The organism is Azoarcus sp. KH32C (assembly GCF_000349945.1).
Classification (GTDB): Bacteria; Pseudomonadota; Gammaproteobacteria; order Burkholderiales; family Rhodocyclaceae; genus Aromatoleum.
On the sequence record NC_020516.1, the window covers coordinates 3,823,161 to 3,877,556 of the forward strand.

The following is a 54,396-nucleotide window of genomic DNA, read 5'->3' on the forward strand; positions in this document are numbered from 1 at the left end:
GGGTGTCGCAGACCGATTACTGAGCGGCCGGAGCAGCCTTCGGCGCAACCTTCTTCGCCGGGGCTTTTTTCTTGGCGGTGTGCTTCACGGCCTTCTTGGCGTGCTTGGCCGGAGCGGCAGCGGTCGTGTCGGTGGCATCGGCAGCCGAGGCGACGGCGCTGGCGGACAGGGCGACGGCAGCGGCAGTGGCGGCGACCAGGGTCTTCAGAAGCTTGGCGTTCATTACAACTCTCCTAAGTGAAATCGACGATGGCGTCGTCGTGAAAGCAGTCTGAACCCGGCCGCATTAAGGAGAATCCTGCCGGAGCATTAAGAAAATTAAATCTAGCAGCAGCGCTCCGATCAACGACGGCGCGCCATTTCCTGCAGGATCGCCGAGAACTGCTCAGCTGTTTCGTGACGCACCATCGACGGGCCGATCAACGGCGGCAACCAGAAATCGGGCTCCACCTCGGCGTGGTACTGCAGGCGCGTGCCGTCGGCTTCCGGCTCGAGGTGCATGACGCTTTCCATGTGCTTGACGTTGCCGCCGACGCCGTGCGAATGGATCTCGCGCTCGGGGACCAGCCGGATGTCGCGCACCGATTCGAAATCGATCATGATGATGCCGTAGCGCGCCGTTCCGCTCTGGTTCACCTTGAGCGCATTTTCGCCGCGTTCGACGATGCGGCTCGACTTGAGATTGGGAACAAAAGCCGCCATGTGGTCGAAATCGGTCAGCACCGCCCAGGCCACCGACTGGCTGACCGGGGCGTGCATCTGCAGATCGACGCTGAAGCCGCGGCGCGAGCGCTCGACATGGACCTCCCGGTCTTCGACCGCCGGCACTGCGTCGTTGCCGCCCACAGCCACCCAAGCGAGCGACGATAGGCACAGCGCGAGCAGCCCGCTCCTGAAAGTATCCACCATGACCCCACTCGTTCTTCTTGATGACGGATCCGTCCATTAGAATCCCCGGCACTTCCCGGCCACACGCGTTTTCGACCTTACGCCCACGATGAGACTCCTGCTAATCGAAGACGATCCCATGATCGGCGCCGGCGTGCAGCAGGCGCTGCGCCAGGATGGCTATGCCGTGGACTGGGTGCGCGACGGCATCGCCGCGGAACTGGCCGTGCAGGACAACCCGTACGACATGCTGCTGCTGGATCTCGGGCTCCCACGTCGCGATGGTATCGAATTCCTGAAGCATATGCGTACTGCCGGGAAGGCGGTCCCGGTCATCATCCTGACTGCCCGCGACGCTGTCGCCGACCGCGTGCGCGGGCTCGACGCGGGGGCCGACGACTATCTCGTGAAGCCCTTCGATCTCGACGAACTCGGTGCGCGCGTGCGCGCCCTGCTCCGCCGCCAACGCGGCCAGGCGAAGCCACTAATCACGCTCGGCGCACTGCAGGTCGATCCGGCCAGCCACGCGGTGACGCTCAACGGCGTGCCGGTGCGCCTCTCGACCCGGGAGTTCGCACTGCTGTGCGCGCTCCTCGAACAGCCCGGCAGGCCCTTGTCGCGCAGCCAGCTCGAGGAGCGCATCTACGGTTGGGAAGAGGAGGTCGAAAGCAACGCCGTGGAGGTGCACATCCACGCGCTTCGGCGCAAGCTCGGCGCCGAATGGATCCGCAACATGCGCGGCGTGGGCTACTACGTGGCGGAGCCGGCATGAGGTCGCTGCGCCGGACGCTCCTCCTGTCGCTGCTCGGCGCGGTGGTGCTCGTGCTCGCCATCGGCGGCATCGCGACCTACGACACTGCGCGCAACGAGGTCGACGAGCTGATGGACTACCAGCTGCGGCAGTTCGCGCTGTCGCTGCGCGACCAGCAGTTCGGCGGCCCGGACAGGCCGCGGCTCGCACCGCCCGAGCCCTCGTTCGACTTCGTGATCCAGATCTGGGACGAAACCGGCGTGCAGCTCTACCTCTCGCATCCACACAGCGTGCTGCCGTCGCTCGCGAAATTCGGCTACAACACGGTCAAGACGACCGAAGGCGACTGGCGCGTGTTCTCGATTCCGTTGCTCAACCACGTGATCCAGGTCGCCCAGCCAATGGCGGTGCGCAGTCGCATCGCGGCCCGTGCGGCCCTCCGTACGCTCGTGCCTTCGCTGGCGCTGATCCCGCTGCTGGGCATCCTGATCTGGTACCTCGTCGGGCGCGGCCTGCGTCCGCTGGAACGGCTCACGCGCGAAGTCGCCGCCCGCCGGCCGGACTCCCTCGAGGCGCTGCGACCGGAGGGCGTACCCGAAGAGGCCCGGCCGCTGGTGACCGCCCTGAACCGCCTCCTGGGCCGCCTCGATCAGGCCCTGAGCGCCCAGCGGGCTTTCGTCGCCGACGCCGCGCACGAATTGCGCACGCCGCTCGCGGCCTTGCAGATCCAGCTCCAGCTATGCGAACGCGCCAGCGACGAAGCGACGCGCCAGGCCGCGATGGGCGAATTGCGCGCCGGCCTGCAGCGCGCGACACATATGGTGCAGCAGTTGCTGACGCTCGCGCGCCAGGAGCCCGGCGCGGCCGGCTCGCCCCAGATGCGGCTGCGGCTCGCGGATGTCGCGCGCCAGAGTCTCGCCGACCATGCCACGGTGGCCGACGCGCGCCACATCGATCTCGGGGCGGAAACGCTCGACGACACGCTCTCCATCATGGGCGATGCGGCGGCACTGCGTACGCTGGTCGGCAACCTGATCGACAACGCGATCCGCTATTCGCCCGAGGGCAGCCGCGTCGACGTTGCGGTCAAGGCGGACGCCGGCACCGATGCCACGAGCTGCTGGCTCAGCGTGAGCGACAGCGGCCCGGGCATTCCCTTGGACGAACGCGAACGCGTGCTCGACCGCTTCTATCGCCCCGCGGGGCAGGAGCAGCCGGGCAGCGGACTGGGCCTCGCGATCGTGCGCAGCATCGCCGAACGCCACGGCGCGAGGCTCGTGCTCGACGAATCGCCGCTCGGCGGCCTGCGCGTATCGGTGGGATTCCCGCCGGCAGCGCCAGAAGGTCCGCCGCGGGGAATTTCCCCCGATCCTTAAGTTTGCGTTAAGCCGGGCCCCGCTAAATTGGCAACGTCGCGGATCACCTCCGCCCGTTACTTCACAGGAGCCCGAAATGAAGACTCTGGCAATCAAGCTCACGGCAACCGCCGCAGCGCTGGCGGCATTGTCCTTCGGCGGCTACGAGGCCGTCCGCTCGATGGCGCCGGCCCACGCCGGCATGCTGCCTGCGATCACGGCGCCCGCTTCGAACACCGCGGGCGTCGCGCTGCCGAACTTCCGCAGCATCGTCGAGCGCTACGGCCCGGCCGTCGTGAACATCAGCGTCGAAGGCACGACGAAGACTTCGGCACGGGGACAGTCGCCGCTGGGCCGACTCGATCCCGAGGATCCCTTCTACGACTTCTTCCGCCGCTTCGGGCCGCAACTCCAGGTGCCACAAGGCGAGCAGATCACGCACGGCCTCGGCTCGGGCTTCATCGTGAGCCCCGACGGCATCGTGCTGACCAACGCCCACGTCGTCGCCGACGCCAACCACGTCACTGTGAAGCTCACCGACAAGCGCGAATTCAGCGCCAAGGTGATCGGCATCGACAAGCCGACCGACATCGCGGTCCTGCGCATCGACGCGCACGACCTCCCGACCGTCCCGCTGGGCGACCCCGCCAGCGCACAGGTCGGCGATTGGGTGCTCGCGATCGGTTCGCCCTTCGGCTTCGAGAACAGCGTAACGGCCGGGATCGTGTCGGCGAAATCGCGCTCGCTGCCCGACGAAGGCTATGTGCCCTTCATCCAGACCGACGTCGCGATCAACCCCGGCAACTCCGGCGGACCGCTGCTGAACCTCAACGGCGAAGTGGTCGGCATCAACTCGCAGATCTACAGCCAGTCCGGCGGCTACCAGGGCCTGTCGTTCGCGATCCCGATCGATGTCGCGGCGCACGTGAAGGATCAGCTGCTCGCGCACGGCAAGGTCACGCGCGGCCGAATGGGCGTGGCGATCCAGGACGTGAACCAGGCGCTCGCAGAGTCCTTCGGCCTGGATTCGGCGCGCGGCGCGCTCATCAGCAGCGTCGAGTCCGGCAGCCCGGCCGCGAAGGCGGGCCTGGAAGCGGGCGACGTGATCCTGAAGATCGATGGGCAGCCGGTCGCGTCTTCGGCCGAACTGCCGCCGAAGGTCGCCGCGGTCGCACCGGGCAAGACTGTGAAGCTCGAAGTCTGGCGCAAGGGCAAGACCGAGAACGTGACGGTCACCGTCGGCGAGCAGAAGCCGGCGAAGGTGGCGAGCGATGACGAAGGCTCGGCCGACCGCGGCCGCCTCGGCGTCGCTGTGCGCCCGCTCTCGCCCGAGGAGCAGCGCCAGGCCGACACCAAGGGCGGACTGCTGGTGCTCGATGCCAGCGGCCCGGCGGCCCGGGCCGGCATTCAGCGCGGTGACGTGATCATTTCCGTGAATGGCCGCCCGGTCACCGGCGCGGAAGAGCTGCGCAAGCAGTTGTCAGGCGCCGGCAAGCATGTGGCGCTGCTGATCCAGCGCGAGGACGCGCGCATCTTCGTGCCGATCGATCTCGGCTGATTTCAATGGAGAGACGCATGAAGAACAAAAACCACCGAATCTCGCGGCGCGTATTACAGCACTTCCTGCACCTCGCCGCCGCGAGCTTCGCGCTCGGCAACCTCGGACCGGCGAACGCGGACGACGACGACGCGCAGCCACCCGCGCGGCAGTTCGACGAGGCGAGCCGAACCGGCGCGCGCAGCGAAGGCGTCCGCCGCAGCGCCTACCTGCACTCCTTCGCGTTGCCCGCCACGCATGCCGTCGTCGTGACCGGGCCACTCGCGCGGGTGCGCGTGCTCGATACGACCGGGCGTCCGGTCACGCAAGTCGCGCTCGACGGCGCGAGCGCGATCGGGCCGTTCGCGGACGGCGCCTACACGGTGCTGATCAAGGCCAACGGGCTGACCGAGATGCATCGCATCCGCATCGGCCCCGATACCCGGCCCTACCTGCAGTTCTCCGAACCCGCCTGAACGGATCGGTGCGCGAGCGGCGAGCCGGGTCCCGCCCGGCTCGCTCCTAGGCGCGCCATACCCGCCAGGCCACCAGCAACCACCCGGCGATCATCAATCCCCCGCCGATCGGCGTGATCATCCCCAGCCAGCGCAGGCCGCTGAGCGCCATGAGGTACAGGGTCCCGGCGAACACGAGAGTGCCGGTCACGAGCAGCCCTGTCGGGAGCGCGCTGCGCGAGACACCCGCAGCACCGAGGCCGAGGAGCCCGACCGCGTTCCACATCTGATACTGGACGGCGGTCTGCCACCAGCCGAGTTCGGTCGGCCCCAGCAGGTTGCGCAGCCCATGGGCGCCGAAGGCGCCGAGCGCGATGCCGAGCGCCGCGAGAAGGCTGCCCGCGAGCAGCGGCATACGGCCCGTTGGCAGCACGCTGCCCGTCACGACGGCGACCTCATCAGAAAGGCAGACGCCGAACCGGCCGAGGCGCGTCCTTCGGCTGTTCTTCCCGCACCGGTGATGCCTTCACCGGCTTACGCTCGCGGTTCATCTCGTCGCGCGCGAAACGCACCTTGCCTTCGAGCACGCAACCGCGCATGCCCGGGTCGCAGCGCGCGCCATTCACGCGCTGACAGACGCCATCCAAATCGTGAGGGCAGCTCCAGGCACTCATGCGACACTCCAGAAATGGTTGTCCCATCGCCGACGCGGCGTACGGGCCGGGCCCGCATCACACGGGATGAAGCGATTATGGCAGCACGCCCCTGCGGACGCACGCGACCAGGTTCGCCCGTACGTTGCCGCTACCGGCAGCGCCCGAGCGATGTTAACATCCGCCTTCCCATGCGAATCGAACACCTCCGCCAGCGCCTGCGCGACCTTGGCGCCAAGCCCTGCCACGAGCAGCAGGTGCTGCGCTCGTGGACGCACGCGCTCCGGCTCGACACCACGCGCCGCGGCCTCGCCGCAGACTTCTTTCCGGCCCCGCTGCGCGACGCCCTGCCCGCCCTCGCCGACGAGCTGGCCGGCCTTGCCCGCGTGCGCTCGGAACATCCGGGCGAAGACGGCTCGGCGCGCCTTCTCGTCGACTTGGCCGACGGCCAGGCGGTCGAGAGCGTCCTGCTGCTCCGTGACGGCGTCTGCGTGTCGTCGCAGGTCGGCTGCGCCGTGGGCTGCACCTTCTGCATGACTGGCCGCGACGGCCTGCTGCGCCAGGTCGGCAGCGCCGAGATCGTCGCGCAAGTCGTTCTCGCCCGCACGCGACGCCCGGTCAAGAAGGTCGTCTTCATGGGCATGGGGGAACCCGCGCATAACATCGACAACGTGCTCGAGGCGATCGATCTGCTCGGCACCGAAGGCGGCATCGGCCACAAGAACCTGGTTTTCTCGACCGTCGGCGACCGCCGCGTGTTCGAGCGCCTGCCGCTCGGCCGCGTCCGGCCCGCGCTGGCGCTGTCGCTGCACACGACCCGTCCCGAACTCCGAGAGCAACTGCTGCCGCGCGCCCCGCGCATCGAACCGGCGGAACTCGTCGAGCTGGGCGAAGCGTACGCGCGCGCAACCGGCTACCCGATCCAGTATCAATGGACGTTGCTCGAGGGCGTCAACGACAACGACGACGAAATCGAAGGCATCGTGCGCCTGCTCGCCGGCAAGTACGCGATCATGAACATGATCCCGTTCAACACGGTCGAGGGCAGCGAATTCCGCCGACCGACACGCGAGCATGCGGACGCGATCGCCGCTCGGCTGCAGCGCCGCGGCATCCTGACGAAGCTGCGCCAGTCGGCCGGCCAGGACATCGATGGCGGCTGCGGCCAATTGCGCGCCCGCGCCCTCCACGTTGCCCCGCCGCGCAGTCGGCGCATCCCGCAAGCTCCCGACGACGCCGTGCGCTGACATGTCTCAGTGCACCTTCCCATCCACCCGCGGCTGCAGCAGGAAGGGAATGTAGCGCCAGCCCAGGATCGCGAAGCACGCGAACCAGCCCGCCGCCGAGAGCCCGATCCACGCCGTGTAGGCTGCGGGCGCGAGCTGCGGCAACACGATCCGCACGACGAATGCGGCAATCATGATCCACAGGACGAGGCGGTCGCCGGCATCGAACACCACCTTCCGTCCGGTGTGCCCTTTCGAGATGCGGATCAGCATCGCCGGGACGATCAGCCCGATCACGCCGAAGGTGAAGAGATGCACCGAGACACTCCCGACCCACGCCGGCGCGCGGTGCAGCGCCACGAACTCGGTCAGCAACTGCGCGACGATCGCGATCTGGCCAAGGTACATGATCGCGAGTTCCAGCCGACGCATCGCCAGATGCGGCTTCCACAGCGCGATCCGCGCGGCGAGCAGGAAGGCCAGCGTCACCAGCAGCGCGCCGGCCATCGCCTTCGGCATCGCATCCAGGAACACCAGGGACAGCGCGAGCAGCTTGATCGGGTTATCGAGCATCGGGTGGCGCAGGAGGTCCACCTGGAATGCGCCCTTCATGAATTGCGTTAGCGTGCGTTCGAGCATCACGAGGAAGGCGACGCGGAACAGGCCCAGCGCCACCGTCACGCCCGTATGGAAATGCGCCGGGTCGAGCATCAGCACCTTCGCCGCGACGAAGGCGGGCAGCACGAGCAGGAAGAAATAGTTGTCGCGAAAGCTGTCCTGCTTGCGGTAGCGCACCAGCGTCCACAAGAGCAGCGCGACGATCGAGCCGAGAAAGACGGTGTTCGAAAACCAGAACAGCGCCGGCGGCCAGGCACCGCCGCAGGCCATGCCGACGCGCTCGAAGAGCCAAGCCGCCACCAGCGTCATCAAGATGGGGCCGTGATAGCCGCGGATCTGCACCCAGTTCTTCGTCGCCGTCAGCAGGAAGCCGCCCATCACCGCCCAGCCGAAACCGAAGAACATCTCGTGCGCATGCCATTGCGTCGGAGAAAAGCTCGCCGCGGGCGGCGCCAGCACGCCAGCGAACATCAACGCCCACAACACGGGCAGGCTCAGGCCGGACAGGAAGGCCAGGCTGAAGAAGGGACGGAAGCCGACGAGCCACAGAGGATGCGCGGAAAGGTTCATGGCAGGAAGTGCGACGAATTCGATCATGAGAGGATTTGGATCCATGCTAGATGGCTGACGCGGCGCAATCCTTGATCCAGGTTATTTCGACTGCTGCGGTGCGCCATGACAGAATGGCAAGCAGTTCATTGCCCGCGAGTCCTCGCGCCTCCGCCTCGATGACCGTCCCGCCTGCCCCCTCCTCGCCATCCCCCCCGCCCGCCCCCGCTCCGGTACGCCTGCCCGCGGCGATCTGGATGCTCGGTTTCGTCAGCCTGCTGATGGACGTCTCGTCCGAGCTGATCCACAGCCTGCTGCCGGTGTTCCTCGTGACTTCGCTCGGCGCCGGCCCCTTCATCGTCGGCCTGATCGAGGGTGCCGCGGAGGCGACGGCGCTGATCGTCAAAATCTTCTCCGGCATGCTGTCGGACTACTGGGGCAAGCGCAAACCGCTCGCGGTGCTGGGCTACGGGCTCGGCGCGCTGTCAAAGCCGCTCTTCGCGATCGCCGCGGGTCCCGGCACAGTGCTCGTCGCCCGCCTCATCGACCGCGTCGGCAAGGGCATCCGCGGCGCTCCCCGCGACGCGCTGGTGGCGGACATCGCGCCACCCGAGGCGCGCGGTGCCGCCTTCGGACTGCGCCAGTCGCTCGACACGGTGGGCGCCTTCTGCGGACCGCTGCTGGCGATGGGCCTGATGCTGCTGTGGCAGAACGATTTCCGCGCAGTGTTCTGGGTCGCGATCATCCCTGGCTTCCTGTCCGTCGCGCTGCTGCTGTTCGGCGTCAGGGAGCCCGCGCATGTGCACGCCGGCCCGGTCGTCAATCCGCTTCGCCGCGACAGCCTGCGCCGCCTTCCGCGCGCCTACTGGTGGGTCGTCGCGGTCGGCGCCCTCTTTGCACTGGCGCGATTCTCCGAAGCCTTCCTCGTACTGCGCGCGCTCGACGCGGGCCTCGCGGTCGCCTACGCACCGCTCGTGCTCGTCGCCATGAACATCGTCTATTCGCTCGCCGCCTACCCCTTCGGCAAGCTCGCCGACCGCATGAATCACGCTCACCTGCTCGCCGCCGGGCTGGCGATCCTGATCCTTGCCGACCTCGCCCTCGCGACAGGCGCCGGATGGCTCGGCCTCGGCACGGGCATCGTGTTGTGGGGGCTGCACATGGGCATGACCCAAGGCCTGCTCGCGACCATGGTCGCCCACACCGCACCGGCCCCGTTGCGCGGCACGGCCTTCGGCTTCTTCAACCTCGTCAGCGGCATCGCAATGCTCATCGCCAGCACACTCGCGGGCCTGCTATGGGAGAGCGCCGGTGCTGCCTGGACCTTCTTCGGCGGCGCGATGCTCGCCGCGGCGACGCTGGTAATCGTGCTGCTGCGCCAGCGCGCGACGGACTGACGTTTGACCACGGCAACAATATGGATATAGCGGACCGCACCCTCTCGTGCTAGAAAAAAAGAGCGCAGCAAGGGCACACCCGTCGAAAGACGGGGCCGCAAAACCACCGGGCTAAATCCTCCGAGAAGACAGGCCAGCGGGGTTGCCGATACGGCGACCCGCCGCTTTCGGGTCGACTCGACGGGGGATACGACGGTGAAGCCCTATGCCATGCACTTTGCATCGCCGCGGCTCGCGCTCCTGCTCGCCGTTGCCTGCCCGCCCCAGGCGCTCGCCGAGGGTATCGGACTGCAGATGGCGCCGCTTACCGAGGGGGAAATCCGCTACGGTCTCGCTCACACCCAAATCGGCGCCGACATCGCCAATGCCGCCGGCCTGACCGGCCTGGGCTCGACAGTCGTGCTGCTGGATACGGGCGTACAGGCCACCCTTCCGGAACTCGCAAGTCAGCTCGCCAGCTCGCGGATGTACGACGCCACACGCCGACGCAATGTCGCGCTCGCCGACGACGACGGACACGGCACGCTGGTGGCCGCTATCATCGCAGGTTCGAGCGGCACCGGCTTCAGCTACGGCATCGCCCCCGACGCGAAGATCCTGCCGATCAAGATCTTTTCGGCCGGCGGGTCGGCGACGCCCGGCTCGCTCGCGGCGGGGCTCAAGCGCGCCAGCTCCACCCGCGGCATGTCCATCATCAATCTCAGTCTCGGCGCCGAAAGCCCACTCGGGGGTGGCGTAGAAGGCGCGCTGCGCAAGGCCGTCAAGGCCGACAAGCTGGTCTTGGCCGCGGCGGGCAACACCGGCGGCGAATCGCCGCTGTGGCCAGCACGTTATGCGAAGGAAGGCTGGGCGAAGGGCCAGATCGTCGCAGTCGGCGCGGCGGATGCCGACAACCGGATTGCGAGCTTTTCGAACCGCGCCGGCGATACCGCCAACTGGTTCCTCGTCGCGCCCGGCGTGAATGTGGCCTCGTCTTGGACCGACGGCAGCTACATCTTCGCCAGCGGCACCTCGATCTCCACCGCGGTGGCGTCGGGCGCCGCTGCGCTCCTCGAAGGGGCGTGGCCCCAGCTCAAGGCAGGACAGGTCGCAGCCATCCTCCTGGAGACCGCCACGGATCTCGGCGAGCCGGGTGTCGATCCGGTGTATGGCAGAGGGCTCCTGAACGTACAACGCGCCATGCAGCCTGCCGGCGAACTCGCCATCCCGGTAAGCAAAGCCGCACGAAAAGGCTCGACGAAACGCTTCGGCGGCACCGCCAGCGTCGCCGTCACTGCCTCCGTCGCAACCTGGAGCGGCCTGCGCGCGGCGGCCCGCGCCGGCCTCTTCCAGGGCATCGTGGTCGACGCCTTCAACCGTGACTTCACCGCCGACCTCGGCGCCGGCATCCGCCCACCTTCGCGCGAAAGCATCGCCGATGTGCTCGCTGCAGCCGGGCATCCGCTGCAGGTGACCGAGCAACAACTCCCCGATGGCTCGCGGCTGCTGGCCGTTTCCGATGCGGCCCTGACGCGGGTCCAAACCCCCGTCGACGCCCCCCGCCTCGTCGCGAGCAGCGTCGTCCTCCGGCTCGCGAATGGCAGCGAGGTCGCGTTTGCCTCCGGCACACTCGCCGGCAGCTACTTCGGCCTCGCATCGGCGGGGCCGCGCCTCGACAACCCGTGGCTCGGCCTCGCCCGCCCTTCGACGCAACTGGCCTTCGGCACGGCGTTCGGAAAACTGCGCGTTCGCAGCGGCGTGCTTGCCTCGGGCGAATCGCCGAGCACGTCGAACTCGGCCGCTCCCGCGGCCGCTCCTCCGATAGCCGCCAACCGGCCAGGCGGACGGGCCGCGATCGGCGAGCTCGAATACGCCCTGACCGACAACACCTCGGCCGGACTGCAATGGATCCAGGTCAGCGAGGCAAGGTCCTTCCTCGGCGCGACCTCGGGCGACGCGATGGGCTTGGACGGCGCCCGTACCCGCAGCGTCGGCGCGTGGGCAAGCCATCGTCTCACCGGCAGTGTGACGGTGGCCGGCCAGTATTCGGTCGCGCGCAGCGACGGGCAGGGCAAGGGCCTGATACGCGCTTTCGACAGCGTACGCGCCAATGCCTTCGCGTTCGCGCTGATCGGCCGCGGCGCTCTCGTCGACGACGACCACCTCACACTGACGTTTTCGAGCCCGATGCGCATCAACGCCGGCAGCGGACGTCTCAGCGTACCGGTCGATGTCAACGCGGACGGGGAACCGATATTCGAATCGCGTCGCATCGCGCTCGCCAGCACCCATCGCGAACTGCGTCTCGGAATTGACTATGGCATACCCCTTCCGCGTACATCGAGCCTCAGTCTGACTTTCGATCTGCGTCAGAATGCCGACCATATAGCCGGCCGGCAAGACGCAGGCATCGCGGTGATTTTCCGTCGTAATTTCTGATACTTAGCGCACAAAATCGGACCAAAATCGATTGACACAAATGCGTACATTCATGCAAAAATAGCTCGGTCAAGGGCACACCCGTCGAAAGACGGGGCCGCAAAGCCACCGGGTTAAATCCTCCAGCGAGGACAGACCAGCGGGGCTGCCGATTGGTGAGTCGATCTGCTCGCGTTTTTTCGTGCAAGGCACTCTTGGCGTTTGATGCAACACCAAGAGGCCCGGAATGCACAGTCTGAAGTTGATCGCGCTCCTCGTTACCGGGGCTCTCTCCGCTCCCGTCGCGGCACAATCCTTTCTCCCCCTGGCATTCCCTCTTCACGCGCAAGCGGCTGCAAGCGGCCACTTCGACCTCTCCATCACGCACGACACTTCCGTCGGACTGCAATGGGGCCGCACGCCCAAACACGGGTCCGGTCCGGCCGCCGTTTCCGGCGCACCGATCAGCTTCGGCGGCGGACAGCCGCGCAGCGCGGCCGCCTGGGCAAGCCACCAGGTCAGCGAAAACTGGATGGTCGGCGCCCAGTATTGCGTCCCCCTCGCCGCCACGGTGACGGTGAGCGGCGTAAGCCCGACCATAGACGTCGTTCGCAACGGATCCTTCGCATTCGGCGTGGTCGGCCGCAACACCTTGGTCGAAAACGATCGCCTGGCGATCACGATTTCCCGCCCCGTTCCCGGCACTCCCAGCACCGGCGCCCTGTTCGACGGCCTGACGCCGGTGGTCGCCGACGCCATCTCGCTGCGGGTCGGCCTCGACTACGGCATCCCGCTGTCGCGCGCTTCGAGCCTCACCTGGGTGCTCGACCTGAACCACCGCTCGCCGCAGCAGCCGACCGAAACCGACTCCCGCGCCGCCGTCATCCTGCGCGTCCACTTCTGACGACTTCCGGGACATTCCCCATCGCGGATTTATTCACTCCCGCAACGAGCGGGAAGCCGCGGCCGTCGCTATCATGGCGGCCACTTCCGCCCTCTCAGCGTCCCGATGCATCCCCCGGCAATCCTTCTCCTCGGCCCCACCGCAAGCGGCAAGACCGCCTCGTCGCTCGCGCTCGCCCAGACCCTGCCGATCGAAATCGTCAGCGTCGATTCCGCCCTCGTCTATCGCGATATGGACATCGGCACCGCGAAACCGAGCGCCGACGAACGCGCGCAGTGCCCGCACCACCTGATCGACGTCGTCTCGCCCGAGGAGAACTATTCCGCCGCGCGCTTCCGTGCCGATGCGCTGGCGCTGATGCACGACATCACCGCACGCGGACGCATTCCGGTCCTCGCCGGCGGCACCATGCTCTACTTCAAGGCACTGCGCGACGGCCTGTCGGATCTCCCGTCGGCCGACGCCGAGCTGCGCCGGCAGATCGACGCCGAAGCCGCCGAGCGCGGCTGGCCGGCGATGCATGCCGAACTCGCGCGCCTCGACCCCGACGCCGCCACGCGCCTCGAGCCCAACGACGGCCACCGCATCCAGCGCGCGCTCGAAATCGTCCGCCTCACCGGCCGCCCGGTCGCCGACAGCTACGCGCAGCGCGAAGACGACGACGTCCCCTTCCGCCTGCTCACGATCGCGCTGGTGCCGTCGGACCGCGCGGTCCTGCATCGGCGTATCGAAGACCGTTTCGCCCAGATGCTCGAAGCCGGCCTGATTGCCGAAGTCCAGGCGCTGCGCGCCCGCTACGCCCTCGACCCGGCCATGCCGTCGATGCGCTGCGTCGGCTACCGCCAGGTGTGGGACTACCTCGGCGGACGGGACGACTACGACACGATGAAATTCAAGGGGATTGCCGCGACGCGCCAACTCGCGAAACGGCAGCTCACCTGGCAGCGGCAGTTCCGTGAAGCGTGGCAGGACTTGCAGGAGATCGACTGCCTGCGGCCCGATCTCGCCGCAACCGTGCGCCAGACGGCGCAGGCGTGGCTGGAAGGCTGATAACGCCTTCCGCGCCTGGTCAGGCGGAAGCGCGAATCGGCGCCGTGCGGGGCCGGTTCTCCGGCTGGGCCGCGTTGGCAAGGTAGAGCTGCACCGCCTGGTTGCCAGCCGCCGTCGCCTCGTCCGGTTGGCGCGATGGCGTTCTCGGCGCGGCGGGATCGGCCGGCGATGTAGCCGACGCGTGTTCGGCACGAACTGCGAGCCCTGGAGGCAGCGGCGGCGTGTTGCCGCCCGCCCCGGCATGCACTTCATCGGCGCGTTCGCTCCGCGGAGGCGCATCGACGGGAGGAGCCGTTTCCGCCGCGGCCGCACCGGATGCCGCGACAGTCGCGTCGAGCTGCTGCGCCGCACGCGCCTGATCGCTGATCGTGACGCTCAGGTCCGCCTGTTCGGCTTCCTGCGCACGTGCCTGCGGAGGGCGCTCCGGGCGTTGCGGCTGCAGGGTCCGCTGCAGTTGCGAGAGATCCGCCGAAGCCAGACTGTTCGAGATTTCCATGATGTGCTCCCGCCCTCACCCGCATCCTGACACGGTTCGGCCAGTATAGAACGTCCGGCCGGCGGAAGCACCAGGACGGTGCCCAGCCTGAGGCTGCCCGCAGCCTTTCAGGCGGGTGGAGGCCTCCATCCGGACGCCTCCACCAAGCAGCGCTCAGCCGACCGTCGTCTGTGCCACGCCTTCCGCGCGCGCCTCGATGCGGCCCAGGCGATACACCGTCTCGCCCGCGGCTTCGAGGTTCGCGACCGCCACATCGGCCTGCTCGGCCGACACGATCACGACCATGCCGACGCCGCAGTTGAACACGCGGTACATCTCCTGGTCGTCGACGTTGCCTTCCTGCTTCAGCCACTGGAAGAGCGGCGGCAGCGTCCACGACGCGGCGTCGATCTTCGCGGTCAGGTTCTCGGCGAGGATGCGCGGCACGTTCTCCGTCAGGCCGCCGCCGGTGATGTGCGCCATGCCCTTCACGATGCCCGGAATCGCGCGCATCAGGCCCAGCATCGACTTCACATACAGGCGGGTCGGCTCGAGCACGACGTCGCGGAACGGACGGCCGTGGAAATCGGCGTCGAGGTCCGGCTTCGCACGCTCGATGATCTTGCGGATCAGCGAATAGCCATTCGAATGTGCACCGCTCGACGCGAGGCCCAGCACCACGTCGCCCGGGACGATCTTCGAACCGTCGATGATTTCCGACTTCTCGACCGCGCCCACCGCGAAGCCCGCGAGGTCGTACTCGCCGTCCGGGTACATGCCCGGCATCTCGGCAGTTTCACCGCCGATTAGCGCACAGCCCGACAGCTCGCAACCACGGGCGATACCGCCGACGACATCCGCCGCCGTATCGACATCGAGCTTGCCGCAAGCGAAATAGTCGAGGAAGAACAGCGGCTCGGCACCTTGCACGAGGATGTCGTTCACGCTCATCGCGACCAGATCCTGGCCGACCGTGTCGTGCTTGTTCAGTTGGAACGCGAGCTTCAGCTTGGTACCGACGCCGTCGGTGCCGGACACCAGCACCGGCTCGCGGAACTTCTTCGACAGCTCGAACAGCGCGCCGAAGCCGCCGATGCCGCCCAGCACTTCGGGGCGCATGGTGCGTTTCGCCAGCGGCTTGATACGGTCGACGAGGGCGTCACCGGCATCGATATCGACACCGGCGTCACGGTAGGAAAGCGAAGTTTTGGGGGAGCTCAAGATCGTTCCTCAGGCTTGCGGGATGCGCGTTCTGGCCGACCCGGCGGGCTGCGGAACTTGAGGCCGCAACGCCAAGTGGCTACATTTACGGGTTTCGCGGGCCATTCTTCGCCCGCGCCAAGTCCGCGATTTTACTCGAAATGAACCCTTCCCGCGCCGACCGTCTGCAAACCGCCGCCTGGGCCGGCGTTGCGCTGGCGCTCATCGGGCTCTTCTACGCGCTGGCGCCGATCCTCGCCCCCTTCGCGATCGCCGCGGTCTTCGCCTACATCTTCGACCCGGCGGTGAACTGGATGGCCGCCCGGCGCATCCCACGCGCCGCCGCAGTGCTCCTCGTGATCCTCGGCGCGGGGCTCGCTCTGCTGCTCCTGCTCGTGATCCTCGGCCCGCTGATCTACCGCGAGGCCATCGCGCTGTTGCGGCGCCTGCCGGACCTGATCGAACTCATCAACCAGCGCGTGGCGCCACTCCTGATGTCGCGCTTCGGGGTCGACGTGCAGATCGACGCGGCCTCCGCGCGCAACTGGGTCAGTGAGAACTGGGCGAGCGCCCAGGACTTCATCCCCATCGTCCTCGGCCAACTGCGTGCGAGCGGCAGCGCGCTGCTCGGCCTCGTCGCGAGCCTCTTCCTGATCCCGGTCGTGATGTTCTACCTGCTGCAGGACTGGCCGCGCGTACTCGCCGGCCTCCAGGACATCATCCCGCGCCCGGCCCTCGAACCGACGATGCGCATCCTCGCCGAGATCGACTCCGTGCTGTCCGAATTCCTGCGCGGCCAGCTCTCGGTGATGCTGCTCCTCGCCATCTATTACAGCGCCGGCCTGTGGCTCGCTGGACTCGACTTCGCGCTGCCCGTCGGCGTCGTGACCGGGCTCTTCGTCTTCATTCCCTACGTCGGCTTCGGCGGCGGCCTGCTGCTCGCGATCATCTCCGCGCTGCTGCAGGCCCAAGGCTGGCCGCCCCTGATCGGCGTCGCGATCGTCTTCGGCCTCGGCCAACTGATCGAAAGCTTCGCGCTCACCCCCTACCTCGTCGGCGAACGCATCGGCCTGCATCCGCTCGCCGTGATCTTCGCCCTGATGGCCTTCGGCCAACTCTTCGGATTCGTCGGCATCCTCGTCGCCCTGCCCGCCAGCGCCGCGATCCTCGTCGGCCTGCGCGAGGTGCGCAAAGCCTGGCTCGCGAGCCGCCTCTACCTCGGCGACGCCACCACGGACATCCCGCTGCAATGAAACAGCTCGTACTCGACATCCGCCCCGATGCGCCTCCGACCCTCGACAACTTCGTCGTCGGCGCCAACCAGGAGCTGATAGCCGCCCTTCTCGACCCGCAAGCCCTCCCCGGCCACCTCTACCTGTGGGGCCCCGGCGGATGCGGACGCAGCCACCTGCTGCGCGCCACCGTCGACGCCGCGATCAAGGCCGGCAAGCCGGCCGCCTACGTCGACGCCGCCACCGTCGCCGACGAACTCCCGCAAACGCCCGATCTGCTGCTCGCCGTCGACGACATCCAGGCCCTCGCGCCGGCCGCGCAGATCGGCCTCTTCAATGCCTTCAACCGCTCGCGCACGCTCGGCCAGAAACTGCTGCTCGCGGGCGACGCCCCGCCGCTCGCGCTCGCGCTGCGCGAAGACCTGCGCACCCGAGTCGGCCAGTGCCTTATCTTTGAGGTCCGTCCGCTCGACGACGAATCCCGTGCCGCGATCCTCGCGACGCTGGCCGCGCGCCGCGGCCTGCGTCTGGCCGACGACGTCATCGACTTCCTGATGCGCCACGGACGGCGCGACCTGCCGAGCCTGCTCGCCGTCCTCGACGCCCTCGACACCGCCTCGCTCGAACGCAAGCGCGCCGTCACGCTGCCACTGCTGCGCGAAATGATGCAATCCGGGCTCGAAATCTGAATCGTGCCTCCCTCTTCGGAATACAAGGAAACACCTGTGGATCTCGTCCTATTCGACCTCGACAACACCCTGCTCGCCGGCGACTCCGATTTCGCCTGGGCCCAGTTCCTGATCGCCAAGGGCGTGCTCGACCGCGAAGTGCAGGAAGCGAAGAACGTCCAGTTCTACGAGCAGTACAAGGCCGGCACCCTCGATATCTTCGAATTCCTCGACTTCCAGCTCGCCCCCCTCGCCCGCCACTCGCGGGAGGAGCTCGACGCCTGGCACCGCGAATTCATGCAGACCGCGGTCGCGCCGATGATCACCGACAAGGCCCGCGCCCTCGTGCGCGAACACACCGAACGCGGCGCCCTGATCGCCGTCGTCACCGCCACAAACAGCTTCGTCACCGGCCCGATCGTGCGCGAATTCGGCATCCCGCATCTCGTCGCGACCATTCCGGCACAGGAAAACGGCGCCTTCACCGGCAAGCCGCGCGGCATGCCGGCCTTCAAGGGCGGCAAGATCGAACGCGTCGACAACTGGCTCGAATCGCTCGGCCTCTACCTCGGCAGCTTCGAGTACAGCTGGTTCTACAGCGACTCGCACAACGACCTGCCGCTGATGTCGCGCGTCACCCATCCGGTCGCCGTCGACCCCGACGACACCCTGCGCGCACACGCCGCCGCGGCCGGTTGGCCGGTGATCTCGCTGCGCTGACGAGCCGGACCGTGGCGATGCATCCACGCATCCGCCCGGTCATCGGTTATGATTAGCAGCTTATGTTGACAGAACACCCCTCTTGCCAATGATCCGCAAGCTGCTGCGCAAGGTCTTTCGCCGCGCTGCCACGCCCATCAACACCGAACCTGCGTTGATTCCCGTCACCCAGCACGGCATCCGCCGCGAACAACTATCGCCTGCCGCCCGCAAGGTCTGCATGACGCTGCAGGAGCACGGCCACAAGGCTTTCGTGGTCGGCGGCGCGGTGCGCGACCTGCTGATCGGCCATCCGCCGAAGGACTACGACGTCGCGACCAGCGCCACGCCCGAGGAAGTGCGTGCGCTGTTCCGCCGCTCGCGCATCATCGGCCGCCGGTTCAAGATCGTGCACGTGATGAGCGGCCCCGAAACGATCGAGGTCTCGACCTTCCGCGCCAACCAGGCCGCCGAAGACGCCGTCACCGACGAGCACGGCCGCGTGCTGCACGACAACGTCTATGGCTCGCAGGCCGAGGACGCCACGCGCCGCGACTTCACCGTCAATGCGCTGTACTACGACCCGGGCAACGAGCAGATCATCGACTACCACCACGGCGTCGCCGATCTGCAGCAGAAGACGCTGCGCATGATCGGCGACCCGCGCACGCGCTACCGTGAAGATCCGGTGCGCATGCTGCGCGCCGTGCGCCTGGGCGCCAAACTCGGCCTGACGCTCGACCCGGCTGCCAGCCACCCGATCCGCGACATGGCGTCGCTGCTCGAAAACGTTCCCGCCGCGCGCCTCTTCGACGAAATGCTGAAGCTGTTGTTCTCGGGCTACGCAGTGCGCTGCCTGAAACAACTGCGCGAAGAAGGACTGCACCACGGCCTGCTGCCGCTCCTCGACGTCATCCTCGAACAACCGCTCGGCGAGCGCTTCGTCTGGCTGTCGCTCGAAAATACCGACGACCGCGTGCGCGCCGACAAACCCGTCTCTCCCGGCTTCCTCTTCGCCACCCTGCTGTGGCACGAAGTGCTCGCCAACTGGGAAGCCCGCCGCAAGAACGGCGAGCACAACCAGCCCGCGCTCTTCTCGGCGATGGACGAAGTGCTCGACCAGCAGGCCGGCAAGCTCGCGATCACCAAGCGCATCGTCGGCGACATCAAGGAGATCTGGGCCCTGCAGCCGCGCTTCGAAAAGTGCTCCGGCAAGGCCCCGTTCCGCCTCATCGAGCAGCCGCGCTACCGCGCCGCCTGGGACTTCCTGCGCCTGCGCGCGCAGTCGGGCGAAATCGATTCGGCACTGCCCGAATGGTGGGACCGCTTCGCACACGCGGGGCACGATGCCCGCGAACAGCTCCTCGCCGATGCACCGAACGCCGGCGCGGAGGCCCCCGAACGCAAACGCCGTCGTCGTCGTCGCAAGCCCGCTGAAGCCACCGCCACAGCCACCGAAGCATCATGAGCGTCGCCCCCAGCCATCCGGTGCCCGCCAAGGCGCCGGTCCGCGCCCACGTCGCGCTCGGCGCGAATCTCGGCGACCCCGTTGCCGCGCTCGAAACGGCCTTCGCCGCCCTCGGCACGCTGCCCGACACGCGCCTCGTCGCCCGTTCCAGCGTCTACCGCACGGCGCCCGTCGGCGTGGCCGGACAGCCCGACTACTTCAACGCCGTCGCGGCGATCGACACCGCACTGCCCGCCAGCGTGCTCCTCGATGCCCTGCTCGAACTCGAACGCCGTCAGGGCCGCACGCGCGAATACCACCTCGCGCCGCGCACCCTCGACCTCGATCTGCTGCTCTACGGCGACGAATGCATTGACGAGCCGGACCTCGTCGTACCGCACCCGCGCATGCACCTGCGAGCCTTCACGCTCGTGCCGCTGGCCGAAATCGCCCCGGACCTGGTCATCCCCGGCCGCGGCCCCATCGCCGACTTGCTCCCCGCGGTCGCAGACCAGGCCATCGAACGCCTCGCGCCCGCAGCCTGAACGTTCCATCCCGTCATGATCGCCTGGTTCCAGACCTTCCCCACGTGGGTGCAGACTGCCATCCTGCTCACCGCGTCCAACGTCTTCATGACCTTCGCGTGGTACGGCCACTTGCGCAGCCTGCAAGGCAGGGCCTGGTTTGTCGCCGCGACGGTGAGTTGGGGAATCGCCCTGTTCGAATACCTGCTTCAGGTGCCGGCAAACCGCATCGGCGCCACGGAGCTCAGCCTCGCTCAGCTGAAGATCATGCAGGAAGTCATCACCCTGCTGGTCTTCGTTCCGTTCGTCGTGCTGTACATGAAACAGCCGATGAAGCTTGACTTCCTTTGGGCCGCCTTGTGTATGCTTGGGGCCGTCTATTTCATTTTTCGTAACCAAGGCTGATCCCAGGCATGCTCGACAAGGCTCGTTACATCGTCGTCGAAGGGCCCATTGGCGCGGGCAAGACCTCGCTTACGCGCCGGCTCGCGGAGCGACTCGACGGTCAGCCGCTGCATGAGCAGCCGGAACTGAACCCCTTTCTCGCGCAGTTCTACCAGGACCCGGAGCGCTGGGCCCTGCCGACGCAGATGCACTTCCTGTTCCAGCGCATCGACCAGCTCGCGACGCTCACCGAAAGCTTCGAAAAGCACCAGCGCATCGTCTCGGACTTCGTGCTGGACAAGGATCCGCTCTTCGCCAGCCTGAATCTCGCGAACCATGAACTGGCGCTGTACCAACGGGTCTTCGAGAGCGTGAAGCCGGTCTCGACGCCGAAGCCCGATCTCGTGATCTACCTGCAGGCCAAGCCCGAGACGCTGATCGAACGCGTGCGCCGCCGCGGCATGGAGGCGGAACGCCGCATCACCGAGCAATACCTCGAGCGCGTCGCCGACCGCTACGCCCGATTCTTCTACCAGTACGACGCGGCGCCGCTCTTCATCGTCGACGCCGAAGTCCTCAACCCCGTCGATCACGACGACGATTTCGAGCTGCTCCTCGAGCGCCTGCGCAACATGCGCAGCTACCGCGAGTTCTTCGCCTACGCCGGCTGAGTCTCTCCCGAGCGCGGATCAAGGCCGGCATCCGGCCGCGATTGCGAAACACTCGCGCCCTTCCTTGGAGTCCCCATGAGTTACCTTCAGGACGATAAACCCGTCACCCTGTTCGAACTGGGCAAGATGCGCGCCGAAGGCCGCAAGATCGCCATGCTGACCTGCTACGACGCGAGCTTCGCCGCCTTGCTCGATCGCAACGGCATCGATGTCGCACTGGTCGGCGACTCGCTCGGCAACGTGCTGCAGGGACAGAAATCGACGCTCCCCGTCACCGTCGAGCACATGGTCTACCATACCGAATGCGTCGCACGCGGCAGCAGCCGGCTGTTCATCGTCGCCGACCTGCCCTTCGGCAGCTACCAGGAAAGCCCCACCCAGGCCCTGCGCAACGCCTCGCGCCTGATGGCTGCCGGCGCGCAAATGGTCAAGCTCGAAGGCGGGGCCTTCATGGCCGAGACGATCCACTTCCTCGTCGAGCGCGGCATTCCCGTCTGCGCGCACATCGGCCTCACGCCGCAATCCGTGCACCAGCTCGGCGGCTACCGCGTCCAGGGCCGCAGCGAAGAAGGCGCGGCCCGTTTGAAGGCCGACGCGCTCGCGCTCGAACAGGCCGGCGCAGGTCTGCTGGTGCTGGAAATGGTACCGGCGACCGTCGCCCGCGAGATCACCGCGAGCCTCACCTCGATGGCCACGATCGGCATCGGCGCCGGTGCAGACTGCAATGGTCAGGTGCTCGTCCTGCATGACATGATCGGCGTCTATCCCGGCAAGAAGGCGCGCTTCGTCAAGAACTTCATGGCAGGAGCCGCCAGCATTGACGAGGCCGTGGCGAGCTACGTCAGTGCCGTCAAGGACGGCAGCTTCCCCACCCCCGAGCATTGCTACTGATTTGCCACCGAGCCCCGTCCCAGCCTAGAGACCTCGACTCATGCAGATCCATCACACCATCGAAAGCCTTCGCGCCGCCCGCGCCTCCGCCGGCAAGGCGGCCCTGGTCCCGACCATGGGCAACCTGCACGAAGGCCATATCACCTTGATGCGCCAAGCCGGCGAACGGGCCGACTGCGTCATCGCCAGCATCTTCGTCAATCGCCTGCAGTTCGGCCCGCGCGAGGATTTCGACAGCTATCCGCGCACGCTCGCCGCGGACTGCGAAAAGCTCGAAGCCGCGGGCGTCGCACACGTCTTCGCCCCAAACGAGACGGTCATGTACCCGGAGCCGCAGAGCTATCACGTCGATCCGGCTCCCGCGCAGATCAGCATTCTGGAAGGCGAATTCCGTCCGGGCCATTTCCGCGGCGTCGCGACCGTGGTGCTGAAGCTTCTAAACATCGTGCAGCCCGACATCGCACTCTTCGGCAAGAAGGACTATCAGCAGCTGATGGTCCTGAGCAACATGGTGCGCCAGCTCGGGATTCCGGTCGAAGTGCTACCGGGTGAAACGGTCCGTGCCGCCGACGGCCTCGCACTGTCTTCGCGCAACGGCTATCTGTCGGCAGAGGAGCGCAGCGAAGCCCCCCGCCTGCACCGGCAGCTCGCCCGCATCGCAGACGCGGTGCGTGGTGGGGACCACGACTTCCTGAAGCTCGAAACCGACGCGATGGCGGAACTCGCCGCGCACGGATGGCAGCCGGACTACATCGCCGTTCGCCGACGTGCCGACCTCCAACCCCCAATCCATTGCAGCGACCCGCTGGTCGTGCTCGGCGCAGCCAAACTCGGCCGCACGCGGCTCATCGACAACCTCGAGGTCTGACGCAGGCCCTGCATCGTGACATTCGGCGCTTGCATCGGCGCCGACTTCGTTTCAAGCTATGCCAACAGCCTCCCGGCGGGCGGGAGGCTGGATGTGGCAGCGAACAACAAGATCAGACGGGGGTTACCAGCAATGATGCTTTCCACTACTGTTACGGTGCGGCAGATCCTCGAACAGAAAGGCACGGCGGCCCATGCGGTCGCGCCGACGGTCAGCGTGCTCGACGCACTGACACTCATGGCCAAGCAGGACATCGGCTCGGTACTGGTCATCGAGAACGAACGACTGGTCGGGATCTTCACGGAGCGCGACTATGCACGCAAGCTGGCGCTCAAAGGGCTCACCTCGCGCGATGCCACGGTGGGCGACCTGATGACGCCCAACGTCTGCACGGTCACTCCGACGCACACCATCGAGGCGGTCATGAACATCATGACCGAAAACCGCTTCCGCCACCTGCCGGTCGTGGAACACGGCCGAATCGCCGGCATCGTCACGATCGGTGACGTCGTCAAGGCCGTCATCGATCTGCAGGAGAAGACGATCAACCACCTGTCGAACTACATCGCCGGCGACCTGACGACCTGAAGCCCGGCGCGCCCGACGCGGCTGCGCATCTTGCGCACCGGGGCGGCCAGAGGCGCCCCGGTGCGGTCATCAGTCCGCCAGCGCCTTGGCGACGATCTCCGCGACATCCGGCGACAGCCCCTCGATGGCGCGTACGCGTTCCAGCTGACTGCGGATCAGCGTCTGCAATGCGGGCGCGTAACGCTTCCAGTTTTCCAGTGCCCGCGCCGTGCGCGCGGCCACTTGCGGGTTGCAGCGATCGAGCGCGATCACCTGATCGGCCCAGAACGCGTACCCGCTCCCGTCGACAGCATGGAATTCGGCCGGATTCGCGCGGAAGAAAGAACCCAGCAAGGCGTAGACCTTGTTCGGATTGGTCAGGCTGAAGGCCGGATCGTCCATCAGGGCTTTCACGCGTTCCAGCACCGGCGGCGTCACCGCATCCCAGCGCCATGCCCCGGCCTGCAGCGCAAACCACTTGTCGAGCACCAACGCGTCGTCGCGGAAACGACTGTGGAAGTCGGCGAGCGCAGCATCCCGCTCGACCCCGCCATCGTTCATCAGCGCGGCCAGCGCCCCGGAGCCCTCGGTCATGTTGCCGAAGCGCGCGAATTGCGCCCGCGCCAAGTCGAAGCCTTCTACACTGCCCGCCGCGACGAGGTACTTCAGCGCCAGATTGCACAGCGCGCGACGCCCGGCATCGCCAGGGTGATAACGATAGGGGCCGCTCACTTCCAGCGTCTTGTATAACGACAGCCAGTCGTTGGCAAGGCGCGCACCGATCGCACGGGTCAGATGAATCAACGCCGTGCGCAGTGGACCGGGATCGGCCACGGCCATGCGCTCGAGCAGATATCCCTCTGACGGCAGCGCCGCCGCTTGTGCGCGGAAAGCCGGATCCAGCGTCCCGTCCGTCAGCATCGCGCGGAAGGCCGCGACGAAACTTTCGGGGACGTGCAAGGCCTTGCCTGCCGCGACGTCCGCCGTCAGGCCGAGAATCACGCGCTCGGCGAAGCGCTGGGCCGCATCCCAGCGATTGAACGCATCGGTATCGTGCGCCATGCGGAATGCGAGCCGCGCATCGTCCTCGTCGACTTCGAGGATCACCGGCGCCGAAAAGCCGCGCAGCACCGAGGGCACCGGCTCGGCGGACACGTCGGCGAACACGAAGCTCTGCTCGGCCCCCTTGAGCTCGAGCACCCGCGTCGTGCCGCCGGCATGCAGCTCGCCTTCGAGCCGCAGCGGCAGATCCTTGCCGTCCGGTCCGATCAGGCCGACTGCAACCGGAATCGCGAGCGGCAGCTTTTCCGCCTGCCCCGGCGTCGGGAGCGTGTGCTGCGACAACGTCAGCGTGTAGCGGTGACCCGCCGCATCGTAACTGCCTGTCGCCCGCAGGCGCGGGGTACCCGCCTGGCTGTACCAGCGCATGAACTGATCGAGATCGACGCCGTTGGCCTCGGCCATGCAATCGACGAAGTCATCGCAGGTCACCGCCTGTCCGTCGTGGTAGCTGAAGTACAGATCCATGCCGTTGCGGAAACCTTCCGCGCCGAGCAGGGTATGCAGCATACGAATGACTTCGGCGCCCTTCTCGTACACCGTCGCGGTGTAGAAGTTATTGATCTCGTGATAGCTCTCGGGGCGGATCGGATGCGCCATCGGGCCCGCATCCTCCGGAAACTGCGCCGCCCGCAGCACGCGCACGTCATCGATGCGCTTGACGGCCCGGGCGGACGCAGCCCCCTCCGCGCCCGCGGCCTGCGCAAGCATGTCGGCGGAGAACTCTTGGTCGCGGAAAACCGTCAGGCCTTCCTTCAGCGTCAGCTGGAACCAGTCGCGGCAGGTGACGCGGTTGCCGGTCCAGTTGTGGAAGTATTCGTGCGCGACGACGCTCTCGATGTTCTCGTAATCGACGTCGTTCGCGGTTTCTGGCTTCGCGAGCACATACTTGGCGTTGAAGATGTTGAGGCCCTTGTTCTCCATCGCGCCCATGTTGAAGTCGCTCACCGCGACGATCATGAAGCGGTCGAGATCGAGTTCGAGGCCGAACACCTCCTCGTCCCAGCGCATCGAATGCACCAGCGACTCCATCGCATGCCCGGTGCGATCGAGATTGCCGTCCTCGACCCACACCTGCAGCAGCACCTCGCGCCCCGACGCGGTCGTCACGCGCCGCTCCAACGCGACGAGCTTCGCCGCGACCAGTGCAAACAGGTAAGACGGCTTCGGGAAGGGATCTTCCCATTTCGCGTAGTGCCGCCCACCGTCGAGCTTGCCCTGTTCGATCAGGTTGCCGTTCGACAGCAGCACCGGATGGCGCTCGGCGTCACCCTCGAGCGTGACCGTGAAACGCGCCATCGCGTCGGGCCGATCGGGGAAATACGTGATGCGGCGAAAGCCTTCGGCCTCGCACTGCGTGAAGAAGCCGCCGCGCGACACATACAAACCTGACAGCGTGGTATTGGCACGCGGGTCGATGCGCGTGACGACGCCGATCTCGGCCGTATCGCCGGCGAGTGTCAGCTCGAGCCAACCTTCACCGCGCGCAAGCTGGCCGTCGACCGGCGCGGCGCCGTCCACCGTCAGCCCCAGCAGCTCAAGTTCTTCGCCGAGCAGGCGCAGCGGTCCGGCAGAAACCTGACGGTTACGCGTGCAGCGCAGCCGGCTCGTGACGACGGTCGCCTCTTCGTCGAGGGCGAAATGCAATTCGACGTGATCGACCCGCCACGGCAGGGGGCGGTAATCGGAACGCTCGATGCTCGGTGCTTGGTCGGTTTTCATCGCGATTCTCCGGCCGGCAGGCCGCGTCAGGACAACATTACGATTCGGGTCCCCGCAAGGCGGTCGTGCAGGAACTGGCGATCCCGGTCGATCAGTGCCCATGCAAGCCCGAAGCCCAGGCACAGCACCGACGGCCATGCGAGTGTATAGCGCAGCCAAGCCACCGGCAGGCTGGGCGCGCGGCCGTCGGCCGTCACCAGGCGCAGCCGCCAGGTCTGCATCGCGAGCGTCTGCCCGCGGCGACACCAATACCACAGGAAATAGGCGCCGAGCACGACGTAGAGATGCCCCCATTCCACCCAGCCGGCCGGCGTGATGTGGAAAAAAATGCCCAGCAGCAGGTAAGGCACCATGAAGGTCAGCGCCAGCACACCGAGCAGCAGCAAGGCCTCATACAACAGGCTCGCAAGCCGGCGCCGCAGGCCGGCAAGTTCCACCTGCGCGGGATGGCTGGCAATCGACACGGAAGATGGGCTGGAAGGATTCGGTCTTTCTTTCTTTTTCTTCATTCCTGGTTACCGCGCACGGGCGGCTGCTGGATGATGCGCGGTGCGCGGGGTCCCGGCTTGAGCTGGCGCTCCTCCGGGGGAATGCTCTGGTAATGCTGCCATAACTCCTGCAGCGACTCGCGCCGGTCAGGCGGAATGTTGCGGAGGGTCCGGTATTGGTCACGCGCGCGCGCGCGCTGCTCGGGCTTGAGCGTGGCCCAGTCCCGCATGCGGGCGCGGATCCGCGCCTGCTCCTCGGGCGTCAGCCGCGGGTAGCGGTCCGCCATACCGAGCCAGCGCTGCCGCTGCACGTCGTCGAGATCATTCCAGTCGTCGGCGAGCGGCGCAAGTACCTCCTTCTGGCCGGAAGACAAAGCCTGCCACCGCGGCGCTCCGATCGCGGTCACCGCCGCGTCCACAGGCATCGCAAGCCACAGCGCGGCGATCAGGACCGCGAATCGTCCTGCAGCCATGCCTTGAAGTCCTTGTCGAGATAAGCGTCGATGGGCAGGTCGTCGATCAGCAGCGCCATGTCGACATCCTGCAGGCTCGCCACGCGCGACCACGTCACGTAGTAATCGCCGGCAAAAAGCACCGCGAGGAGCAGCACCGCGACCGCGGCCGGGCGTGCCACGGGCGGAATCAGCCCGCGCACCAGCGCAGGCATCGCGAGCCGAGCGAGAAGCCCCGGACGCGGACGATGAGCGGCCAGCGCCTGTTCGCGCGCAAGGCGCAGACGCTCCCCGATACGGTCGTCGACATCGCGCGCGCCTGCCGACAGATGCGCAGCCATGCGCCGCGCAAGCCTTTCCTCGTTGAAATCCTGCGTCTTCATAGCACAATTCCTTTGGCTCTGAGGGCCGCTGCCAGCGTCTGCGTTGCGCGCGAGCAATGCGTCTTGACGCTCCCTTCCGAACAACCCATCGCAGCAGCGGTCTCGGCGATATCCATCTCTTGCCAATAACGCATGAGGAAGGCTTCGCGTTGACGATTGGGCAGGCGTGCAATCTCGCGCTCGATCGCCTCGAGCACCCGCGCCTGCTCGTACTGCCGATGCGGCGTATCCGGTTGATCGCCTTCCGGAATCCCCGCGATGGTGTCGAGCGGATCGTTGTCTGCATCCTCCTCGCCGTCGCCGACGAAAGATGACAGCAGCGTCGTCCACGCGTTGCGCACCTTCTGGCGACGCAGCGCGTCATAGATGACGTTCTGCAGAATGCGCTGGAACAGCATCGGGTATTCGTTGGCCGGCCGGTCGCCGTAGCTCACCGACAGCTTGAGCATCGCGTCCTGCACCGCATCCAGCGCCGCGTCCTCGTTGCGCAGAGCGTATACCGCCTGCTTGAACGCACGCTTTTCGATTCCTTGGAGGAATGCGGAGAGTTCTGCCCGGAAAGCCAGCTGGAAGTCCTTGTGAAGACCGGTCTATCCGCCGCCTGTTGCGTCGCCGCGGCAGCCTTGACCAATTACCGTGTGCCCGGTAACGTTCTCTGTTTGGAACGTGATAATAGCGAGTTTGCAATGGTGCTGACTGGTGCGGAAATTGTAATCAGGTGTCTGCAGGAAGAAAAGGTCGAGTATGTGTTCGGCTACCCGGGCGGCGCAGTCCTCTACATTTATGACGCGCTGTTCAACCAGGACAAGGTACGCCACATCCTGGTACGCCACGAACAGGCCGCAGTACACGCCGCCGACGGTTTCGCCCGCAGCACCGAGCAGGTCGGTGTCGCACTCGTGACCTCCGGCCCCGGCGCCACCAACGCGGTCACCGGTATCGCCACCGCGTATTGCGACTCCATTCCGCTCGTCATCATCAGCGGCCAGGTCCCCACCGCCGCGATCGGCCAGGACGCGTTCCAGGAAGTCGATACGGTCGGCATCACCCGTCCCTGCGTGAAGCATAACTTCCTGGTGAAGGACGTTCGCGACATCGCCAGCACCATCAAGAAGGCCTTCTATCTCGCGAAGAGCGGCCGCCCCGGCCCCGTGCTGGTCGACATCCCCAAGGATGTCAGCATGCACAAGTGCGAATTCGAGTATCCCAAGGAAATCTCGATGCGCTCCTACAACCCGGTGGTCAAGGGCCATCAGGGTCAGATCCGCAAGGCCGTGCAGCTGCTGCTCGAAGCCAAGCGCCCGATGATCTACACCGGCGGCGGCGTCGTGCTCGCGAATGCTGCGGAACAGCTCACCAAGCTCACGCGCCTGCTCGGCTTCCCGATCACCAACACGCTGATGGGCCTCGGCGGCTATCCCGCGAGCGACCGCCAGTACCTCGGCATGCCCGGCATGCACGGCACCTACGAAGCGAACATGGCGATGCACTACAGCGACGTGCTGCTCGCCGTCGGCGCCCGCTTCGACGACCGCGTCATCGGCAACCCGGCGCACTTCGCCGAAGAGCCGCGCAAGATCATCCACGTGGATATCGACCCCTCGTCGATCTCGAAGCGCGTCAAGGTCGATGTGCCGATCGTCGGCGACCTGAAGGAAGTGCTCGAAGAGATGATCCGCCAGTTGGAGGCCGGCGCCGCCCGCCCGAACCCGGAGGTCGTCGGCGCGTGGTGGAAGCAGGTCGACGAGTGGCGCAGCCGCGACTGCATGAAGTACAAGAACTCCAGCGAGATCATCAAGCCGCAGTTCGTCATCCAGAAGCTTTGGGAAGTCACCGGCGGTGATGCGATCGTCACCTCCGACGTCGGCCAGCACCAGATGTGGGCCTCGCAGTACTACCGCTTCGACAAGCCGCGCCGCTGGCTCAACTCCGGCGGCCTCGGCACGATGGGCGTCGGCCTGCCTTACGCGATGGGCGCCCAGCTCGCGCACCCGGACAGGCAGGTCGCCTGCGTGACCGGCGAAGCCTCGATCCAGATGAACATCCAGGAACTGTCGACCTGCAAGCAGTTCCGCCTGCCGATCAAGATCTGCAACCTGAACAACCGCTACCTCGGCATGGTGCGCCAGTGGCAGCAGCTCTTCCATGGCGAGCGCTATTCCGAGTCCTACATGGATTCGCTGCCCGACTTCGCCAAGCTCGCCGAAGCCTATGGTCACGTCGGCCTGAAGATCGAGCGCCCGTCGGACGTCGAAGGCGCGCTGCGCGAGGCCTTCGCGCGCAAGAACGATCTCGTCTTCCTCGACTTCCAGATCGACCAGACCGAAAACGTCTACCCGATGGTCCAGGGCGGCAAGGGCCTCACCGAAATGATCCTGTCCGCAGAAGACCTGTAAGAATCGAGACCAGAGAACAATCAATGAGACACGTCATCTCCCTGCTGATCGAGAACGAATCGGGCGCCCTGTCGCGCGTGTCGGGCCTGTTTTCGGCCCGCGGCTACAACATCGAATCGCTGACCGTGGCGCCGACCGAAGACGCCTCGATGTCGCGAATGACCATCGTCACCACCGGCTCGGACGACATCATCGAGCAGATCACCAAGCAGCTCAACAAGCTGGTCGAGGTGGTCAAGGTGGTCGACATTTCTGAAGCCGCGCATATCGAGCGCGAGCTGATGCTCGTCAAGGTCCGCGCAACCGGCAAGGACCGCGAGGAGATGAAGCGCATGTCGGAGATCTTCCGCGCGCGGATTATCGACGTCACCGAGGCGTCCTATGTCGTCGAGCTGACCGGCAACCAGTCGAAGCTCGACGCCTTCATCAACGCCATCGACCCGGCGCTGATCCTGGAAACCGTGCGCTCCGGCGTCTGCGGCGTCGGCCGCGGCGACCGCATCCTGAAACTCTGAGCCCGGCAACCAGCATTTTGCGACCGACGCCGCCGCCAGTATCATGGCGGCCGTCGCGAAGAAATCCCCACCGAAATTGAAGAAAGGAACAACATGAAAGTCTATTACGACAAGGACGCCGACCTCTCCCTGATCAAGGGCAAGAAGATCTCCATCATTGGCTACGGCTCCCAGGGTCACGCCCACGCGCAGAATCTGAAGGATTCCGGCTGCAAGGTCACCGTCGGCCTGCGCAAGGACGGCGCGTCGTGGAAGAAGGCCGAAGCGGCCGGCCTGAAGGTCGAGGAAGTCGCCAAGGCGGTCAAGGGCGCCGATGTCGTCATGATCCTGCTGCCGGACGAGAACATCCCGGGCGTGTACTACAACGACATCGAGCCGAACATCAAGAAGGGCGCGACGCTCGCCTTCGCACACGGCTTCAACGTGCACTACAACCAGGTCGTGCCGCGCGACGACCTCGACGTGATCATGGTCGCCCCGAAGGGCCCCGGCCACACCGTGCGTTCCGAGTACCTGAAGGGTGGCGGCGTGCCGTCGCTCATCGCCGTGCACCAGGACCGTTCGGGCAAGGCCAAGGACATCGCCCTGTCCTACGCTGCTGCCAACGGCGGCACCAAGGGTGGCGTGATCGAGACCAACTTCCGTGAAGAGACCGAGACCGACCTCTTCGGCGAACAGGCCGTGCTGTGCGGCGGCGCCGTCGAACTCGTCAAGATGGGCTTCGAGACGCTGACCGAAGCCGGCTACGCGCCCGAAATGGCCTACTTCGAGTGCCTGCACGAGCTCAAGCTGATCGTCGACCTGATGTACGAAGGCGGCATCGCGAACATGAACTACTCGATCTCGAACAACGCCGAATACGGCGAGTACGTGACCGGACCGGAAGTCATCAACGCCCAATCGCGCGAAGCGATGCGCGCAGCACTGAAGCGCATCCAGAGCGGTGAGTACGCGAAGATGTTCATCCAGGAAGGCAAGACCAACTATCCTTCGATGACCGCGCGTCGTCGCCTGAACGCTGCCCACGCGATCGAACAGGTCGGTGGCCAGCTGCGCGACATGATGCCGTGGATCAAGAAGAACAAGCTGGTCGACCAGTCCAAGAACTGAGTCGGATCGGCATCATTCAAGCCGGGTTCCGCGCTACGCCGGAACCCGGCTTTTTCATTCTGCGAATACCATGGCCAACAACAACTACCCTCATCCCATTCTCGCCCGTGAAGGCTGGCCCTTCATCGCCCTGGCGCTGGTGATCACGCTGGTGATCCAAAGCACTGCCGGCTTCCTGCTGGCCCTGCCTTTCTGGATCCTGCTCGCCTTCGTCGTGCAGTTCTTCCGCGACCCGCCGCGCCCCATCCCGCAAGGCGCGAAAGACGTGCTCTCGCCCGCCGACGGCCGCATCGTCGCGATCGAACCCGTGCGCGACCCCTACCTCGACCGCGACTGCCTGAAGATCAGCGTGTTCATGAACGTGTTCAACGTCCACTCGAACCGCAGCCCTGTGGACGGCGAAGTCGTCCAGCGTTGGTACAACGCCGGCCGCTTTGTGAATGCGGCACTCGACAAGGCATCGATCGAGAACGAACGCAATGCGCTGCACCTGCGCACGCGCGACGGCATGGACGTCACTTGTGTCCAGGTCGCCGGCCTGATCGCCCGCCGGATCCTGTGCTATGTCGAAGCCGGTGCCCAGCTGGCCCGCGGACAGCGCTACGGCTTCATCCGCTTCGGCTCACGCGTCGATCTGTATCTGCCCGTGGGTACCCGCGCGCGCGTCACGATCGGCGACAAGGTCTCGGCCTCGAGCACGGTGCTCGCCGAACTGCCCTGACGTCATTCGACGCAGGCCGATGCGCCACCGTCATCTCGGCCGCACGGCCCTGCGTTAGAATCGACATCCCAGCGCTCTCGCCAAAGCAGGAATGTCATAATTCATGCCACTGATTTCAAACGAAAAACGTCGCCGCGGCATCTACATTCTGCCCAATCTCTTCACCACCGCCGCGCTATTTGCCGGCTTCTACGCGATCGTGCAGGCGATGAACCTGCGCTTCGAGTCGGCCGCGGTCGCAATCTTCGTCGCGATGGTGCTCGACGGCCTCGACGGCCGGGTTGCGCGTCTGACCCGCACGCAGAGCGCCTTCGGCGCCGAATACGATTCGCTGTCGGACATGGTGTCCTTCGGCGCGGCGCCGGCGCTGGTGGTGTATGAATGGGCGCTCAAGGACACCGGCAAGTTCGGCTGGATCGCGGCCTTCATCTACTGCGCCGGCGCCGCGCTGCGCCTCGCCCGCTTCAACACCAACATCGATGTCATCGACAAGCGCTACTTCCAGGGCCTGCCGAGCCCGGCTGCCGCGGCGCTGGTTGCCGGACTGGTCTGGGTCGTCACCGATGTCGGCCTTGCGGGCCAGGATGTTCGCTGGCTGGCCGGGATCTTGACGATCTTCGCGGGCCTCTCGATGGTCAGCAACGTGCTCTTCTGGAGCGGCAAGGACATCAACCTGCGCAAGAGCGTGCCCTTCATCGTCGTGATCGCGCTGGTGATGGCGTTTGCGCTGGTTTCGAGCTACCCGCCGGGGGTGCTGTTCGCGCTATTCCTCGCCTATGCCTGCTCGGGCTATGTGATGTTCGTACTGCGCCTGCGCAAGAGCCAGCAGGAACCCAAGCCTCAGCAGGCCCCGCCCACCGACAACGCCGAGTGAGGGTGGGCCCGTGCCGCTCGCGGTGCGGAACGCCCCTCCTCCCTGCCGGCCGCCCCGACATCAGGCGGCCGGCAGGTTCAGCACCGCGCGCAGGCCGCCCGCAGGCGACTGGTCGAGAACCACGTCCCCGCTATAGAGCTGCGCGAGATCCCGCACGATTCCCAGGCCGAGTCCAGACCCCGGGACCTGCTCGTCCGCTCGCACGCCGCGGGCAAACACCGCATCGCGCTGATCGGCAGACAGGCCGGGACCATCGTCGTCGATGACGATTCGCAGCCCTTTCCCCTCCTCCGTCAACACGAGCTCGACGCGCCGGCGCGCCCACTTGCAGGCGTTGTCGAGCAGGTTTCCGAGCATCTCGTGCAGGTCCTGCTCCTCACCGCGAAACGCAGCTCCGGGCGTGAGCTCGCTGATCGTAATGTCGAGCCGGCGGTCGGCATGCACACGCTGCATCACCCGCACCAGCCCTTCGATGACCGGTTTCAGCGGCGTACGTAGTCCGGGCAATTGCACCGCGGCTGCGGCCCGGGCGCGGGCCAAGTGGTAATCGACCTGCCTCCGCGCCGTCGCGACCTGCTCGCAGACGAGTTGCGCGAGCGGCCCCTCTTCGCGCGCTGCGGCGTTACCGAGCACGGCAAGCGGCGTCTTGACGGCGTGGGCCAGATTGCCGGCCTGGGTGCGAGCGCGCAAGACGATTTCGGCCTCATGCTCGAGCAGCGCATTGAGCTCGTGGACCATCGGGGCGATTTCGGACGGATACTCCCCTTCGAGCCGCCGGCTGCGGCCCGCGCCGATTTCCGCCAGAGCCGCACGCAGGCGGCGCAGCGGATCCAGCCCGACGGTAACCTGGATCGCCACGCTGCCGACGAGCCCCAAGGCAAGCACGCCCAGGCTGACCGCAAGCAGGCTGACGAACTCACGCACCGGTTCGGAAACGTCCGATGCGTTGGCGGCGACGATCAGGCGCAAGGGGCGTTCGGACTGCTCGCCGAGCGTCACGACCCGCTCCATTGCGATCAGTTTCGCGCCGTCTGGCCCCGCTATCGGATGACGGTGCACCTCCCCGTCGGCCAGATGATCCTCGGGCACAGTCAGGCGCCCATCCCACAAGGAACGCGACCGCAAGGGCGCCGGCTCCGGGCTGCTGCCGAGGACGTCGACCTGCCAGTAGAGTCCCGAATACGGTTTGCGCATGCGCGGATCGCTCAATTCCGCGCGCAGGACGACGCCGCCCGGAGGCGTCGCATCGATGTTTGCCGCGAGCTGATCGAGATGGTGCGACAACTCGGTATCGAAACGCTCTGTGACGTGGGCGCGGAACAGGTCTGCCAGCACGACGCCGGTAAGCGTCAGCGCGACCGCGATCCATAACACGCTCCCGGCAAGGAGCCGGGCCCGCAGGGAGCGAGCCACCAAATTCGCCACTTTCACGTCGGCGCGCCGAGCCGATAGCCGAGCCCCCGGACGGTTTCGATCAGCCCGGGCGGAAGCTTCTTGCGCAGCCGCGCGACGAAGACTTCGATCGTATTCGAATCGCGGTCGAAATCCTGGGCATAAAGATGCTCGGTGAGCTCGCTGCGCGAGATGACTTCGCCGCTGTGATGCATCAGGTAGGCAAGCAGCCGCAGTTCGAGGCCGGTCAGGGCGACCGGGTGGCCGTCGCAGGTAACGCGGCCGCTACGCGTATCGAGCCGCACGGACCCGCACACCAGTTCCGGGCTGGCATGGCCGCCCGCACCGCGGCGGATCAGGGCGCGCAGTCGTGCGAGCAGCTCTTCCATGTGAAAGGGCTTGGTCAGGTAATCGTCGGCTCCGGCATCGATGCCCACGACCTTCTCGTGCCAGTTGTCTCGCGCCGTCAGGATCAGCACCGGCATCGCGCGACCGGCCGCCCGCCACTGGCGCAGCACCGTCAGGCCGTCCATCTGCGGCAGGCCGAGGTCGAGCACCACAGCATCGAAGGGCTCGACCTGGCCCATGAACTCCGCGTCGCGCCCGTTGCCTGCGACATCCACCGCATAGCCCGCGTCGCCGATCGCCTCGGCGAGTTGGCGGGCCAGCACGGCCTCGTCCTCTACCACCAGAATCCGCATCAGCGCGCTCCTCCCTCGTCACGGGCCCCAGACGCTCCAGGTCCTTTCTTGCCGAGAATCGTGCCATCCCGCGCGTCGACCTCGAGCTTGACGAGCGAGCCGCCGCGCATCAGCCAGCGCAGTTCGTAGATCCAGCGATCATGCTCGCGCTCGAGCTCCACCTCGATGACCTTGCCGGGATACGCCCGCTCGACTTTCTCGATGATGGCGTGCAAAGGCAGCACCTCGCCGCGCTCGAGCGCCGACCGTGCGCGATCGTGATCCTCGCCATCCGCCGACGCAGCCCCCGATGCCGCGATCGCGCCCACCAGTGCCGCCGCGGCCCACATCTTTCTCATCACATCTCCTGTCGAGCCTGCCTCACGTTCGCAACCTTTGCACTTGCTTCAGACGATGAGAGCTTCGTCGCCGTTCTACCTCACGGGAGCTGAACGGAAGGTGAACGCCGGCTTCACCTTCCGTTCATGGACTGCCGCGCAAAGTGGGCGTCACTTACCTGTTACCCACGACTGAACCGCCGTCAGGAGAACGCAATCAAATGTCACCACTCCGCATCGCAACTCCAATCCTCGCGCTACTCCTCTCGTTGCCCGTGCATGCGGAGACACCGAAAGATTTCCTCGAACGCTACCAGACCGAGGCACGTCAAGGCGCCCCGTCCTTCGCCGCTTCCGCCGAGCGCGGCCAGACCTTCTTCAACACGGTCCGCGACAGGGACTGGAGCTGTGCCAGCTGCCATACGCGCAACCCGGCTGCGACCGGCAAGCACGCAACGACCGGCAAAGTGATCGAGCCCATGGCGCCGGCCGCCAACCCCGAGCGCTTCGTCAGCGAACGCACGGTCGAAAAATGGTTCACGCGCAACTGCAAGGACGTCCTCGGACGCGTGTGCAGCCCAGCCGAAAAGGCCGACGTGATCGCCTATCTGCTCAGCATCTCCCGCTAACCCATGAGGACCAGGACCATGACTTCAAGATATTCGACCCGCGCGCTGCAGGCAATCTTCATCTTCGTTATTGGCGGGATCGGCGGCACGGTCGCGCTTGCCGACGAAGACAAGGTGGGACGCGCAGTAGCCTCCCCACCGGCCTATCGCAGCGAATGTGGCAGCTGCCATACGCCCTTTCCGCCGGGACTGCTATCGGCCGGCTCATGGCGCGCCGTAATGGGCGGACTCGACAAGCACTTCGGCTCGGACGCGAGCCTCGATCCGGCCACGGCGGCCGACATCACGAAGTTCCTCGTCGCCAACGCCGGCGCACGCGACACGAGCGGCGCCGACGGCAAACCGCTGCTGCGCATCACCGACACACGCTGGTTCCAGCGCGAGCACCGCGACGGCCATGACGGCATCACGTCGGGCATCTTCCGCTCCGCCGCCGTCAAGAGCCCCGCGAACTGCGGCGCCTGCCATCGCGGTGCCGCCGACGGCGACTTCGGCGAACGCAACATCCGCATCCCGCTCCAGCCCTCGCGCTGAGGCTCACCCCAATCGGAGAACGATCATGTCTACCACCGCCCAAGCCGGCACAGTGACGTCCGGCACCGCCGATCGCACATCGGCATCCGTCCGCGTCTGGGATATCCCGACCCGCGTCTTCCACTGGAGCTTTGCGGCGAGTTTCGCCGGCGCCTGGCTCACATCCGAATCCGAGCGACTGCGCGACCTGCATGTGATGCTCGGCTACACCTTCGCCGCACTGCTCGTATTCCGTATCGTGTGGGGATTCGTCGGCAGCCGCTATGCGCGCTTCTCGAGCTTCGCCACGTCACCGGCCGGGGTCATGCGCTACCTGCGCTCCTTGCTGTCGCGCACGCCCGAGCATCACCTCGGGCACAATCCCGCGGGCGCGATCGCCATCTTCGCGATGCTCGCGTGCGGTGCCTTGATCGCCGTGAGCGGCTACGCCACTTATCAAGACTTCGGCGGAGAACTGTTCGAAGAGCTGCACGAGGCGGTCGCAACCGGCATGCTCGCCCTGGTGGTCATCCACATCGCCGGCGTCGTCGTCAGCAGCCTGTTGCATCACGAAAACCTGGCTCGGGCAATGATCACTGGCCGCAAGGAAGGCAGTGCCGGGCAGGGCATCACCCGCAGTCATGCCTTTATCGGCGCCCTGCTCGTGGCGGCACTCGTCGGCGCATGGTGGTCGTGGCAAGCAGGCATCGCCCCCGACCTTCTGCCATCGGGCGGCAGCAGTATTGAACGGCAGCACGATGACTGACCGCAACGCTGACCTCCGCGCCGGGCGATAGACGACTGCAATCCCGTCGATCATCCCCGCCGAGAACCGGCCGTATTGCCTTCCCGCAAACGGCCGGTTTATAGTCTTGCCATGACTTCCGAACGCGACCTCTCCCTCCTGTCGCTTCGCCTTCTGCCGGCGGGCCTGCTGCTGCTCGGCCCGCTGCTGCGCCCCGCGCGCTAAAAATACCCCACCCTTCCTGTCGTTCGTATGTCGCCCGTGCAAGCGCACAGGCCGTTTGTCATACCCGCTTCCCGAACCCACACTCCAGCAGGAGCCGACGATGAAAGAACAATTGATCATTTTCGATACCACCTTGCGTGACGGCGAACAAAGCCCCGGTGCCTCGATGACGCGCGACGAGAAGCTGCGCATCGCCCGCCAGCTCGAACGCATGCGAGTGGACGTTATTGAAGCGGGCTTTCCCGCCGCGTCGAACGGCGATTTCGAGTCGGTGCGCGCGATCGCCGAAGTGATCAAGGAGTCGACGGTCTGCGCGCTGGCCCGCGCCAACGAAAACGACATCCGCCGCTCGGGCGAAGCGATCCGGCCCGCCGCGCGAGGCCGCATCCACACCTTCATTGCCACCAGCCCGATCCACATGGAGAAGAAGCTCAGGATGACACCCGACCAGGTTGTCGAGCAGGCCGTGAAGGCGATCGGCTGGGCCAAGGAATACACCGACGACATCGAGTTCTCGGCCGAGGACGCGGGCCGCTCGGAGATCGACTTCCTGTGCCGCATCTTCGAAGCGGTCATCAAGGCCGGCGCGAAGACCATCAACGTGCCGGACACCGTCGGCTACAACGTTCCGGAGCAATACGCCGCGACGATCCGCACGCTGATCGAGCGCGTGCCGAATTCCGACAAGGTCGTCTGGTCGGTGCACTGCCACAACGACCTCGGGCTCGCGGTCGCAAACTCGCTTGCCGCGGTGATGGCCGGTGCGCGCCAGGTCGAATGCACGATCAACGGACTCGGCGAACGGGCTGGCAATGCCTCGCTCGAAGAGGTCGTCATGGCGGTGCGAACCCGCCAGGACGTCTTCCCGTGCGACACGCAAATCGACTCGACGCAGATCGTGCCGGCCTCGAAGCTCGTCTCCGGCGTCACCGGCTTCCCGGTGCAGCCCAACAAGGCGATCGTCGGCGCGAACGCCTTTGCCCACGAGTCGGGTATCCACCAGGACGGCGTGCTCAAGCACCGCGAGACCTACGAGATCATGCGCGCCGAGGACGTCGGCTGGGGCGCCAACAAGCTCGTGCTCGGCAAGCACTCGGGCCGCAACGCCTTCCGCACCCGGCTGCAGGAGATCGGCATCGTCATCGAGTCCGAAGAGCTCCTCAACCATGCCTTCACACGCTTCAAGGAACTTGCCGACAAGAAGCACGAGATCTTCGACGAGGATCTTCATGCGCTGATGAGCGACGAGATCGTCACGCCCGACCAGGAACACTACCGGCTCGTCGCCTCGCGCTTCCACTCCGAGACCGGCGAGACGCCGCGGGCGGAACTGACACTCTCGATCGGCGGACATGAGACGCGCACCGACGCAGAGGGTTCGGGTCCGGTCGACGCCGCCTTCAAGGCGATCGAAGCGGTCGCGAAGAGCGGCACGGAGCTGCTGCTATATTCCGTGAATGCGATCACCACCGGCACCGACGCCCAGGGTGAGGTGACCGTGCGCCTCGCACAGGACGGCAAGGTCGTCAATGGCCAGGGGGCGGACACCGACATCATCGTCGCTTCCGCGAAAGCCTATCTCAATGCGCTCAACAAGCTGCACGACAAGTTCGAGAAGCTGAACCCTCAGCTGTAATCCCGTCAGGATGCGCGCGTCTGCCGCGAAGGAGCGGTGACGCGCGCATACAGCAGCGCCGCGACGAAGAGCAGCGCGGCGATCACCGCCTCGCCGATCGCCAGCGCCCCGGTCAGTCCCGCATCGGTCGCCCGCACGACACCTTCGACCAGATACAGCAGCACGAGCATCGACAACCACTGGTAGGTATAGCGGCGCCCCTTCAGCACGCCGAACAGCGCTCCCATCAGCGGCAGCGCCTTCAGCGTCATCCACGATCCGCCCGGCCGCAGCGGCGCAAGCCACGCCTCCCACAGCACGCACAGCGCGATCAACGATACCAGCAGGATGCCGGCGGCAAGGTTCAGACTGCGTGCGTTCATCATGCGTCCACTAGCTTCAACGCGACGCGGGCGAGCCTTCGCCCGAGCGCGACCGCCAGTTCGATTTCGTCCCCGGCCAGCCCAGCCGCGCCGTCGGGCCCCGCGACATGACTCGCGCCGTAAGGCGTTCCACCGCCTCGTGTGCGATTGAGCGCGGGCTCGGTGTAGGGCAAACCGACGAGCAGCATGCCGTGATGCAGCAACGGCACCATCATCGTCAGCAGCGTCGCCTCCTGGCCACCGTGCTGGCTCGCGGTCGATGTGAACACTGCCGCCGGCTTCCCCGCAAGCGTGCCGTTCACCCACTGCCCGGCGAGGCCGTCGAGAAAGTATTTCATCGGTGCCGCCATGTTGCCGAAGCGCGTCGGACTGCCGAGCGCGATGCCGACACATTCCTCCAGATCCCGCGCCTCGACATAGGGCGGCCCGGACGCCGGAATATCGCCCTCGACCGCCTCGCACACCGTCGATACCCGCGGCACGGTGCGCACGCGCGCTGCCGCACCCGGCACCTGATGGATTCCCCGCGCGACATGCTCTGCAAGCGCCCGCACGGAACCGCGATGGCTGTAATAAAGTACGAGGATTTCTTTCATCTGCGCGGATGGGGATCGAATTGCGGCATTATAACCGCCCCTCCCGCCGCGCCTCTCCTCGCTCCCCGCCTGCATCACATGCCGTTAAGACCCCTGCGCGACTTCGCACACCTCCTCGCCCGCCAATTCGTCGCCAACCGCTGCCCGCAAGTCGCAGGCAGCCTCGCCTTCACGACGCTGCTGGCAATCGTTCCGCTGGTCACCGTCGTCATCGCGCTGTTCAGCAATTTCCCCGCGTTCTCCTCGCTCGGCGTATCGCTGAAGACCTTCCTGCTCGAGAACCTGCTGCCGGATCGCGCCGGCAAGATCATCGCGACCTACGCCTTCCAGTTCTCGCAGAAGGCCGCAAAGCTCACGCTGATCGGCACCGGCGCGCTGGTCGTCACCGCGCTGATGCTGTTGATGACCATCGACCGCGTGTTCAACCAGATCTGGGGTGTGCGCCGCCCCCGCCCGCTGCTGACGCGACTTACCGTGCATTGGTTCACCCTCACGCTGGGCCCGGTCGCACTCGGCGCCACCGCGCTGGCGACCGGCCACCTCGTCGCGACCTCGGTAGCGATGGTCGGCAACACCTCCTGGCTTGCCGAGTTCTCATCGACCGGAGTCTCGTCGGCCCTGCTGTGCGCGCTCTTCACCTTCCTTTACTACGGCGTGCCCAACCACCCCGTACGCCCCAGCCACGCGCTTTGTGGCGGCATTGCGGCGACAGGCTTCTTCCTGCTGATGCAGCAACTCTTCGGCCTCTTCATCTCGCGCATCCCCACCTATACGCTGATCTACGGGACTTTCGCGACGCTGCCGATCTTCCTGCTGTGGCTGTATCTGTCCTGGGTCGTCATCCTGCTCGGCGCGATCATCGTCGCATCGCTGCCGTGCTTCTTCGAACGCACGCGCATCGCCCCGCCCTTTCCCGGCGATCGCGCCTGGACCGCCGTCACGATGCTGGTCGCGCTCGCCGAAGCCCAGTGCATCGGGCGCCCGCTCGCATTCGAAGCGCTGCTCGAACGCGCACGCATCGGCAGCCACGACGGCGAACAACTGCTCGGAGAACTCCGCGATGCGGGCTGGGTCGCCCAGACCGAAGACGGCGAATGGCTATTGAGCCGCAATTCCGCCGACATCGGCCTTGCAGCTGTCATCTCCCGCTTCGCCCTGTCGCCCGCCGATTGGCGCAGCGTGGGCAACGACCGCATCGCGAGCGATACCGCCCTCCGCCTGGAGACGGCGCTGCGCACGGCGGACCAGCCGATTTCCGTGCTTGCGGGGCTGCTCCGGGCCACTCCGACCGAAGCTCAGGAACTCGCCGCCGACGCTCAGATCGGGTAAGGGTCGACCTCGTACTGAAAGAGCTCGATGTTCGCGGTCTGCATGTCCAGGCTCAGCACCCGGGCTTGCGCCACGTACAAGTGCTCGCCTTCATGGACGAGCACGAAGCGGCGCGACGAATAGGTACCCGCCGGCGCCAGGATCGCGGAATTGCGCCTCAGCGCTGTCACGGGCGGCAGCAGCAAGGCCGGCGTGGTACTGCGCGCGTCCGCGCCGCGAAACGCGATCGACACCGGCGTACCCGTCTGAGACAGCACCTGCAGGCCGAGTTCGACCTGTTCGGGGTTCTCGCTGCGAATCCAGCGCACGATGCAGATCGACCACGGGTGCGCCGCATCGCGCCGCAGTGCAACGGCCATGCCGGCACTGAGACTCGCCGACAAGCCGCCGACCGACATGATCGCGTAGCCCCCGGGGCTCTCGTTGTACACCATCCATTCGCCGATACGGCTGGACGTGGCGCCCGGCCGCGCCACCTCCCAGATCGCCCGCAAGCCTGCGCACACCTGGACGGAATACTGATGAGGCCGCCGCGGCTGCACCCGATTCGGCGGCTGTGCCCAGCGGTCGCGCATCCGGACCATCACCGACAGCGCCTCGACCAGCGTCAGACCCAGCGGCAAGTCCGACAAATCCGGTTCCAGCAGTTCGCCGTCGCGTTCGAGCCCCGAAGCGACCGCTTCCGTTTCGCTCTCGTTGAGCTTATCGACCTGAGCCGCGAGCAGTCGCGACATTCCGAAGGCCGAAAAATGCAGCAGTTCGGACGATGCCGGGGCAGGATTGCGCACCATTGCGACCGGCGGAGCATCCTCGGAAGGATTGACCCAGAAAGAGGACGCAACCGGCGCAATGGCCAGACGCGAAAGCACCGCCTCGTCGGCCAGCGCCTGCAGATACTCCGTAGCCCAACTGAGCTCGCGCGGCGTCAGGCTCTCGGGTTGCAGCACCGACAGCGCGAACATGCGCTTCAACTGGTAGGCCGCCTCTCCGGCGCGCGTCTCGCGGCGCGCTGTCAGCACGGCGTCGAGTCCGTCGCCTGCGCCGGCGATATCGTAGGCACAGCGCCACAGCCCCGCCGGCGCGGCGGCACCGCCCATCGCCGACAGCACGAAAGCCTCGTGCACGACGGCGAGCGCGCGCGCCACCAGCACCTCCGGATCCGCACGCCGCACGGGCCGCCAGCGCTCGCGCGCCATCTCGGCGATCCGCCACATGCCGCGAGCGACATCGAGCAGCGCCGCAACCAGTTCGCTCGTCGCACCGTGCAGTTCGCGCGACAAAGGCAGGGCCGCGCTCAGCAGCCGCGGCTTGACGCGATCGCACAGGTCCGCGACGCGCAGTTCGAACTGCTCGATGCATTGCTGATACAACGGCCCCGCCACCTCCGGCTCGGGCAAGCGACCGAAGTACTGGCGCAGATTGGCCAAGTCCGCCACCGGATCGTCGGCCGGCTCGCTCGCCAGCCACTCCATCACGGGGGTCATCTGCACGGACACGGATTGAGGCAAGGGCATCTGGGGCGAGTATCTTCGGATATGCTGACCATTCTATTCAAGAACGGCCCCAATATGGGCGCGCCGCACTATCACACTGCGTACGGGACGAGGCTCGACAGGACAGTCGAGGAGCGCCCTGTCAGCGCCCTTGTCCATCGCCCGCTTTTCCCCTACAATTGCCTGCTTTTCGCACCCATTTATCAGGACACCCAAATGGTCGTCATTCGCCTTGCCCGTGGTGGCGCCAAAAAGCGCCCGTTCTACAACATCGTCGCTGCCGACTCGCGCAACCGTCGCGATGGCCGCTTCATCGAGCGCGTTGGTTTCTACAACCCGATGGCCTCCAGTTCCGCACAGGGCCTCGTGATCAACGCCGAGCGCCTGGCCTTCTGGCAGCAAAACGGTGCCCAGCTGTCGCCGACCGTCGCACGCTTGGCCAAGCAGGCCGCCAAGGCTGCCTGATCAACCTGCGCCGTTCGCAGTCATGATCATACTGGGGCGCATTGTCGCCCCTTTTGGCGTCAAGGGCTGGGTCAAGATTCATCCCTTCGGGGATGATCCGCTGTCCTGGGGCGACATGCCCCAGTGGTGGCTGGCCGAGCAGACGGATGCGCCGGCCGAAGCTTGGCAGGGCATCAAGCTCACCGGGTTCCGCGAACACGGTTCGGGACTGATCGCCAGCTTCGAAGGGGTCGTCGACCGCAACGCGGCCGAAGCCCTGCAGGGACGCTACATTGCAGCACCGCGCGAAGCACTGCCTGAACCCGACGCGGACGAGTTTTACTGGGGCGACCTGATCGGACTCGGCGTCGTCAATCAGGCCGGCGAAGCGCTCGGCACGGTCGAAGCAATGATGTCGACCGGCGCCCACGACGTATTGCAGATTCGCGACGGCGACACCGAACGATTGATCCCGTTCGTCGCCGCCTACGTACTGGATGTGGATCTGACGAACCGGACGATCCGGGTCGATTGGCAAAAGGATTGGTGAAACAAGGGTGAGCGCAGCTGCCGCCGCAAGGCGCTTCGATGTCGTCACCCTGTTCCCGGAGATGTTCGCGGCACTCACCGCCAGCGGCATCACCCGGCGAGCACTGGAACGCGGACTCTACGAGATCGCATTCCACAGCCCGCGGGATTTCGTGGACAATCCGCACCGCACGGTGGACGACCGCCCCTACGGCGGCGGCCCCGGGATGGTGATGCTGCCCGACCCGCTGAAGCAGGCGATCGCCCGCGCCAGAGCCGCACAGGAAGCATTGACCGGCGCCGCCGGGCGCGTGATCTACTTGTCGCCACAAGGTCGACGATTGGACCACGCAAAGGTACTGGAATTGACCGCACTGCCGTCCCTGACACTGCTGTGCGGACGTTATGAAGGCATCGACCAGCGACTGATCGACCGCCACGTCGATGAAGAAATCTCGCTCGGCGACTTCGTGCTGTCGGGCGGGGAATTGCCGGCAATGGTGCTGCTCGACGCGATCGTGCGCCACCTACCCGGCGCACTGAACGATGCCGATTCGGCGCAGGAAGACTCGTTCGTGGATGGGCTGCTCGACTGCCCGCACTACACGAGACCGGAAGTTTACGAAGGCGAGCAGGTGCCGCAGGTCCTGCTCTCCGGCAATCACGCCGCGATTCGTCGCTGGCGGCTGAAGCAGGCCCTCGGCAGGACTTGGCAAAGACGCCCGGATCTGCTCAACGGGCGTCGCCTCAGCAAGGAAGAATTGTCACTGCTTGAAGAATTCAAGCGGGAGCAAGCAGGGGCCGAAGGCGGCAACGCCTGAACGCCCGAATACAAAACCGCGCGCATCAGGCACGTACCTGCTCTGCCGCGAGGCCAAGTGCCATTGACAGGAGCTGCAAATGAACCTGATTCAACTGCTCGAGCAGGAAGAAATCGCCCGCCTGAACAAGACCATCCCCGAGTTCGCCCCCGGCGACACCGTCGTGGTGCAAGTGAAGGTGAAGGAAGGTACGCGTGAACGTCTCCAGGCCTACGAAGGCGTGGTGATCGCAAAGCGCAACCGTGGCCTGAACTCCAACTTCATCGTGCGCAAGATCTCCTCGGGCGAAGGCGTGGAACGTACGTTCCAGACCTACTCGCCGCTGGTCGACAGCATCGAAGTCAAGCGTCGCGGCGACGTTCGCCGTGCCAAGCTCTACTACCTGCGCGACCGCTCCGGCAAGTCCGCACGGATCAAGGAAAAGCTCAACTACAAGGCCATCGCCGCCAAGTAACAGGCATTCCAGCCAGTCGCACGAACGGGCCCCGCGGGGCCCGTTTTTTATGTCCATACCGGTCAGGAAAGCCTCTCGAGCAAGCCTCCTCCTCAGTCCGACTTCTTCTCCTGCTTGTCGTGCTTGTCGTCGCCGTCGGGAATGATCGCGTCCGCCGCCGCGCCGACGACTTTCGCGCCGACCTTGACGGTCGTCGCGACGACAGTGACCGCCGCATCGGCAACGACGAACAGCGAGCAGCCGCTCAGCAGCAGACTGATGACGAACGCGGGAAATGCGTATCTGATTTTCATTGGGGCAACTCGCGGAAACAGGAAAACGAAAAGCGGCGGCGAAAAGACAAAACCCGCGACAAGCGCGGGTTCGGTCATTTCGACTGGCGGAGAGTGAGGGATTCGAACCCTCGATACGAGTTTTAGCCCGTATGCTCCCTTAGCAGGGGAGTGCCTTCGACCTCTCGGCCAACTCTCCATCGTCAGAGCCCTACATCATAGCGATCTGTGAGCTACTGGTCAAACCTTATTATTCGCCGGCTTCGAGATTGAAGGCCTTGTGCAGCACGCGCACGGCGAGTTCGAGGTACTTTTCCTCGATCGCGACCGAGATCTTGATTTCCGAGGTCGAGATCATCTGGATGTTGATACCCTCTTCGGCCAGCGTGCGGAACATCATCGACGCGACGCCCGGATGCGAGCGCATGCCGACGCCGACGATCGACACCTTGGCCATCGTCTTGTCGCTGGCGATCGCGCGCGCGCCGATGTGCGCCTTGACGCCTTCGAGCACCTTGACGGCCTTGTCGAGGTCGCCGCGGCTGACGGTGAACGAGAAGTCCGTCGTGCCGTCGTGCCCGACATTTTGAATGATCATGTCGACATCGATGTTCGCGTCCGCGACCGGCCCCAGGATCTGGTAAGCGATGCCGGGCTTGTCGGGCACGCCGAGCACCGTGAGCTTGGCCTCGTCGCGATTGAAGGCGATGCCGGAGATGACGGGTTGTTCCATGTTCTGATCTTCCTCAACAGTGATGAGCGTGCCCTCGCCTTCCTCCTCGAAGCTGGACAGGACGCGCAACTTGACCTTGTACTTGCCGGCAAATTCGACCGAGCGGATCTGCAGCACCTTCGATCCGAGGCTCGCGAGCTCGAGCATCTCCTCGAAGGTGATCTTGTCGAGTTTGCGAGCTTCCGGGACGACGCGCGGGTCGGTGGTGTAGACGCCGTCGACGTCCGTATAGATCTGGCATTCGTCGGCCTTCAGCGCCGCAGCCAGCGCCACGCCGGTGGTATCGGAACCGCCGCGGCCGAGCGTGGTGATGTTGCCGTGTTCGTCCACACCCTGGAAGCCGGCGACCACGACGATGTTGCCGTCATCGAGATCCTTCTTGATCGGGGCCTCGTCGATATTGAGGATGCGTGCCTTGGTGTGCGCACTGTCGGTCAGGATGCGCACCTGTCCGCCGGTGTAGCTCTTCGCCTTGACGCCGATGTCGTGCAACGCCATGCACAGCAGGCCGATCGTGACCTGCTCGCCGGTCGACACGACCACATCCAGTTCGCGGGGATCGGGGCTCGCGGCGACATCCTTGGTCAGCGCGATCAGGCGGTTGGTCTCGCCGCTCATCGCGGAAACCACCACCACGACCTGATTGCCGACCGCCTGGAACTTCGCCACCTTGCGAGCGACGTTTTTGATGCGTTCCGGGTTGCCCACGGAGGTGCCACCGTACTTCTGAACTATCAGTGCCATCGTCGTATCCAAGTGACTGTGGATAAAACGAAACATTCTAACGAAAGCCACGGATTTTTGCTGACTCAATCCCTCCGTAGAGGTCAAGCACGGCTTCTCCCCGTATTGATTGCGGTTAACCCCCGCTGTGACATTTTTTTAATTGTATTTGCACGGGATAGTAATCTATACTTGGATCACCGTACGACTTAAGTCGTAGGAGCACGAAAGTGCGTAGCCGATGCACATATCGCAATTGATTTCACAACAGAGGACCCAGTCATGAAAAGCAACGAAACCTTCGATGTCCGCGAGATCCGCCGCAAGCTCGGCATGAATCAGTCGCAGTTCTGGTCGAAGATCGGTGTTACCCAGAGCGGTGGCTCGCGCTATGAAAGCGGTCGTAATATCCCCCGTCCCGTGCAGGCACTGCTCCGCCTCGTGCACATCGAGCAGATCGACATCAGCAAGGTCAAGAAGGAAGACGTCGAAGTGGCTGAGTTCCTGAAGGCCTCGAACCCCGAAATGTTCAAGACCCTGAAGAAGGAAGCTCGCGCGAAGCGCAAGGAACAGACGAAGTCGCGGTAATCGGCCTTGCAGCCGACATTCAAGGGCTGACGCGGACCGTCAGCCCTTTCTTACGTATACGGTCGGCGATCGACTCAAGCTCTTCGGGCGAGAGCGGCGAGACGCGCTGCGCTTCCGGCTGCATCGACGGCCGCGCGACACCGTACAACAGTACGCCCGCCAATCGTTCCACGCCTGCCAGTTCGAGCACGTGCAGATAGGCATCCAGCTCTTGGTCCGTCGGCAGTTGGCCGTCCCAACGGAACATGCAGGTCTGGACCCAGGTCGCGCAGAGCGCAGCGCTCGTCTGTAGCCGCCGGGCGACCGCGGCCGGATCGAGCGACACCCCGTTGATGCGGCGCGTCGCGGCATTGCTACCGGCATCGACCTTGAACCAGACCTCGCCTCCGGCCTCACCCAGATGGCGTACGCCCTCACGCACGGTGCTGCGGCCCATCAGGCTGCCGTTGGTGATGAGGCGCAGCGGCACGCCCGTCAGACCGAATTGCGCACGCAGCCGCGCGGCCACCTCGACGGCATCGGCAAACTCGGCGGCACTCGTGGGCTCGCCATTGCCGGAGAAGGCGATGTCGCGGATCACGCGCAGCCCTTCCGGGACGTGCTGCATCATGTAGTCGCCATGCACGAGGGCGTCCAGGAATCCGCGGAGCTCGCTTTCGAGCACTGCGAGATCGATCTTCGGAGCGGTGCCGCGGACCAGATCCGGCACCTGGCAGTAGACGCAGTGCCAGTTGCAGGCGTTGTTCGGGTTGAGGTTGATCCCGACCGACACGCCGCCCGCGCGGCGCGAGAGCACGGGATAGACGTAGGTCAGTCCGGCGAAGTCGCGGTCGTGGTTGCGGGTGCTGAGTTGGGTGTCGCTGGCGGACATGGTCGTCATCGGGAGTCGGTTTTGGGGCGAATGTTATAATCCCGCCCTTGTACTTGCGAGGTCAATCATGCGCATCACCCGCCGACTGGAATTCGACGCCGGACACCGGATTCCGGATCATGCCAGTCAATGCCGGCATCTTCACGGCCACCGCTACGCGCTCGAGATCACCTTGTCGGGTGGCGTCATCGACGCGGCGGGCCAGCCCGTCAATGGCATGGTGATGGATTTCGCCGACGTGAAGGCGGTCGCCAAGACGCATATCGTCGACGTCTGGGACCACGCTTTCCTCGCGTATCGCGGGGACCGGGCGGTCATCGACTTCCTCGCGTCGATGCCGGGGCACAAGACGGTGGTGCTCGATTGCGTGCCGACGGCGGAGAACCTCGCGCGCGAGGCCTTCCGCATTCTCGATCCGCTGTATCGCGACGCCTATGGCAACCAGCTGCGGCTGGAGCGCGTGCGCCTCTTCGAGACGCCGAACTGCTGGGCGGACGCGCTGCGCGAAGACGCCGCCGACTAGCACCTGGCCTCAGCCGCCCCCGGCTGTCGCTGCCGCGGCGGCCGTTTCCGCCGGCAGCGCAGCAGCCACCTCGCCCGGCACCAGACGCACTTCACGCTGCGGGAAGGGAATCTCGATGCCTTCGCGGCGGAAGCTGCGCCACACCGCCAGATTGATTTCGGAGATGACGCCGAGCGTGCCCTCCTGCGGATCCGACACCCACACCGAGAGCCGCAGGTCGATGCCGTTGTCGCCGAAACTGACGACGAAGGCCTTCGGCGCGGGATCGGGCAGGACGCGCGGCTGGGCCTGCGCCGCCTCGACGAGGATCGCGAGCGCACGCTCCAGATCCGTCGAATAGCTCACTTGGAAATTGACCGGCACGGCGATGCGGGTGTCGGTGTAAGTCTCGTTCTGGACCACCGACCCGACCAGGGTCTCGTTCGGCACCAGCGATTCGACGCCGTTGGAGGCGCGCAGCACGGTGTAGCGGGTGTTGATCTGCGTGACGACGCCACGTTCGGCACCGACGGTGATGAGGCTGCCGATCCGCAGCGAGCGGTCCAGCAGGATGATGAAGCCGGACACGTAGTTCGCGGCGATCTTCTGCAGACCGAAGCCGAGGCCGACGCCGAGCGCGCCGCCGAAGACCGACAGCGTCGTCAGGTTGATGCCGACCATCGGCAGCGCGACCAGCACCGCGACGACGAGCAGTAGGGCCTTCGCGACGCGCAGCAGCACGAGGCGCACGCTGTCGTCGAGTCCGGCCGCCGCGCTGAGGCGACGCTCGAGCGCACCGGCCGCCCATAGCGCGATGAGCAGCGAGACGAGCACCATCGCCACGCCCTGCAGCAAGACCAGCAGCGACAGCTTCTGCGAGCCGGTATTGAAGGAGACGCTGTCGAGCGCATCGAGCACCTCGGGCAGCCAGCCGAGGATGTGCAGCGCGAACACCGCCCACGCGAGCGATGCGAACACGCGCTCAAAGCTCGCAAGCCAGGTCGCCCAACCGATCGCGCGCCGGACGGCGAAGACGACGAGCCGGATCGCCGCGAAAGACGTCAGCAGCGGTACCGCGAGGTTGAGCAGATGGACGTTGTGGTACTTGTGCAGCACGGCGCGCGCGGCGAACACGACGGCCAGCGCGGTCAGCGGGAAGAGCACGCGCCGCAGGCCGCTGCGGCTCAGGCGGCGCATGCGCGATTCGTCGTCGGTGGCCTCGCCGACGCGGCGCAATGCCGCGCGTTCGACGACCCACGCGATTCCCAGGCTGAAGAGAATGGCACCGATCTGCCACAGCACGACCGGGCTCTGCAGGTCGCTCCAGATGTCGGTGAGCATCGCGGCGACGCGGATTTCTTCATTCATCACTAGTCGTTCCAGTAATCGGCGACAACCGGCGAGGCGTCCTCGCGATGGCGTTGCCAATTTTCCAGATAGGCCTGCACGAGCGGACAGTTGTCGCGCAGGACGATGAGATTCTCTGCGTTGCGGGTGCTCGCGGCACGGGTGAAATTGAAAGAGCCGGTTGCGAGCGTGCAGACAGGTCCGTCCGCATCCGCGATCAGCACCTTGTTGTGCGCGGCGGCATAGCGGGTCTCGAACGCCACTGGAATGCCGGCGGCGACGAGGTCCGGCAACACGTTGCCCGTGCCGCGCCGGTTCATGCGCTCGTCGGCGAGCACCCGCACGCGAACGCCGCGACGGTGGGCGGCGATCAGTGCAGCCGCGATCGGCCGGCTGGTGAAGGAGTAGGCCTGCACCTCGATGCTGGATTTCGCCTGCCCGATCACGCGGACGAGCAGCGCCTCGGGCTGGCCGGCGGGCGCGAAGGCGACTTCGACAGTGCCTTCGGCGGGCAGCAGCTGGTTCGCTTCCGCGGGACGCAGCGCACAGAGCATCGCGAGCCCGAGCGACGCGCCGAGCAGCGCGCGCCGCGTGCGTCCGGCCTTACGCATCGGTCGCGACACGCTCCATCGCGGCGGCGAAGAAGCCGTCGGTATCGTGGGTGCGAGGCGACAGGCGCAGCCGTTCGCCGGTGTCGAGCGCGATGCCCTGCTTCGCGAGCACATCGGCGGCGTTGAGCAGCCGGAATTCGGGGTGTGCGGCGAGGAAGGCGTCGACGACGCCGTCGTTCTCTTCCGCCAGCAGGCTGCAGGTCGCATACACGAGCCGGCCGCCCGGCTTCACGAGCCGCGCGGCCGATTCGAGGATCGCGCCCTGCTTGGCGACCATCTCGGCGACCGATTCGGGCGTTTGGCGCCACTTGAGATCGGGATTGCGGCGCAGCGTGCCGAGGCCGCTGCAGGGTGCGTCGACCAACACGCGGTCGGCCTTGCCGACCATGCGCTTGACCTTGGCGTCGCGCTCGTGCGCGATCAGCACCGGGTGCACGTTCGACAGGCCCGCGCGGGCGAGCCGCGGCTTAAGCTTGGCGAGCCGCTTCTCGGCGACGTCGAAGGCATAGAGCCGGCCGGTCGAGCGCATCAGGGCGCCGAGCTGGAGCGTCTTGCCGCCCGCGCCGGCGCAGAAGTCGATCACGAGTTCCCCGCGCTTCGGCTGCACGAGGTAGCCCAGCAGCTGACTGCCCTCGTCCTGCACTTCGAAGGAGCCGTCGAGGAAGAGCGGATGCTTTTGCAGCGCGGGCTTGCCGGCGAGGCGGATGCCTTGCGGCGAATACGGGCAGGGTTTGGCGTCGATGCCGTTGTGCTTGAAGGCATCGAGCACGGCGTCGCGGTCGGTCTTCAGAACGTTCACGCGCAGGTCGAGCGGCGCCGGGCGGTTGAGACTGTGCGCGAGCTCGATCAGCGCGGCCTCGTCGTGGGTCGCCGCGAGGCGCTCGGCGAGCCAGTCGGGCAGGTCGGCGCGTTCGGCGATCGAGCCTTCGTCGAGCTCCTTGCCCTTGATACCGGAGATCCAGTCGCGCTCAGTGGCGGAGGCGAGCCCTTCGAAGTGGCGCATCGGCCAGCCTTCGCCGCGAGCGAGCCAGGCGAGCACGAGTTCGCGCGGACGGGCCTTGTCGCCGACGAGCCGGCGCAGCCAGCGCAGGCGGCGGACGATGCCGTAGACGGTTTCGGCGATGAATCCGCGGTCGCGGTGGCCGATCTCGCGGTGCTCGCGGAAGTGGTGCGACAGGACGGCGTCGGCGGGGTATTCGAAGGTGAGGACAGCCCCCAGGACTTGGGCGGCATGGATCAGCAGGCTGCGCGATGCAGCCTCTTCGTGTTTCGACATTGTTATTCAGTTTCCGAAGGGTGGACGGGCGGGAGGATGGTCTTCCGCCCTCAGTTCAATCATGTTTTGCTCGTCCGACAAACCGGCGGCGCCGTCGCCTTCCGCGGCGCTGCCCGGCGGCGACAGGCGCAGCTCGATGGCCTGCTGGTCGAGGATTTCTCCCTTTTCGTCGACGATGCGGATACGCACCGGCAGCATGCCGTAGCTGTTGGCGAGCCAGATGTCGATCCTGAGCCGGCCGTCGCGAGCGGCGGCGCGCACGCGCAGGGTGTCGAGCCGTCCAATGGGCAGCGCCTGCACTTCGGCGCCTACGACGGTTACCGCTGCCGGGGTCGCTTCGCGCCCGCTGACGACGGTGAGTTCGGTGACGTCCCGACCGGCGCCGACGATGCCGATCTGGTGCCACAGGCTCAGCAGGTCCTGGTCGCCGCGCTGGATCGGCGCCGTGCGGTCGGAACGCCCGCGGCCGCGGTGGAGGCTGACTTGGCCGGCGCTCCAGTCGAAGGTCGCGCTCGACGGGTCCTTCGAGGTCTGCTCGACAGAGAAGGTCTCCGGGCGCAGGCCTTCCGGACCGACGAACCCTTCGCTGCGCTGGGCGTAGTGGAAGGTGCGGAAGATGCCGACCATGCCGGTCGTCTGGAGGGCCACCGACATGGTGTAGCGCTTGTCGTCGTGCGCCCACTCGTGGCGCGCCTCGCCAACCACGAAGCCGCCTTCGCCCATCGAGGTGCGGAAGCGGATGCTGCCGTGGCGCGGCCAGCCGGCAATGCTGACGCCCTTGATCTCCTGGGCGCCCCCGGTTGCGGCCGCGGCGGCGGTCGCGTCCTGCGATGCCGCCGGGGCGGCCTCCTCGGCCGTCGCGATCACGTCGGCGGGCGCAGCCGGCGGGGGTGGCGTTTGCTCCGGCGCCGCGTTCGCGGGCTCGCCCGGTGCGTCGGCCATCGCGATCACCGCCGCGGGGGCAGCGTCGGCGGCCGGCGCGGGCTTCGGACGGGGTTTAGGCCGTCGCGCCGCGACTGGTGCGGGCGGCGGGGCGACGGGTACCGCTACCGCGGCAACGGGCTCGGGCAGCGGCGCGAGGCTCGCGTGCAGCACCGGTGGGTCTTTGGGCTCGCTCGTCGCGAACGGCTCCCACCCAGGCACGCCGAGCACGAGTCCGTGCAGGAGCAACGAGGCTCCTGTTGCGAGAATCAGTGTTGTGGACTGCCGCATGCCCCGACTCCGGGAGTGCAATCGAGCGCCGGCACGATCCAGCCGGCTTCGGCCAGCGGCTCGTCGCGCACGATCACGCGGCCTTCGGGCGTGATCGTCAGCCGGTCTTCGACGAACCAGCGCACGGCCTGCGGATAGATGCGGTGTTCGAGCTTCAGCACGCGCGCGGACAGGCTGTCTTCATCGTCGCCCGACAGCACGGGGACCGCCGCCTGGATGACGACCGGACCGCAATCGAGGGCCGGAGTGACGAAGTGCACCGTCGCACCGTGGATCCGCACCCCGGCTTCGAGCGCACGCTGGTGCGTATGCAGACCGGGGAAGGACGGCAGCAGCGAGGGGTGGATGTTGAGCAGCCGTCCTTCGTAGTGGCGCACGAAGCCATCAGTCAGCACGCGCATGAAGCCGGCGAGCACGACGAGATCCGGCTCATGCGCATCGATCGCGGCGGCAAGCGCGGAGTCGAAGGCTTCACGCGACGGGAAGGCCTTGTGATCGACGACCTCGGTCGCGATGCCGTGGGCCGTGGCGAATTCGAGACCCTTGGCATCGGCCCGATTGCTGATGACTGCGCTGATGCGTGCGCCGGCGGGCTGGTCCCGCACAATGGCTTCCATGTTGCTGCCGCGGCCGGAAATGAGAATGACGATGGACTTCATTGACAGGGTCTTGGGGGTTTGGTTCCGGCGCGACAGGGCACGCGCGGGTCGGAGAGGCACTTTTCCAGCGCGCATGATACCGGAAGCGGAGCATTATTCCCCACCCCGCTGGGCAACCGGACCGCCCCGACTCCGTATAATTGAACGTTGCACTCTGCCGCAGCCCCACGCCCATGCCGTCGATCCACCTGCTGTCCGACCTCCTGATCAACCAGATCGCCGCCGGCGAGGTCGTCGAACGCCCGGCGTCGGTGCTCAAGGAGGTGCTTGAGAACGCGGTCGATGCGGGTT

The 54,396-nt window shown here is 66.2% G+C and carries 62 protein-coding genes, 1 tRNA gene and 2 riboswitches (1 of these 65 cut by a window edge); of the genes, 36 read left to right on the plus strand and 27 right to left on the minus strand.

Going from position 1 to position 54,396, the window contains the following annotated elements:
• Window positions 1-16: 16 nt before the first annotated feature.
• Together AZKH_RS17005 and AZKH_RS17010 are read right to left on the minus strand one after the other, a co-directional pair.
• On the minus strand, window positions 17-223 hold the full coding sequence (locus AZKH_RS17005; RefSeq protein ID WP_041656328.1) for a hypothetical protein: 207 nt from the start codon (window positions 221-223) through the stop codon (window positions 17-19).
• Between the two features lie 119 nt (window positions 224-342).
• Entirely contained in the window at window positions 343-909 is a 567-nt protein-coding gene (locus tag AZKH_RS17010) for an SRPBCC family protein (RefSeq protein ID WP_015437027.1), read from the minus strand.
• Between the two features lie 88 nt (window positions 910-997).
• On the opposite strand from AZKH_RS17010, the gene AZKH_RS17015 reads away from it, so the two are divergent.
• From AZKH_RS17015 to AZKH_RS17030, 4 genes are all read left to right on the plus strand, one after another.
• Entirely contained in the window at window positions 998-1,660 is a 663-nt protein-coding gene (locus AZKH_RS17015) for a response regulator (protein WP_015437028.1), read from the plus strand.
• Window positions 1,657-3,015, plus strand: coding sequence for an ATP-binding protein (locus AZKH_RS17020; RefSeq protein WP_015437029.1), 1,359 nt, complete (start codon window positions 1,657-1,659; stop codon window positions 3,013-3,015). The genes AZKH_RS17015 and AZKH_RS17020 overlap by 4 nt, the downstream gene beginning before the upstream one ends.
• Window positions 3,016-3,091: 76 nt before the next feature.
• Window positions 3,092-4,552 (plus strand): DegQ family serine endoprotease, encoded by a 1,461-nt coding sequence (locus AZKH_RS17025; protein WP_015437030.1) that lies wholly within the window; start codon window positions 3,092-3,094, stop codon window positions 4,550-4,552.
• A 17-nt stretch (window positions 4,553-4,569) separates the two neighbouring features.
• Window positions 4,570-5,007, plus strand: a complete 438-nt coding sequence (locus tag AZKH_RS17030; RefSeq protein ID WP_015437031.1) for a hypothetical protein — start codon at window positions 4,570-4,572, stop codon at window positions 5,005-5,007.
• Window positions 5,008-5,053: 46 nt separating this feature from the next.
• Here the strand turns inward: AZKH_RS17030 and AZKH_RS17035 are convergent, their stop codons facing one another.
• The gene (locus AZKH_RS17035; protein ID WP_015437032.1) at window positions 5,054-5,431 is read right to left on the minus strand and encodes a DUF423 domain-containing protein; all 378 of its coding nucleotides are present in this window, start codon (window positions 5,429-5,431) and stop codon (window positions 5,054-5,056) included.
• A gap of 13 nt (window positions 5,432-5,444) precedes the next feature.
• Window positions 5,445-5,660, minus strand: coding sequence for a hypothetical protein (locus AZKH_RS17040; protein ID WP_015437033.1), 216 nt, complete (start codon window positions 5,658-5,660; stop codon window positions 5,445-5,447).
• Between the two features lie 170 nt (window positions 5,661-5,830).
• Here AZKH_RS17040 and AZKH_RS17045 point away from each other — a divergent pair, with 170 nt between their 5' ends.
• On the plus strand, window positions 5,831-6,886 hold the full coding sequence (locus tag AZKH_RS17045; RefSeq protein WP_015437034.1) for an RNA methyltransferase: 1,056 nt from the start codon (window positions 5,831-5,833) through the stop codon (window positions 6,884-6,886).
• Between the two features lie 6 nt (window positions 6,887-6,892).
• On the opposite strand, the gene AZKH_RS17050 is transcribed toward AZKH_RS17045, so the two are convergent.
• Entirely contained in the window at window positions 6,893-8,080 is a 1,188-nt protein-coding gene (locus tag AZKH_RS17050; RefSeq protein WP_015437035.1) for an NnrS family protein, read from the minus strand.
• 209 nt (window positions 8,081-8,289) lie between these two features.
• Between AZKH_RS17050 and AZKH_RS17055 the strand changes: the two genes are divergently transcribed.
• The 4 genes from AZKH_RS17055 (at window position 8,290) to miaA (ending at window position 13,780) form a co-directional block, all read left to right on the plus strand.
• Complete coding sequence (locus AZKH_RS17055; protein ID WP_015437037.1) at window positions 8,290-9,429, plus strand: MFS transporter; 1,140 nt, start codon at window positions 8,290-8,292, stop codon at window positions 9,427-9,429.
• A 62-nt stretch (window positions 9,430-9,491) separates the two neighbouring features.
• Window positions 9,492-9,579, plus strand: a riboswitch (cyclic di-GMP riboswitch).
• Window positions 9,580-9,624: 45 nt separating this feature from the next.
• On the plus strand, window positions 9,625-11,847 hold the full coding sequence (locus AZKH_RS26995) for a S8 family peptidase (protein ID WP_015437038.1): 2,223 nt from the start codon (window positions 9,625-9,627) through the stop codon (window positions 11,845-11,847).
• A gap of 64 nt (window positions 11,848-11,911) precedes the next feature.
• A riboswitch (cyclic di-GMP riboswitch) is annotated at window positions 11,912-12,000 on the plus strand.
• Window positions 12,001-12,073: 73 nt separating this feature from the next.
• Entirely contained in the window at window positions 12,074-12,730 is a 657-nt protein-coding gene (locus AZKH_RS17065) for a hypothetical protein (protein WP_015437039.1), read from the plus strand.
• A gap of 105 nt (window positions 12,731-12,835) precedes the next feature.
• The gene (gene miaA / locus AZKH_RS17070) at window positions 12,836-13,780 is read left to right on the plus strand and encodes a tRNA (adenosine(37)-N6)-dimethylallyltransferase MiaA (RefSeq protein ID WP_015437040.1); all 945 of its coding nucleotides are present in this window, start codon (window positions 12,836-12,838) and stop codon (window positions 13,778-13,780) included.
• 19 nt (window positions 13,781-13,799) lie between these two features.
• Here the strand turns inward: miaA and AZKH_RS17075 are convergent, their stop codons facing one another.
• Together AZKH_RS17075 and purM are read right to left on the minus strand one after the other, a co-directional pair.
• Window positions 13,800-14,276: a hypothetical protein gene (locus AZKH_RS17075; protein ID WP_015437041.1), complete on the minus strand. Its 477-nt coding sequence runs from the start codon at window positions 14,274-14,276 to the stop codon at window positions 13,800-13,802.
• Window positions 14,277-14,429: 153 nt separating this feature from the next.
• Entirely contained in the window at window positions 14,430-15,476 is a 1,047-nt protein-coding gene (gene purM, locus AZKH_RS17080) for a phosphoribosylformylglycinamidine cyclo-ligase (RefSeq protein WP_015437042.1), read from the minus strand.
• A 140-nt stretch (window positions 15,477-15,616) separates the two neighbouring features.
• On the opposite strand from purM, the gene AZKH_RS17085 reads away from it, so the two are divergent.
• The 10 genes from AZKH_RS17085 (at window position 15,617) to AZKH_RS17130 (ending at window position 23,427) form a co-directional block, all read left to right on the plus strand.
• Complete coding sequence (locus AZKH_RS17085) at window positions 15,617-16,708, plus strand: AI-2E family transporter (protein ID WP_015437043.1); 1,092 nt, start codon at window positions 15,617-15,619, stop codon at window positions 16,706-16,708.
• Window positions 16,705-17,376, plus strand: a complete 672-nt coding sequence (gene hda, locus AZKH_RS17090; protein ID WP_015437044.1) for a DnaA regulatory inactivator Hda — start codon at window positions 16,705-16,707, stop codon at window positions 17,374-17,376. The genes AZKH_RS17085 and hda overlap by 4 nt, the downstream gene beginning before the upstream one ends.
• 36 nt (window positions 17,377-17,412) lie before the next feature.
• Window positions 17,413-18,075 carry an HAD family phosphatase gene (locus AZKH_RS17095; protein ID WP_015437045.1) on the plus strand — a complete coding sequence of 221 codons (663 nt, stop codon included), beginning with the start codon at window positions 17,413-17,415 and terminating at the stop codon, window positions 18,073-18,075.
• 88 nt (window positions 18,076-18,163) lie between these two features.
• Window positions 18,164-19,522, plus strand: a complete 1,359-nt coding sequence (gene pcnB, locus AZKH_RS17100) for a polynucleotide adenylyltransferase PcnB (RefSeq protein ID WP_015437046.1) — start codon at window positions 18,164-18,166, stop codon at window positions 19,520-19,522.
• The gene (gene folK / locus AZKH_RS17105; protein ID WP_015437047.1) at window positions 19,519-20,046 is read left to right on the plus strand and encodes a 2-amino-4-hydroxy-6-hydroxymethyldihydropteridine diphosphokinase; all 528 of its coding nucleotides are present in this window, start codon (window positions 19,519-19,521) and stop codon (window positions 20,044-20,046) included. The genes pcnB and folK overlap by 4 nt, the downstream gene beginning before the upstream one ends.
• Before the next feature lie 15 nt (window positions 20,047-20,061).
• On the plus strand, window positions 20,062-20,430 hold the full coding sequence (locus AZKH_RS17110; RefSeq protein ID WP_015437048.1) for a DMT family protein: 369 nt from the start codon (window positions 20,062-20,064) through the stop codon (window positions 20,428-20,430).
• A gap of 8 nt (window positions 20,431-20,438) precedes the next feature.
• Window positions 20,439-21,080, plus strand: a complete 642-nt coding sequence (locus AZKH_RS17115) for a deoxynucleoside kinase (protein ID WP_015437049.1) — start codon at window positions 20,439-20,441, stop codon at window positions 21,078-21,080.
• Window positions 21,081-21,155: 75 nt separating this feature from the next.
• Entirely contained in the window at window positions 21,156-21,971 is an 816-nt protein-coding gene (panB, locus tag AZKH_RS17120; RefSeq protein ID WP_015437050.1) for a 3-methyl-2-oxobutanoate hydroxymethyltransferase, read from the plus strand.
• 40 nt (window positions 21,972-22,011) lie between these two features.
• Window positions 22,012-22,839, plus strand: coding sequence for a pantoate--beta-alanine ligase (gene panC, locus AZKH_RS17125; protein WP_015437051.1), 828 nt, complete (start codon window positions 22,012-22,014; stop codon window positions 22,837-22,839).
• Window positions 22,840-22,971: 132 nt separating this feature from the next.
• Window positions 22,972-23,427, plus strand: a complete 456-nt coding sequence (locus AZKH_RS17130) for a CBS domain-containing protein (RefSeq protein ID WP_015437052.1) — start codon at window positions 22,972-22,974, stop codon at window positions 23,425-23,427.
• Between the two features lie 69 nt (window positions 23,428-23,496).
• Here AZKH_RS17130 and pepN read toward each other — a convergent pair whose 3' ends face one another.
• Genes pepN through AZKH_RS17155 form a run of 5 tightly spaced genes read right to left on the minus strand, consistent with a single transcriptional unit; the run spans window position 23,497 to window position 28,076 of the window.
• Window positions 23,497-26,187 carry an aminopeptidase N gene (pepN, locus tag AZKH_RS17135; protein WP_015437053.1) on the minus strand — a complete coding sequence of 897 codons (2,691 nt, stop codon included), beginning with the start codon at window positions 26,185-26,187 and terminating at the stop codon, window positions 23,497-23,499.
• Window positions 26,188-26,213: 26 nt separating this feature from the next.
• Window positions 26,214-26,696 (minus strand): RDD family protein, encoded by a 483-nt coding sequence (locus AZKH_RS17140; RefSeq protein WP_083903098.1) that lies wholly within the window; start codon window positions 26,694-26,696, stop codon window positions 26,214-26,216.
• Window positions 26,693-27,148 carry a DUF3106 domain-containing protein gene (locus AZKH_RS17145; protein WP_015437055.1) on the minus strand — a complete coding sequence of 152 codons (456 nt, stop codon included), beginning with the start codon at window positions 27,146-27,148 and terminating at the stop codon, window positions 26,693-26,695. Before AZKH_RS17145 ends, AZKH_RS17140 begins: the two co-directional genes overlap by 4 nt.
• Window positions 27,121-27,510 (minus strand): DUF3619 family protein, encoded by a 390-nt coding sequence (locus AZKH_RS17150; RefSeq protein WP_015437056.1) that lies wholly within the window; start codon window positions 27,508-27,510, stop codon window positions 27,121-27,123. Before AZKH_RS17150 ends, AZKH_RS17145 begins: the two co-directional genes overlap by 28 nt.
• Complete coding sequence (locus AZKH_RS17155) at window positions 27,507-28,076, minus strand: RNA polymerase sigma factor (protein WP_070099069.1); 570 nt, start codon at window positions 28,074-28,076, stop codon at window positions 27,507-27,509. The genes AZKH_RS17150 and AZKH_RS17155 overlap by 4 nt, the downstream gene beginning before the upstream one ends.
• 120 nt (window positions 28,077-28,196) lie before the next feature.
• On the opposite strand from AZKH_RS17155, the gene AZKH_RS17160 reads away from it, so the two are divergent.
• From AZKH_RS17160 to pssA, 5 genes are all read left to right on the plus strand, one after another.
• On the plus strand, window positions 28,197-29,906 hold the full coding sequence (locus AZKH_RS17160; RefSeq protein ID WP_015437058.1) for an acetolactate synthase 3 catalytic subunit: 1,710 nt from the start codon (window positions 28,197-28,199) through the stop codon (window positions 29,904-29,906).
• 23 nt (window positions 29,907-29,929) lie between these two features.
• On the plus strand, window positions 29,930-30,421 hold the full coding sequence (gene ilvN, locus AZKH_RS17165) for an acetolactate synthase small subunit (protein WP_015437059.1): 492 nt from the start codon (window positions 29,930-29,932) through the stop codon (window positions 30,419-30,421).
• A 93-nt stretch (window positions 30,422-30,514) separates the two neighbouring features.
• Window positions 30,515-31,531 carry a ketol-acid reductoisomerase gene (gene ilvC / locus AZKH_RS17170; RefSeq protein ID WP_015437060.1) on the plus strand — a complete coding sequence of 339 codons (1,017 nt, stop codon included), beginning with the start codon at window positions 30,515-30,517 and terminating at the stop codon, window positions 31,529-31,531.
• A 70-nt stretch (window positions 31,532-31,601) separates the two neighbouring features.
• Window positions 31,602-32,252, plus strand: a complete 651-nt coding sequence (locus tag AZKH_RS17175; protein WP_015437061.1) for a phosphatidylserine decarboxylase — start codon at window positions 31,602-31,604, stop codon at window positions 32,250-32,252.
• 103 nt (window positions 32,253-32,355) lie between these two features.
• On the plus strand, window positions 32,356-33,126 hold the full coding sequence (gene pssA / locus AZKH_RS17180) for a CDP-diacylglycerol--serine O-phosphatidyltransferase (RefSeq protein WP_015437062.1): 771 nt from the start codon (window positions 32,356-32,358) through the stop codon (window positions 33,124-33,126).
• A 60-nt stretch (window positions 33,127-33,186) separates the two neighbouring features.
• On the opposite strand, the gene AZKH_RS17185 is transcribed toward pssA, so the two are convergent.
• Genes AZKH_RS17185 through AZKH_RS17195 form a run of 3 tightly spaced genes read right to left on the minus strand, consistent with a single transcriptional unit; the run spans window position 33,187 to window position 35,557 of the window.
• Window positions 33,187-34,539: a sensor histidine kinase gene (locus AZKH_RS17185; RefSeq protein WP_231874423.1), complete on the minus strand. Its 1,353-nt coding sequence runs from the start codon at window positions 34,537-34,539 to the stop codon at window positions 33,187-33,189.
• 14 nt (window positions 34,540-34,553) lie between these two features.
• Complete coding sequence (locus tag AZKH_RS17190; protein ID WP_015437064.1) at window positions 34,554-35,219, minus strand: response regulator transcription factor; 666 nt, start codon at window positions 35,217-35,219, stop codon at window positions 34,554-34,556.
• Window positions 35,219-35,557: a PepSY domain-containing protein gene (locus AZKH_RS17195; protein ID WP_015437065.1), complete on the minus strand. Its 339-nt coding sequence runs from the start codon at window positions 35,555-35,557 to the stop codon at window positions 35,219-35,221. Before AZKH_RS17195 ends, AZKH_RS17190 begins: the two co-directional genes overlap by 1 nt.
• Before the next feature lie 200 nt (window positions 35,558-35,757).
• Here AZKH_RS17195 and AZKH_RS17200 point away from each other — a divergent pair, with 200 nt between their 5' ends.
• From AZKH_RS17200 to AZKH_RS17215, 4 genes are all read left to right on the plus strand, one after another.
• Window positions 35,758-36,165: a DUF1924 domain-containing protein gene (locus AZKH_RS17200; protein ID WP_015437066.1), complete on the plus strand. Its 408-nt coding sequence runs from the start codon at window positions 35,758-35,760 to the stop codon at window positions 36,163-36,165.
• Between the two features lie 18 nt (window positions 36,166-36,183).
• Window positions 36,184-36,699, plus strand: a complete 516-nt coding sequence (locus AZKH_RS17205; protein ID WP_015437067.1) for a diheme cytochrome c — start codon at window positions 36,184-36,186, stop codon at window positions 36,697-36,699.
• Between the two features lie 25 nt (window positions 36,700-36,724).
• Window positions 36,725-37,444, plus strand: coding sequence for a cytochrome b/b6 domain-containing protein (locus AZKH_RS17210; RefSeq protein WP_015437068.1), 720 nt, complete (start codon window positions 36,725-36,727; stop codon window positions 37,442-37,444).
• Between the two features lie 304 nt (window positions 37,445-37,748).
• A complete protein-coding gene (locus tag AZKH_RS17215; protein WP_015437069.1) occupies window positions 37,749-39,284 on the plus strand; it encodes a 2-isopropylmalate synthase in 1,536 nt (511 codons plus the stop codon).
• A gap of 5 nt (window positions 39,285-39,289) precedes the next feature.
• Here AZKH_RS17215 and AZKH_RS17220 read toward each other — a convergent pair whose 3' ends face one another.
• Entirely contained in the window at window positions 39,290-39,646 is a 357-nt protein-coding gene (locus AZKH_RS17220) for a DUF2069 domain-containing protein (protein ID WP_015437070.1), read from the minus strand.
• Window positions 39,646-40,242, minus strand: coding sequence for an NAD(P)H:quinone oxidoreductase (gene wrbA / locus AZKH_RS17225; RefSeq protein ID WP_015437071.1), 597 nt, complete (start codon window positions 40,240-40,242; stop codon window positions 39,646-39,648). The genes AZKH_RS17220 and wrbA overlap by 1 nt, the downstream gene beginning before the upstream one ends.
• Before the next feature lie 78 nt (window positions 40,243-40,320).
• On the opposite strand from wrbA, the gene AZKH_RS17230 reads away from it, so the two are divergent.
• The gene (locus tag AZKH_RS17230) at window positions 40,321-41,571 is read left to right on the plus strand and encodes a YihY family inner membrane protein (protein ID WP_015437072.1); all 1,251 of its coding nucleotides are present in this window, start codon (window positions 40,321-40,323) and stop codon (window positions 41,569-41,571) included.
• Here the strand turns inward: AZKH_RS17230 and AZKH_RS17235 are convergent.
• Window positions 41,559-43,085: a hypothetical protein gene (locus AZKH_RS17235; protein ID WP_015437073.1), complete on the minus strand. Its 1,527-nt coding sequence runs from the start codon at window positions 43,083-43,085 to the stop codon at window positions 41,559-41,561. The two genes, AZKH_RS17230 and AZKH_RS17235, sit on opposite strands and share 13 nt — an antisense overlap.
• 195 nt (window positions 43,086-43,280) lie before the next feature.
• Here AZKH_RS17235 and rpsP point away from each other — a divergent pair, with 195 nt between their 5' ends.
• The 4 genes from rpsP (at window position 43,281) to rplS (ending at window position 45,311) form a co-directional block, all read left to right on the plus strand.
• A complete protein-coding gene (gene rpsP, locus AZKH_RS17240; protein ID WP_041656330.1) occupies window positions 43,281-43,529 on the plus strand; it encodes a 30S ribosomal protein S16 in 249 nt (82 codons plus the stop codon).
• A gap of 22 nt (window positions 43,530-43,551) precedes the next feature.
• Window positions 43,552-44,058: a ribosome maturation factor RimM gene (rimM, locus tag AZKH_RS17245; RefSeq protein ID WP_015437075.1), complete on the plus strand. Its 507-nt coding sequence runs from the start codon at window positions 43,552-43,554 to the stop codon at window positions 44,056-44,058.
• Between the two features lie 7 nt (window positions 44,059-44,065).
• Window positions 44,066-44,857: a tRNA (guanosine(37)-N1)-methyltransferase TrmD gene (trmD, locus tag AZKH_RS17250; RefSeq protein ID WP_015437076.1), complete on the plus strand. Its 792-nt coding sequence runs from the start codon at window positions 44,066-44,068 to the stop codon at window positions 44,855-44,857.
• 79 nt (window positions 44,858-44,936) lie between these two features.
• Entirely contained in the window at window positions 44,937-45,311 is a 375-nt protein-coding gene (gene rplS, locus AZKH_RS17255; protein WP_015437077.1) for a 50S ribosomal protein L19, read from the plus strand.
• 92 nt (window positions 45,312-45,403) lie between these two features.
• Here rplS and AZKH_RS17260 read toward each other — a convergent pair whose 3' ends face one another.
• The 3 genes from AZKH_RS17260 to AZKH_RS17270 all read right to left on the minus strand — a co-directional run bounded on the left by AZKH_RS17260 (window position 45,404) and on the right by AZKH_RS17270 (window position 47,060).
• Window positions 45,404-45,604, minus strand: coding sequence for an NF038104 family lipoprotein (locus AZKH_RS17260; protein ID WP_041657476.1), 201 nt, complete (start codon window positions 45,602-45,604; stop codon window positions 45,404-45,406).
• Window positions 45,605-45,688: 84 nt separating this feature from the next.
• A tRNA-Ser gene (locus AZKH_RS17265) sits at window positions 45,689-45,782 on the minus strand.
• A gap of 51 nt (window positions 45,783-45,833) precedes the next feature.
• Window positions 45,834-47,060 (minus strand): aspartate kinase, encoded by a 1,227-nt coding sequence (locus AZKH_RS17270; protein WP_015437078.1) that lies wholly within the window; start codon window positions 47,058-47,060, stop codon window positions 45,834-45,836.
• A 261-nt stretch (window positions 47,061-47,321) separates the two neighbouring features.
• On the opposite strand from AZKH_RS17270, the gene AZKH_RS17275 reads away from it, so the two are divergent.
• Window positions 47,322-47,627, plus strand: coding sequence for a DNA-binding transcriptional regulator (locus AZKH_RS17275; RefSeq protein WP_015437079.1), 306 nt, complete (start codon window positions 47,322-47,324; stop codon window positions 47,625-47,627).
• Window positions 47,628-47,646: 19 nt separating this feature from the next.
• Here AZKH_RS17275 and AZKH_RS17280 read toward each other — a convergent pair whose 3' ends face one another.
• Window positions 47,647-48,507 (minus strand): radical SAM protein, encoded by an 861-nt coding sequence (locus AZKH_RS17280; protein ID WP_015437080.1) that lies wholly within the window; start codon window positions 48,505-48,507, stop codon window positions 47,647-47,649.
• A gap of 58 nt (window positions 48,508-48,565) precedes the next feature.
• On the opposite strand from AZKH_RS17280, the gene queD reads away from it, so the two are divergent.
• A complete protein-coding gene (queD, locus tag AZKH_RS17285) occupies window positions 48,566-49,021 on the plus strand; it encodes a 6-carboxytetrahydropterin synthase QueD (protein WP_015437081.1) in 456 nt (151 codons plus the stop codon).
• Between the two features lie 9 nt (window positions 49,022-49,030).
• On the opposite strand, the gene AZKH_RS17290 is transcribed toward queD, so the two are convergent.
• From AZKH_RS17290 to purN, 5 genes are read right to left on the minus strand one after another with little or no spacing between them, the layout of a single operon-like run.
• The gene (locus tag AZKH_RS17290) at window positions 49,031-50,368 is read right to left on the minus strand and encodes a mechanosensitive ion channel family protein (RefSeq protein ID WP_015437082.1); all 1,338 of its coding nucleotides are present in this window, start codon (window positions 50,366-50,368) and stop codon (window positions 49,031-49,033) included.
• 2 nt (window positions 50,369-50,370) lie between these two features.
• Window positions 50,371-50,958 (minus strand): phospholipase D family protein, encoded by a 588-nt coding sequence (locus AZKH_RS17295; RefSeq protein WP_015437083.1) that lies wholly within the window; start codon window positions 50,956-50,958, stop codon window positions 50,371-50,373.
• Window positions 50,951-52,234, minus strand: coding sequence for an RsmB/NOP family class I SAM-dependent RNA methyltransferase (locus tag AZKH_RS17300; protein ID WP_015437084.1), 1,284 nt, complete (start codon window positions 52,232-52,234; stop codon window positions 50,951-50,953). Before AZKH_RS17300 ends, AZKH_RS17295 begins: the two co-directional genes overlap by 8 nt.
• Before the next feature lie 6 nt (window positions 52,235-52,240).
• Entirely contained in the window at window positions 52,241-53,404 is a 1,164-nt protein-coding gene (locus AZKH_RS17305) for a DUF3108 domain-containing protein (protein WP_015437085.1), read from the minus strand.
• Between the two features lie 20 nt (window positions 53,405-53,424).
• Complete coding sequence (gene purN / locus AZKH_RS17310; RefSeq protein WP_015437086.1) at window positions 53,425-54,105, minus strand: phosphoribosylglycinamide formyltransferase; 681 nt, start codon at window positions 54,103-54,105, stop codon at window positions 53,425-53,427.
• Between the two features lie 173 nt (window positions 54,106-54,278).
• On the opposite strand from purN, the gene mutL reads away from it, so the two are divergent.
• Window positions 54,279-54,396, plus strand: partial view of a DNA mismatch repair endonuclease MutL gene (gene mutL, locus AZKH_RS17315; protein ID WP_015437087.1) — the beginning only. Its footprint extends 1,799 nt past the window's final position; only the first 118 of its 1,917 coding nucleotides appear in the window; the start codon lies at window positions 54,279-54,281; its stop codon lies beyond the right edge, outside the window.

Coding starts and splice junctions, on each gene's coding strand:
- AZKH_RS17005 (WP_041656328.1), bottom strand. CDS start 223: ATGAACGCCAAGCTTCTGAAGACCCTGGTCGCCGCCACTGCCGCTGCC.
- AZKH_RS17010 (WP_015437027.1), bottom strand. CDS start 909: ATGGTGGATACTTTCAGGAGCGGGCTGCTCGCGCTGTGCCTATCGTCG.
- AZKH_RS17015 (WP_015437028.1), top strand. CDS start 998: ATGAGACTCCTGCTAATCGAAGACGATCCCATGATCGGCGCCGGCGTG.
- AZKH_RS17020 (WP_015437029.1), top strand. CDS start 1,657: ATGAGGTCGCTGCGCCGGACGCTCCTCCTGTCGCTGCTCGGCGCGGTG.
- AZKH_RS17025 (WP_015437030.1), top strand. CDS start 3,092: ATGAAGACTCTGGCAATCAAGCTCACGGCAACCGCCGCAGCGCTGGCG.
- AZKH_RS17030 (WP_015437031.1), top strand. CDS start 4,570: ATGAAGAACAAAAACCACCGAATCTCGCGGCGCGTATTACAGCACTTC.
- AZKH_RS17040 (WP_015437033.1), bottom strand. CDS start 5,660: ATGAGTGCCTGGAGCTGCCCTCACGATTTGGATGGCGTCTGTCAGCGC.
- AZKH_RS17045 (WP_015437034.1), top strand. CDS start 5,831: ATGCGAATCGAACACCTCCGCCAGCGCCTGCGCGACCTTGGCGCCAAG.
- AZKH_RS17050 (WP_015437035.1), bottom strand. CDS start 8,080: ATGATCGAATTCGTCGCACTTCCTGCCATGAACCTTTCCGCGCATCCT.
- AZKH_RS17055 (WP_015437037.1), top strand. CDS start 8,290: ATGCTCGGTTTCGTCAGCCTGCTGATGGACGTCTCGTCCGAGCTGATC.
- AZKH_RS17065 (WP_015437039.1), top strand. CDS start 12,074: ATGCACAGTCTGAAGTTGATCGCGCTCCTCGTTACCGGGGCTCTCTCC.
- miaA (WP_015437040.1), top strand. CDS start 12,836: ATGCATCCCCCGGCAATCCTTCTCCTCGGCCCCACCGCAAGCGGCAAG.
- AZKH_RS17075 (WP_015437041.1), bottom strand. CDS start 14,276: ATGGAAATCTCGAACAGTCTGGCTTCGGCGGATCTCTCGCAACTGCAG.
- AZKH_RS17085 (WP_015437043.1), top strand. CDS start 15,617: ATGAACCCTTCCCGCGCCGACCGTCTGCAAACCGCCGCCTGGGCCGGC.
- hda (WP_015437044.1), top strand. CDS start 16,705: ATGAAACAGCTCGTACTCGACATCCGCCCCGATGCGCCTCCGACCCTC.
- pcnB (WP_015437046.1), top strand. CDS start 18,164: ATGATCCGCAAGCTGCTGCGCAAGGTCTTTCGCCGCGCTGCCACGCCC.
- folK (WP_015437047.1), top strand. CDS start 19,519: ATGAGCGTCGCCCCCAGCCATCCGGTGCCCGCCAAGGCGCCGGTCCGC.
- AZKH_RS17110 (WP_015437048.1), top strand. CDS start 20,062: ATGATCGCCTGGTTCCAGACCTTCCCCACGTGGGTGCAGACTGCCATC.
- AZKH_RS17115 (WP_015437049.1), top strand. CDS start 20,439: ATGCTCGACAAGGCTCGTTACATCGTCGTCGAAGGGCCCATTGGCGCG.
- panB (WP_015437050.1), top strand. CDS start 21,156: ATGAGTTACCTTCAGGACGATAAACCCGTCACCCTGTTCGAACTGGGC.
- panC (WP_015437051.1), top strand. CDS start 22,012: ATGCAGATCCATCACACCATCGAAAGCCTTCGCGCCGCCCGCGCCTCC.
- AZKH_RS17130 (WP_015437052.1), top strand. CDS start 22,972: ATGATGCTTTCCACTACTGTTACGGTGCGGCAGATCCTCGAACAGAAA.
- pepN (WP_015437053.1), bottom strand. CDS start 26,187: ATGAAAACCGACCAAGCACCGAGCATCGAGCGTTCCGATTACCGCCCC.
- AZKH_RS17140 (WP_083903098.1), bottom strand. CDS start 26,696: ATGAAGAAAAAGAAAGAAAGACCGAATCCTTCCAGCCCATCTTCCGTG.
- AZKH_RS17145 (WP_015437055.1), bottom strand. CDS start 27,148: ATGGCTGCAGGACGATTCGCGGTCCTGATCGCCGCGCTGTGGCTTGCG.
- AZKH_RS17150 (WP_015437056.1), bottom strand. CDS start 27,510: ATGAAGACGCAGGATTTCAACGAGGAAAGGCTTGCGCGGCGCATGGCT.
- AZKH_RS17160 (WP_015437058.1), top strand. CDS start 28,197: ATGGTGCTGACTGGTGCGGAAATTGTAATCAGGTGTCTGCAGGAAGAA.
- ilvN (WP_015437059.1), top strand. CDS start 29,930: ATGAGACACGTCATCTCCCTGCTGATCGAGAACGAATCGGGCGCCCTG.
- ilvC (WP_015437060.1), top strand. CDS start 30,515: ATGAAAGTCTATTACGACAAGGACGCCGACCTCTCCCTGATCAAGGGC.
- AZKH_RS17175 (WP_015437061.1), top strand. CDS start 31,602: ATGGCCAACAACAACTACCCTCATCCCATTCTCGCCCGTGAAGGCTGG.
- pssA (WP_015437062.1), top strand. CDS start 32,356: ATGCCACTGATTTCAAACGAAAAACGTCGCCGCGGCATCTACATTCTG.
- AZKH_RS17190 (WP_015437064.1), bottom strand. CDS start 35,219: ATGCGGATTCTGGTGGTAGAGGACGAGGCCGTGCTGGCCCGCCAACTC.
- AZKH_RS17195 (WP_015437065.1), bottom strand. CDS start 35,557: ATGAGAAAGATGTGGGCCGCGGCGGCACTGGTGGGCGCGATCGCGGCA.
- AZKH_RS17200 (WP_015437066.1), top strand. CDS start 35,758: ATGTCACCACTCCGCATCGCAACTCCAATCCTCGCGCTACTCCTCTCG.
- AZKH_RS17205 (WP_015437067.1), top strand. CDS start 36,184: ATGACTTCAAGATATTCGACCCGCGCGCTGCAGGCAATCTTCATCTTC.
- AZKH_RS17210 (WP_015437068.1), top strand. CDS start 36,725: ATGTCTACCACCGCCCAAGCCGGCACAGTGACGTCCGGCACCGCCGAT.
- AZKH_RS17215 (WP_015437069.1), top strand. CDS start 37,749: ATGAAAGAACAATTGATCATTTTCGATACCACCTTGCGTGACGGCGAA.
- AZKH_RS17220 (WP_015437070.1), bottom strand. CDS start 39,646: ATGAACGCACGCAGTCTGAACCTTGCCGCCGGCATCCTGCTGGTATCG.
- wrbA (WP_015437071.1), bottom strand. CDS start 40,242: ATGAAAGAAATCCTCGTACTTTATTACAGCCATCGCGGTTCCGTGCGG.
- AZKH_RS17230 (WP_015437072.1), top strand. CDS start 40,321: ATGCCGTTAAGACCCCTGCGCGACTTCGCACACCTCCTCGCCCGCCAA.
- AZKH_RS17235 (WP_015437073.1), bottom strand. CDS start 43,085: ATGCCCTTGCCTCAATCCGTGTCCGTGCAGATGACCCCCGTGATGGAG.
- rpsP (WP_041656330.1), top strand. CDS start 43,281: ATGGTCGTCATTCGCCTTGCCCGTGGTGGCGCCAAAAAGCGCCCGTTC.
- rimM (WP_015437075.1), top strand. CDS start 43,552: ATGATCATACTGGGGCGCATTGTCGCCCCTTTTGGCGTCAAGGGCTGG.
- rplS (WP_015437077.1), top strand. CDS start 44,937: ATGAACCTGATTCAACTGCTCGAGCAGGAAGAAATCGCCCGCCTGAAC.
- AZKH_RS17260 (WP_041657476.1), bottom strand. CDS start 45,604: ATGAAAATCAGATACGCATTTCCCGCGTTCGTCATCAGTCTGCTGCTG.
- AZKH_RS17270 (WP_015437078.1), bottom strand. CDS start 47,060: ATGGCACTGATAGTTCAGAAGTACGGTGGCACCTCCGTGGGCAACCCG.
- AZKH_RS17275 (WP_015437079.1), top strand. CDS start 47,322: ATGAAAAGCAACGAAACCTTCGATGTCCGCGAGATCCGCCGCAAGCTC.
- AZKH_RS17280 (WP_015437080.1), bottom strand. CDS start 48,507: ATGACGACCATGTCCGCCAGCGACACCCAACTCAGCACCCGCAACCAC.
- queD (WP_015437081.1), top strand. CDS start 48,566: ATGCGCATCACCCGCCGACTGGAATTCGACGCCGGACACCGGATTCCG.
- AZKH_RS17290 (WP_015437082.1), bottom strand. CDS start 50,368: ATGAATGAAGAAATCCGCGTCGCCGCGATGCTCACCGACATCTGGAGC.
- AZKH_RS17295 (WP_015437083.1), bottom strand. CDS start 50,958: ATGCGTAAGGCCGGACGCACGCGGCGCGCGCTGCTCGGCGCGTCGCTC.
- AZKH_RS17300 (WP_015437084.1), bottom strand. CDS start 52,234: ATGTCGAAACACGAAGAGGCTGCATCGCGCAGCCTGCTGATCCATGCC.
- purN (WP_015437086.1), bottom strand. CDS start 54,105: ATGAAGTCCATCGTCATTCTCATTTCCGGCCGCGGCAGCAACATGGAA.